General features: G+C 74.3%; 46 protein-coding genes and 1 pseudogene (1 of these 47 cut by a window edge). 26 read left to right on the plus strand and 21 right to left on the minus strand.

Features of this window, described 5'->3' with window-relative positions; all coding sequences use genetic code 11:
* From rpsB to T328_RS26540, 5 genes are all read left to right on the plus strand, one after another.
* Positions 1 to 142: the end of a 30S ribosomal protein S2 gene (gene rpsB, locus T328_RS26520; protein WP_496498691.1), read on the plus strand. 902 nt of this gene lie to the left of the window's left edge; the window shows 142 of its 1,044 coding nt (coding positions 903-1,044); its start codon lies off the left edge, out of view; it ends in the stop codon at positions 140 to 142.
* A gap of 46 nt (positions 143 to 188) precedes the next feature.
* Positions 189 to 1,022: a translation elongation factor Ts gene (tsf, locus tag T328_RS26525; protein ID WP_496498692.1), complete on the plus strand. Its 834-nt coding sequence runs from the start codon at positions 189 to 191 to the stop codon at positions 1,020 to 1,022.
* A 134-nt stretch (positions 1,023 to 1,156) separates the two neighbouring features.
* On the plus strand, positions 1,157 to 1,948 hold the full coding sequence (gene pyrH, locus T328_RS26530) for a UMP kinase (RefSeq protein WP_496498693.1): 792 nt from the start codon (positions 1,157 to 1,159) through the stop codon (positions 1,946 to 1,948).
* A gap of 98 nt (positions 1,949 to 2,046) precedes the next feature.
* Positions 2,047 to 2,604, plus strand: a complete 558-nt coding sequence (frr, locus tag T328_RS26535; RefSeq protein WP_496498694.1) for a ribosome recycling factor — start codon at positions 2,047 to 2,049, stop codon at positions 2,602 to 2,604.
* A gap of 71 nt (positions 2,605 to 2,675) precedes the next feature.
* Positions 2,676 to 3,608 (plus strand): phosphatidate cytidylyltransferase, encoded by a 933-nt coding sequence (locus T328_RS26540; RefSeq protein WP_496498695.1) that lies wholly within the window; start codon positions 2,676 to 2,678, stop codon positions 3,606 to 3,608.
* A gap of 130 nt (positions 3,609 to 3,738) precedes the next feature.
* Here the strand turns inward: T328_RS26540 and T328_RS26545 are convergent, their stop codons facing one another.
* The 4 genes from T328_RS26545 to T328_RS26560 form a co-directional block, all read right to left on the minus strand.
* Positions 3,739 to 5,958 (minus strand): autotransporter, encoded by a 2,220-nt coding sequence (locus T328_RS26545; protein ID WP_496498696.1) that lies wholly within the window; start codon positions 5,956 to 5,958, stop codon positions 3,739 to 3,741.
* Between the two features lie 51 nt (positions 5,959 to 6,009).
* Positions 6,010 to 7,722, minus strand: coding sequence for a sigma-70 family RNA polymerase sigma factor (locus T328_RS26550; protein ID WP_496498697.1), 1,713 nt, complete (start codon positions 7,720 to 7,722; stop codon positions 6,010 to 6,012).
* 49 nt (positions 7,723 to 7,771) lie between these two features.
* The gene (locus T328_RS26555; RefSeq protein ID WP_496498698.1) at positions 7,772 to 9,043 is read right to left on the minus strand and encodes an alginate lyase family protein; all 1,272 of its coding nucleotides are present in this window, start codon (positions 9,041 to 9,043) and stop codon (positions 7,772 to 7,774) included.
* Between the two features lie 234 nt (positions 9,044 to 9,277).
* Positions 9,278 to 10,057: a LysE family translocator gene (locus tag T328_RS26560; RefSeq protein WP_496498699.1), complete on the minus strand. Its 780-nt coding sequence runs from the start codon at positions 10,055 to 10,057 to the stop codon at positions 9,278 to 9,280.
* A 29-nt stretch (positions 10,058 to 10,086) separates the two neighbouring features.
* On the opposite strand from T328_RS26560, the gene rlmN reads away from it, so the two are divergent.
* The 4 genes from rlmN to T328_RS26580 all read left to right on the plus strand — a co-directional run bounded on the left by rlmN (position 10,087) and on the right by T328_RS26580 (position 15,196).
* Positions 10,087 to 11,205 carry a dual-specificity RNA methyltransferase RlmN gene (gene rlmN / locus T328_RS26565; RefSeq protein ID WP_496498700.1) on the plus strand — a complete coding sequence of 373 codons (1,119 nt, stop codon included), beginning with the start codon at positions 10,087 to 10,089 and terminating at the stop codon, positions 11,203 to 11,205.
* Between the two features lie 162 nt (positions 11,206 to 11,367).
* Complete coding sequence (locus T328_RS26570; RefSeq protein ID WP_496498701.1) at positions 11,368 to 12,426, plus strand: thiamine ABC transporter substrate-binding protein; 1,059 nt, start codon at positions 11,368 to 11,370, stop codon at positions 12,424 to 12,426.
* A 137-nt stretch (positions 12,427 to 12,563) separates the two neighbouring features.
* Positions 12,564 to 14,168, plus strand: a complete 1,605-nt coding sequence (locus T328_RS26575; RefSeq protein WP_496498766.1) for an ABC transporter permease — start codon at positions 12,564 to 12,566, stop codon at positions 14,166 to 14,168.
* Positions 14,168 to 15,196 (plus strand): ABC transporter ATP-binding protein, encoded by a 1,029-nt coding sequence (locus T328_RS26580; RefSeq protein WP_496498702.1) that lies wholly within the window; start codon positions 14,168 to 14,170, stop codon positions 15,194 to 15,196. Before T328_RS26575 ends, T328_RS26580 begins: the two co-directional genes overlap by 1 nt.
* A 96-nt stretch (positions 15,197 to 15,292) precedes the next feature.
* Here T328_RS26580 and T328_RS26585 read toward each other — a convergent pair whose 3' ends face one another.
* The 5 genes from T328_RS26585 to T328_RS26605 form a co-directional block, all read right to left on the minus strand.
* Entirely contained in the window at positions 15,293 to 16,396 is a 1,104-nt protein-coding gene (locus T328_RS26585; protein ID WP_496498703.1) for an LOG family protein, read from the minus strand.
* A 9-nt stretch (positions 16,397 to 16,405) separates the two neighbouring features.
* Positions 16,406 to 17,614, minus strand: a complete 1,209-nt coding sequence (locus T328_RS26590) for a serine hydrolase domain-containing protein (protein WP_496498704.1) — start codon at positions 17,612 to 17,614, stop codon at positions 16,406 to 16,408.
* A gap of 503 nt (positions 17,615 to 18,117) precedes the next feature.
* Positions 18,118 to 19,344 (minus strand): hypothetical protein, encoded by a 1,227-nt coding sequence (locus T328_RS26595; protein ID WP_496498705.1) that lies wholly within the window; start codon positions 19,342 to 19,344, stop codon positions 18,118 to 18,120.
* Complete coding sequence (locus T328_RS26600; protein WP_496498706.1) at positions 19,326 to 20,171, minus strand: ABC transporter ATP-binding protein; 846 nt, start codon at positions 20,169 to 20,171, stop codon at positions 19,326 to 19,328. Before T328_RS26600 ends, T328_RS26595 begins: the two co-directional genes overlap by 19 nt.
* A 75-nt stretch (positions 20,172 to 20,246) precedes the next feature.
* Positions 20,247 to 20,483 (minus strand): GntR family transcriptional regulator, encoded by a 237-nt coding sequence (locus T328_RS26605; RefSeq protein ID WP_496498707.1) that lies wholly within the window; start codon positions 20,481 to 20,483, stop codon positions 20,247 to 20,249.
* 256 nt (positions 20,484 to 20,739) lie between these two features.
* Here T328_RS26605 and T328_RS26610 point away from each other — a divergent pair, with 256 nt between their 5' ends.
* Together T328_RS26610 and T328_RS26615 are read left to right on the plus strand one after the other, a co-directional pair.
* Positions 20,740 to 20,895: a hypothetical protein gene (locus tag T328_RS26610; protein ID WP_496498708.1), complete on the plus strand. Its 156-nt coding sequence runs from the start codon at positions 20,740 to 20,742 to the stop codon at positions 20,893 to 20,895.
* Between the two features lie 117 nt (positions 20,896 to 21,012).
* Entirely contained in the window at positions 21,013 to 22,443 is a 1,431-nt protein-coding gene (locus T328_RS26615; protein ID WP_496498709.1) for a gamma-aminobutyraldehyde dehydrogenase, read from the plus strand.
* Positions 22,444 to 22,489: 46 nt separating this feature from the next.
* Here the strand turns inward: T328_RS26615 and T328_RS26620 are convergent, their stop codons facing one another.
* The gene (locus tag T328_RS26620) at positions 22,490 to 26,296 is read right to left on the minus strand and encodes an AfsR/SARP family transcriptional regulator (RefSeq protein WP_496498710.1); all 3,807 of its coding nucleotides are present in this window, start codon (positions 26,294 to 26,296) and stop codon (positions 22,490 to 22,492) included.
* A gap of 119 nt (positions 26,297 to 26,415) precedes the next feature.
* Here T328_RS26620 and T328_RS26625 point away from each other — a divergent pair, with 119 nt between their 5' ends.
* The 3 genes from T328_RS26625 (at position 26,416) to T328_RS26635 (ending at position 29,198) form a co-directional block, all read left to right on the plus strand.
* Positions 26,416 to 27,015: an NAD(P)H-dependent oxidoreductase gene (locus T328_RS26625; RefSeq protein WP_496498711.1), complete on the plus strand. Its 600-nt coding sequence runs from the start codon at positions 26,416 to 26,418 to the stop codon at positions 27,013 to 27,015.
* A gap of 57 nt (positions 27,016 to 27,072) precedes the next feature.
* Positions 27,073 to 28,719 carry an MFS transporter gene (locus T328_RS26630; protein ID WP_496498712.1) on the plus strand — a complete coding sequence of 549 codons (1,647 nt, stop codon included), beginning with the start codon at positions 27,073 to 27,075 and terminating at the stop codon, positions 28,717 to 28,719.
* Between the two features lie 125 nt (positions 28,720 to 28,844).
* Positions 28,845 to 29,198 (plus strand): hypothetical protein, encoded by a 354-nt coding sequence (locus T328_RS26635; protein ID WP_496498713.1) that lies wholly within the window; start codon positions 28,845 to 28,847, stop codon positions 29,196 to 29,198.
* A gap of 71 nt (positions 29,199 to 29,269) precedes the next feature.
* Here T328_RS26635 and T328_RS26640 read toward each other — a convergent pair whose 3' ends face one another.
* Positions 29,270 to 29,980: a glycerophosphodiester phosphodiesterase gene (locus T328_RS26640; RefSeq protein WP_496498714.1), complete on the minus strand. Its 711-nt coding sequence runs from the start codon at positions 29,978 to 29,980 to the stop codon at positions 29,270 to 29,272.
* On the minus strand, positions 29,977 to 31,050 hold the full coding sequence (locus T328_RS26645; RefSeq protein WP_496498715.1) for an adenosine deaminase: 1,074 nt from the start codon (positions 31,048 to 31,050) through the stop codon (positions 29,977 to 29,979). The genes T328_RS26640 and T328_RS26645 overlap by 4 nt, the downstream gene beginning before the upstream one ends.
* A gap of 121 nt (positions 31,051 to 31,171) precedes the next feature.
* Between T328_RS26645 and T328_RS26650 the strand changes: the two genes are divergently transcribed.
* Both T328_RS26650 and T328_RS26655 read left to right on the plus strand, forming a co-directional pair.
* Complete coding sequence (locus tag T328_RS26650) at positions 31,172 to 31,585, plus strand: DUF4190 domain-containing protein (RefSeq protein WP_496498716.1); 414 nt, start codon at positions 31,172 to 31,174, stop codon at positions 31,583 to 31,585.
* A 41-nt stretch (positions 31,586 to 31,626) separates the two neighbouring features.
* On the plus strand, positions 31,627 to 32,667 hold the full coding sequence (locus T328_RS26655; RefSeq protein WP_496498717.1) for a DUF308 domain-containing protein: 1,041 nt from the start codon (positions 31,627 to 31,629) through the stop codon (positions 32,665 to 32,667).
* A 61-nt stretch (positions 32,668 to 32,728) separates the two neighbouring features.
* Here the strand turns inward: T328_RS26655 and T328_RS26660 are convergent, their stop codons facing one another.
* From T328_RS26660 to sigJ, 3 genes are all read right to left on the minus strand, one after another.
* Positions 32,729 to 33,475, minus strand: coding sequence for a phosphatase PAP2 family protein (locus tag T328_RS26660; protein ID WP_496498718.1), 747 nt, complete (start codon positions 33,473 to 33,475; stop codon positions 32,729 to 32,731).
* A gap of 134 nt (positions 33,476 to 33,609) precedes the next feature.
* Positions 33,610 to 34,968 (minus strand): 4-aminobutyrate--2-oxoglutarate transaminase, encoded by a 1,359-nt coding sequence (gene gabT, locus T328_RS26665; RefSeq protein ID WP_496498719.1) that lies wholly within the window; start codon positions 34,966 to 34,968, stop codon positions 33,610 to 33,612.
* A gap of 209 nt (positions 34,969 to 35,177) precedes the next feature.
* The gene (gene sigJ / locus T328_RS26670; protein ID WP_496498720.1) at positions 35,178 to 36,080 is read right to left on the minus strand and encodes an RNA polymerase sigma factor SigJ; all 903 of its coding nucleotides are present in this window, start codon (positions 36,078 to 36,080) and stop codon (positions 35,178 to 35,180) included.
* Positions 36,081 to 36,207: 127 nt separating this feature from the next.
* Here sigJ and T328_RS26675 point away from each other — a divergent pair.
* Both T328_RS26675 and T328_RS26680 read left to right on the plus strand, forming a co-directional pair.
* Positions 36,208 to 36,423, plus strand: a pseudogene (locus T328_RS26675) (ATP-binding protein); the annotation flags it as partial.
* 286 nt (positions 36,424 to 36,709) lie between these two features.
* Positions 36,710 to 38,749 carry a PucR family transcriptional regulator gene (locus tag T328_RS26680; protein ID WP_496498721.1) on the plus strand — a complete coding sequence of 680 codons (2,040 nt, stop codon included), beginning with the start codon at positions 36,710 to 36,712 and terminating at the stop codon, positions 38,747 to 38,749.
* Positions 38,750 to 38,806: 57 nt separating this feature from the next.
* On the opposite strand, the gene T328_RS26685 is transcribed toward T328_RS26680, so the two are convergent.
* Complete coding sequence (locus T328_RS26685; protein ID WP_496498722.1) at positions 38,807 to 40,030, minus strand: RNA-guided endonuclease InsQ/TnpB family protein; 1,224 nt, start codon at positions 40,028 to 40,030, stop codon at positions 38,807 to 38,809.
* Positions 40,031 to 40,358: 328 nt separating this feature from the next.
* Positions 40,359 to 41,807 carry an aldehyde dehydrogenase family protein gene (locus tag T328_RS26690; RefSeq protein ID WP_496498723.1) on the minus strand — a complete coding sequence of 483 codons (1,449 nt, stop codon included), beginning with the start codon at positions 41,805 to 41,807 and terminating at the stop codon, positions 40,359 to 40,361.
* A 415-nt stretch (positions 41,808 to 42,222) separates the two neighbouring features.
* Here T328_RS26690 and T328_RS26695 point away from each other — a divergent pair, with 415 nt between their 5' ends.
* The 8 genes from T328_RS26695 (at position 42,223) to T328_RS26730 (ending at position 52,820) form a co-directional block, all read left to right on the plus strand.
* Complete coding sequence (locus T328_RS26695) at positions 42,223 to 44,199, plus strand: acyl-CoA dehydrogenase family protein (RefSeq protein ID WP_496498724.1); 1,977 nt, start codon at positions 42,223 to 42,225, stop codon at positions 44,197 to 44,199.
* A 167-nt stretch (positions 44,200 to 44,366) separates the two neighbouring features.
* Entirely contained in the window at positions 44,367 to 45,344 is a 978-nt protein-coding gene (locus T328_RS26700) for a sulfite exporter TauE/SafE family protein (RefSeq protein WP_496498725.1), read from the plus strand.
* 17 nt (positions 45,345 to 45,361) lie between these two features.
* Positions 45,362 to 46,648 carry a 1-deoxy-D-xylulose-5-phosphate reductoisomerase gene (dxr, locus tag T328_RS26705; protein ID WP_496498726.1) on the plus strand — a complete coding sequence of 429 codons (1,287 nt, stop codon included), beginning with the start codon at positions 45,362 to 45,364 and terminating at the stop codon, positions 46,646 to 46,648.
* 40 nt (positions 46,649 to 46,688) lie between these two features.
* Entirely contained in the window at positions 46,689 to 48,005 is a 1,317-nt protein-coding gene (locus T328_RS26710; RefSeq protein WP_496498727.1) for a M50 family metallopeptidase, read from the plus strand.
* Between the two features lie 243 nt (positions 48,006 to 48,248).
* Positions 48,249 to 49,403: a flavodoxin-dependent (E)-4-hydroxy-3-methylbut-2-enyl-diphosphate synthase gene (gene ispG, locus T328_RS26715; RefSeq protein WP_496498728.1), complete on the plus strand. Its 1,155-nt coding sequence runs from the start codon at positions 48,249 to 48,251 to the stop codon at positions 49,401 to 49,403.
* A 62-nt stretch (positions 49,404 to 49,465) separates the two neighbouring features.
* Positions 49,466 to 50,311, plus strand: coding sequence for a GNAT family N-acetyltransferase (locus T328_RS26720; RefSeq protein ID WP_496498729.1), 846 nt, complete (start codon positions 49,466 to 49,468; stop codon positions 50,309 to 50,311).
* 134 nt (positions 50,312 to 50,445) lie between these two features.
* Positions 50,446 to 50,979, plus strand: a complete 534-nt coding sequence (locus tag T328_RS26725; protein WP_496498730.1) for a GNAT family N-acetyltransferase — start codon at positions 50,446 to 50,448, stop codon at positions 50,977 to 50,979.
* Between the two features lie 113 nt (positions 50,980 to 51,092).
* Complete coding sequence (locus T328_RS26730) at positions 51,093 to 52,820, plus strand: proline--tRNA ligase (RefSeq protein ID WP_496498731.1); 1,728 nt, start codon at positions 51,093 to 51,095, stop codon at positions 52,818 to 52,820.
* A gap of 53 nt (positions 52,821 to 52,873) precedes the next feature.
* Here the strand turns inward: T328_RS26730 and T328_RS26735 are convergent, their stop codons facing one another.
* The 4 genes from T328_RS26735 to T328_RS26750 form a co-directional block, all read right to left on the minus strand.
* Complete coding sequence (locus tag T328_RS26735) at positions 52,874 to 54,808, minus strand: penicillin-binding transpeptidase domain-containing protein (RefSeq protein WP_496498732.1); 1,935 nt, start codon at positions 54,806 to 54,808, stop codon at positions 52,874 to 52,876.
* A gap of 328 nt (positions 54,809 to 55,136) precedes the next feature.
* The gene (locus T328_RS26740; protein WP_496498733.1) at positions 55,137 to 56,066 is read right to left on the minus strand and encodes an aminoglycoside phosphotransferase family protein; all 930 of its coding nucleotides are present in this window, start codon (positions 56,064 to 56,066) and stop codon (positions 55,137 to 55,139) included.
* A gap of 43 nt (positions 56,067 to 56,109) precedes the next feature.
* Complete coding sequence (locus T328_RS26745) at positions 56,110 to 56,589, minus strand: ferritin-like domain-containing protein (protein ID WP_496498734.1); 480 nt, start codon at positions 56,587 to 56,589, stop codon at positions 56,110 to 56,112.
* A gap of 434 nt (positions 56,590 to 57,023) precedes the next feature.
* Positions 57,024 to 57,578 carry a hypothetical protein gene (locus T328_RS26750; protein WP_496498735.1) on the minus strand — a complete coding sequence of 185 codons (555 nt, stop codon included), beginning with the start codon at positions 57,576 to 57,578 and terminating at the stop codon, positions 57,024 to 57,026.
* Positions 57,579 to 57,671: the final 93 nt, after the last annotated feature.

The raw sequence follows: 57,671 nt of genomic DNA on the forward strand, positions 1-57,671 counted from the left end.
GCAGGCCGACGAGGCCGCCGCCCCGGCCGCCGAGGCGACCCCGGAGGCCGCAGAGGTCGTAGAGGCCGCCGAAGCCACCGAGGCCACCGAGCCGGCCGCCGCCGAAGGCGCGCAGCCGTCCGGCGACGCTCCGCAGTCCTGATCCGCCCGAACCCAGTCCCCCGTCGAGAAGAGAAAACCACCGAATCATGGCGAACTTCACCGCCGCCGACGTCAAGAAGCTCCGGGAGCTCACCGGCGCCGGCATGATGGACTGCAAGAAGGCGCTGGAAGAGGCCGAGGGCGACGTCGACAAGGCCGTGGAGCTGCTCCGCGTCAAGGGCCAGAAGGGCGTTGCCAAGCGCGAGAGCCGCTCCGCCGAGAACGGCGCCGTCGTCTCCCTGATCGCCGACGACAACTCCTCCGGCGTCCTGCTGGAGCTGAAGTGCGAGACCGACTTCGTCGCCAAGGGCGACAAGTTCCTCGCCGTCGCCAACGCGCTCGCGGAACACGTCGCGGCCACCAAGCCCGCCGACCTGGAGGCGCTGCTCGCCTCCGAGATCGACGGCAGGACCGTCCAGACGTACGTGGACGAGGCCAACGCCTCCCTCGGCGAGAAGATCGTCCTCGACCGCTTCGCGCGCTTCGAGGGCGCCTACGTCGGCACGTACATGCACCGCACCATGCCGGACCTGCCGCCGCAGGTCGGTGTGCTCGTCGAGCTGGACAAGGCCGACCCGCAGACGGCCAAGGAGGCGGCGCAGCACATCGCCGCCTTCGCGCCGCGCTGGCTGTCCCGCGACGACGTCCCGGCCGACACGGTGGAGAGCGAGCGCCGCGTCGCCGAGGCCACCTCACGCGAGGAGGGCAAGCCGGAAGCCGCCCTGCCGAAGATCGTCGAGGGCCGCGTGAACGGCTTCTTCAAGGAGAACGTGCTGCTGGACCAGCCGTTCGCCAAGGACAACAAGAAGTCGGTGCAGAAGGTGCTCGGTGAGGCGGGCGTGCAGGTGACCCGCTTCGCGCGCATCCGCGTCGGCGCCTGAGCGGGTTGAGTTGTAGCGGGCCGGTGCGGGGGACCGCCGCCGGGCCGCGGAAGTGACGAGGAGGCCATGGCCGGGAACGGGTGGATGAGAACCCCACGGCGATGGCCTCCTTCGCATGCGCACGAGGAGACATCATGAACGAGGACGCCGACGCGGACCACGGCCACCACGAGAAGGCGGACCACGGCCACCACACGAAGAAGGACAGCGCACGCTTCCTGCTGAAGCTGTCCGGCGAGGCGTTCTCCGGCGGCGGTGATCTCGGCGTCGACCCGGACGTCGTGCACGCGATCGCCCGCGAGGTCGCCGCCGTCGTACGCGACGGATACGAGATCGCGGTGGTGATCGGCGGCGGCAACTTCTTCCGCGGCGCCGAACTGCAGCAGCGCGGCATGGACCGGGCCCGCTCCGACTACATGGGCATGCTCGGCACGGTGATGAACTGCCTCGCCCTGCAGGACTTCCTGGAGAAGGAAGGCATCGACTCCCGCGTGCAGACCGCGATCACCATGGGCCAGGTCGCCGAGCCGTACATTCCGCTGCGCGCCATCCGGCACATGCAGAAGGGCCGCGTCGTCATCTTCGGCGCCGGCATGGGCATGCCCTACTTCTCGACGGACACCACGGCCGCGCAGCGCGCCCTGGAGATCCACGCCGAGGCCCTGCTCATGGGCAAGAACGGCGTCGACGGGGTCTACGACGCCGACCCCAAGAAGAATCCGGACGCGGTGAAGTTCGACGCCCTCGAATACGGCGAGGTCATCACCCGCGACCTCAAGGTCGCCGACGCCACGGCCGTCACCCTGTGCCGCGACAACGAGCTGCCGATCCTCGTCTTCGAGCTGCTGAAGGAGGGCAACATCGCCCGGGCGGTGCGGGGTGAGAAGATCGGTACGCTCGTGAGCGCGCACGGCAGCCGGGTCTGAGGGATGGACAACGGCCTGCCGGTCGGACACCGTGCAGGCATGGTACGGGCGGCGGGGCGCAACCCCCGTCCGCTCACAGAAGAGACCAGGAGCCAGTGGTGATCGAAGAGACCCTCCTCGAAGCCGAGGAGAAGATGGAGAAGGCCGTCGTGGTCGCCAAGGACGACTTCGCCGCGATCCGCACCGGGCGGGCCCATCCGGCGATGTTCAACAAGATCACGGCGGATTACTACGGGGCGCAGACCCCCATCAACCAGCTGGCGTCGTTCTCGGTGCCGGAGCCGCGGATGGCGGTGGTGACACCGTTCGACAAGAGCGCCCTGCGCAACATCGAGCAGGCGATCCGCGACTCCGACCTCGGCGTCAACCCCTCCAACGACGGCAACATCATCCGGGTGGTCTTCCCGCAGCTCACCGAGGAGCGCCGCAAGGAGTTCATCAAGGTCGCCAAGGCCAAGGGCGAGGACGCGCGGATCGCCATCCGCTCCGTGCGCCGCAAGGCGAAGGAGACCATCGACAAGGCCATCAAGGACGGCGAGGTCGGCGAGGACGAGGGCCGCCGCGGCGAGAAGGAGCTCGACGACACCACCCACAAGTACGTGGCTCAGGTCGACGAGCTGCTCAAGCACAAGGAAGCAGAGCTGCTCGAGGTCTGATGAACGACTCCTCCAGGGGGGCCCCGGCGGGTCCCGTGTACGGCGGGGGTGAAAGGGCGCAGACTCCGCGCATGCCCACCGTGCCCGGCGACGACGCCCCTGCCGACGACCCCTCCCCAGGTCCCTCAGGGGAGCCGCACGTCCCGGACGGCGCCTCTTCCGCGCCGCCGCCCGCCCCCCGACGGCGCCGCGGCGGCCGGGACCTCGGTGCCGCCATAGGCGTCGGGCTCGGTCTCGGCGCGGTCGTGCTGGCCACGCTGTTCGTCGTGAAAGTGCTGTTCGTCGGAGTCATCGCCGCCGCCGTCGCGGTCGGGCTGTGGGAGCTGACGTCGCGGCTGGCGGAGTGCCGCGGGATCCGTACGCCGCTGGTGCCGCTGGTGCTCGGCGGCGTGGCCACGGTCGTCGCCGGGTACGCGCGCGGCGCCGACGGCGCCGGGGCGGCGCTGGCGCTCACCGCGCTGGCCGTCCCCGTCTGGCGGCTGAAGGGCCCCGCGGAGGACTACCTCCGCGACATCACCGCCGGCGTCTTCGCCGCGTTCTACGTGCCCTTCCTCGCCACCTTCGTCGCGCTGATGCTCGCCGCGGACGACGACGGCCCGCAGCGGGTGCTGACGTTCCTCATCCTCACGGTGATCAGCGACACCGGCGCGTACGCCGTCGGCTACAAGTTCGGCCGCCACAAGCTCGCCCCGCGCATCAGCCCCGGCAAGACCCGCGAGGGCCTGGCCGGCGCGCTGGCCTTCGCGATGGCGGCGGGCGCGCTGTGCATGGAGTTCCTCGTCGACGACGGCCGCTGGTGGCAGGGCCTCCTGCTCGGCGCCGCGGCAGCCGCCAGCGCCACCCTCGGCGACCTGGCCGAGTCGATGATCAAACGAGACCTCGGCATCAAGGACATGGGCACGCTGCTCCCCGGCCACGGCGGCATCATGGACCGGCTCGACTCGCTGCTGCCGACGGCGCCCGTGGTGTGGCTGCTGATGGTGATCTTCGTGGGCGCTGGCTGACCACCGTCGGCTCCCGGAGTGTCGGCGAGGGGCGAGCTGGTAAGTGTGCTGGTTCCGCCATATGACGTGGCGGCGGCTTGGTGGGCCGGCGTGGCCGGCGCCGTCGAGCGTGATCTCCGGGGCAGAGTCGTCAGTGGACGCGGTGCCTGCCGCGGCGCGGGCTGCGGAAGAGCCGCAGGGCGAACGCCGCGGCGGCCAGGGTCGCGGCGGCGAGGGCGACGGTGCGCCAGGGCGAGAGGAAGCCGCCGGACGAGTCGGCGGTCGTGCTCGACGGTGCCGCCGCCGGCCGATCACCGGTGGCAGCGTCCGTCTCCGGGGGGTCCGTGCGGACCAGCGCGACGTCGTTGCCGTCGCCGCCCCGGTAGGTGAGGGCGTATGCGTCGCCGGCCACCTTCACCTTTACGCCCTCCCTGCGACCGGCGAAGATGCCGGAGACCTTGTCGGAGCCGGAGTTGGAGATCAGCACCGTCTCTCTGCCTCCCGCGGGCGGCTTTGCCTTCGGGTCGATCTTCAGCTCTCCGGCGAGCGTCACCATGCCGGTGACGTGCAGCGGCTTGCCGTCGGCCCGGGTGGTGAGGTGTGCGTCCCGGGTCTGGGAGTAGTCGCCCTTGACGGTGATCGCCCCGGTCATGCTCCCGGTGGCCCGCAGGGTCCCGCCCTGGAAGGTGCCGGACAGGCCGCTGCCCGTGGTGCGGGGGCGGGTGTCGGAGACGGTCAGCGTCGCGTCGTCTCCGTAGCGGACCGTGGCGCCTTTCACCAGGCTGACGTTCCGCAGCGTCTGGTCACCGGTCCCGGTCAGGTCCAGCTCGGTGCCCTCCTCGGTGAGCGACACCGCGCGGCTCGACTTCAGGCTGCCCCCGATGAGGGCGAGGGTGCCCCGGGTGACCTTCGTCGGGCCCGTGTAGGACAGTGCCCCGGTCAGGCGCGTGGTGGCCGCGCCGGCCTGGGTGAGGGAGCCGCTGCCGCTGATCTTCGACAGTGAGACCGGTGCGTCGGTGTTCTGCACCGTCAGCGAGCCGTCGTTGACGACCTGGTACAGCCCGGCGTCGGTCAGCAGGCTGCCGTCCCCGCCGGGCTGCCCGCTGCCGAGCCGGAGCGTGGCGCCCTTCTCGATGGTCGTGGAGCCGTCGTAGTACTGGTCGGCGGCGAAGGTGACATCGTTGCCGTCGACGCCCTTGACGACGATGTCGCCCTGGCCCGGGGCGGACAGCGTGTCGTGGAACACGCCGCCGCCGATCGGTGCGCCCAGCGTCACCGGACCGTCGTAGGCGAAGGTGAGCGTGGAACGGGACCTGGCCGCCAGCAGGTTGATGTAGACGGTCTCGGCGGTGCCGGGCATGAAGATCTCGTGGGTGGTGCCGTCGCCCCACTGGACGTTCGCGCCTTTGATGTTGGTGCCGCGTTTGTTGACGTTCTTCGCCAGCGGGCGCCAGTTGATTCCCGGGTCGCTGAGCGTGGGGTCGGTGTCGCCGCCCTGGTCGGTGTGGCTGTACTGGCCGGTCAGTACCACCTTGCTGCCCGGCCGGGACTGGACGTTGATGTCGCTGCCGTACTCGCGCTGGTAGAAGTTCTGCCGCAGCGTGACCGTCTGGCCCAGTGGGGTGTCGACGGTCCAGGTGCCCTGGTTGAGGACGGCGCGGGCGTTCGGCAGCGACGCCGGGAACTCCGGCGCCCCGGCGTCCATCTGCGTGCCGTTGTCGATCACACCGGAGAACGGATGGGTCCCGGCCAGCTGGAGCTTCCCCCACAGGAAGCGGGGCTGGGTGACAAGGCCGGAGCCGCTGAGGGTGCCGACGTTGAAGGTGCGCACCAGCGACAGCCGCAGGGTGCCGTCGACGCGGATGTTGTTCCGGTTGAGCGCGAAGCCGGGGGTGTCGTACGGGAAGCTGCCGATCAGCCCGCTGCCGCCGCCGTTCCCGTACTGGAGTGTGGCGCCCCGGTCGACGATGACGGCGGGCGGGTCGGGGTTGCTGACCGTTACATACGGGTGGTTGCCGCCCCGGACCTGCACGGACTGCCGCTGCCGCGCCTCCGGCAGGGTGAAGTCGCTGTCCCTGGTGAGGATCAGGGTGCCGGTGCCGCTGATCCGCAGCGTGCCCTCGCCCCTGATGACGCCCTCGTAGGTGGTGGTCCCGGCCGGGACGTTCACCACGGCGTCGCCGGTCAGCGTGACGTCGCGGCCCGCCAGGACCTCGGCGGTGATGTCACCGCTGCCGCCCGCAGCGTGCGCGCTGTGCCACGGCAGCGCCGGCGAGACCAGCACCCCCAGGACGGCGAGCAGCGCCGCCGCCCGGCCGCGGAGCGCGTGCCCCCGTCCCGTCGGGTCCTTCACCGGTGTCGCGGGTGCCACAGCCGTGCTCCTCTTCATCGTTGTCGCCTGCCCTGCCGTCCCGATGTCCCGCTACGCGACGCGGGAGTGCCGCGGGACGGCGGCCGGGTCGGCGGGGCGGGCGCGGGTGAGGTACTGCGGCACAGGGGTGCGGTTGTCGCCGGTGTCGCGGACGAGGCCGTAGCGGACGATGCCCGTCGCCGGGTCCGGCGCGGTGCGGAGGTCGCGCACGATGGAGTCGCGGTCCGTCGGCTGGACGAAGACGTTGTAGTCCTCGCCGTTCTCGTTCTGGTGGAAGGTGACCTCGCCGTCGAGCCAGAAGAACTCGTTCTGCCACATCTGCTGTGTGCCCTCGGGCAGCGCCGTGCTGCCGATCTCGGGTGACTCCATCCAGGTCTCGCCGGCTCCGCCCGGCACGGCGTCGTCCATGCGCCGGCCGCCGCCTGAGGCCACGTGGAAGAGCCTGCCCTCCAGGCCGATCCAGGTGGGCATGGTCAGGTGGCCGCCGGGTTCGGCGGTCACGATCTGCCAGCGGACCAGAAGATAGCCCGTGCCGCGCAGGGTCGCGCTCTCCCCGCGGTGGGTGAGGGTGAAGTCAGGTGCGACGGTGCTGGTCACCTCCCGTTCCGGCCGACGGGGCAGCGGGCCGGGCGGCTGGTCGGGATCGGGTGCGGCGTCGACGGCGTCGACCACGCTGCCGTAGCGGGCGGCGGGAGTGGCCGTCGGGGTCGTGGTGCTCGGCCGGGCGGACGGCGAGGCGGACGGGGGCGCGCTCGTCGGCGGCGGGATGGCCGGCCGGGACGTAGGCGAGGCCGGGGCCGAGGGGGCGGTGGCCCGGGGCGGGGGGTCCGCGGGCCGCTCGTAGACGTACAGTGCCGTGCCGCCCGCGGCGAGCGTCACCCCGGCCGTGACCGCCGCCGCGGGCTTGCCGAGTGCCGCGAGCGCCTTGGCCGACCAGCCGACACCCGCCGCGGCGGCCGTGGTCTTGCCGCCCAGCGCCAGGGATATCGCGAACCCCGCCGGGAGCGGCACCAGGGCCAGGCCCACCAGCAGCCGCTCCGCCGGCACGATCTCCGCGCGCGGTGCGGCGCACCGGGCACAGCCGCGGATGTGCCGGGCCAGCCGCTTGCGCCAGACGGAGCCGGGCCGTCCGTCCCAGCGATCGAGCAGGGCACGCAGGCCGTCGCAGTCGGCGCGGTGCGGATCGTTCGCCTCGGCCAGCACGCGGACGATGCCGCGCACCGTCTCCAGCCGCTCCTTCATCCGCTGCACGCGCACGCCGGCGTGCGCCCGGCTGACGCCGAGCGCCGAGGCGAGGTCGCGTCGGCTCAGCTCGCCGGCCACCTCCAGCCACCACAGGGAGAGCAGCTGCCGGTCGTCCTCATCCAGCCAGCGGGCCGCCTCGGCGACCTCGCGCCGCTGGCCCTCCAACTGCAGCTGCAGCACGGTGGCCTCGGCGAAGTCGACGGCCTCGGCCGGGAGGGCAGCCGTCGCGCGGGCCGCGCCGGCCTGCCGCTCCCGGCGTCGTGCCCGGTCGCGTATCTGCCGCATCGCGATCGCGACCAGCCAGGAGCGGAAGCTGTCCGGGTCGCGCAGCGCGGGGAGCTGGTCGACGGCGCGGAGCATCGTCTCCTGGACGACGTCGTCGACGTCGGCATGGCCGCCCAGCGCCCGTCCGACGATGTTGTAGACCAGCGGCAGCCAGCCGGCCACCAGCCGTTCCATCGCCTCTCGGTCCCCGGCCTGCGCGGCCGTGATGACCGCGCGCCACTCACGGGCCTCCACCGTCACTCCTCGCGTTACCGGACCCGCCGCAGCCGCGGCGGGGCTGGTGTCATCCGCCCGTCAGGCGGTCGACGTACGCGAGCGTGCCATGGCCCAGCTCGTCGAAGCCGCCGCTGTTGCCGCCGTAGTCGCCGCCGCCGCCCTCCGGGGAGTTGGCGTGGACCGTCTCCAGCATGTTCGGGCAGTCCTGCTCCAGCCGGCCCCAGTAGTGATGGAAGACCCGCTCCCAGACCGGGCGGGCTTGGCCGCGGCCACCGGAGCCGGGGACGGTCTGGTTCACGTTGTCGCAGTTGTTGTAGGTGGTGTACGGGACGTCGTCATGGCCGAGGTTGTAGCGGGCCACGTACTCGCACGCCTTGCGGAACCTGAAGTCGTCCGCAGCGTAGAGGTCGACGCCCTGACTGTAGGCCATCTCGCATAGGGTGCCCATCAGACCGATGCCCATGATGCTGTGCCCCTGGTCGCGCCCGGTCTCCTGCCACTGGGCGAGGGCGTGGCCGTCGACGGAGTCGTAGACGAAGGGGATCGCGTTCGCGAGCGCGCCGTTGCCCGCGCCGTTGTGGAAGTAGTCCACCGCCTCGTCGAACTGGGCCTGGTCGTCGCGCAGTATCCCGATCGCCATGATCGAGGCCATGTTGCACAGGTCCCAGTTGGCCCAGTAATGGGAGTCGCAGGTGCCGTTGTGCCGGACCAGGAAGTCGGAGTTCAGCGGGTAGAAGACGTTCTGCATCAGGTCCTGGAACCGGACCAGGTCGAAGCCCTCGTAGTCGCGGATGATCTCGCCGACGTTGGCGAACTGGTACCCGTAGATGCCCGAGGCGAGGCGCGAGTCGGAGGGAGTGGCGTCGATGGACGTCATCGTCTCCGACCACGCGTTGCAGATGTCCCGCGCGGTGTCGCCGTGGGCGGTGTCTCCGGTGATCTTCCAGCGCAGCGCGTTCTGGTACGCGGCGTGGATGTCGTTGTAGAGGATCGGGTAGTTCTCCGGCCCTACGCCACCGGAGCCGCGGATGATCATCTCCTGCGGGTTGGGCACCCAGCCCGCCGCGGAGTGCGTGTTGGCGGTGAGCCGGTTCCAGCCCGACAGCCACGGCTCGTCGCCCGCGGCCACCCGCTCCGCCATCCGGTCAAACGCCTCCTGGGCGTGCAGCGCGCCCGGGTGGGTGAAGGCGAGCGGCTTGGCCCCGGCCTCGGTCGCGGCGCCGGCGGAGCCGCCGCTCAAGGCGGCGGCTCCGCCGCCCACGGCCCCGGCCGCGGCAACCCCTCCGGCGATCTGCAGGACGCTGCGGCGGCTTATGCGGTGTGCGTTGCGGTGACCCATGTACGGCTCCTGTGCGTGGGGGAGGGGGGAGCGCGCCCAGCGGCGCACCCGTTACTGGTGACGCAGGGAGCAAGCCCGCGATAACACTTTTCCGCGCTCCTGCCGGTCCACGGACGGAGCCGTCCCCCGACGACGACCGGTTACGCCCCGCCGCCTGAACCCCGGCGTGCCGGTCAGTTTCGGCGACCCGGCGGTCTTCGAAACCCCCGGACCGTGACTGTCCTGTCAGCCCTGTCAGCGTTCGGCCGCCAGCCGGACACCCAGACCGATGAACACGGTCCCGGTCGCGGCGTCGATCCGGCGCCGCGCTGCCTGCCGTTCGCGCAGCCGGTCACCGATCCGTCCGGCCAGGACGCCGACCGTCCCGTCGGCGAGGAACTCCAAGACGATCAGGACGCCGCCGAGGACGACGAACTGCATCCAGACCGGGCCCGCCGCCGGGTCGATGAACTGGGGCAGGAAGGCGACCATGAACGTGAACGTCTGCGGGTTGGCGGCCGAGGACACCACGCCGTTGAGGAAGGCGCGCCGTCCCGGCATTCCACCGGCGGGCGTATCGTCGGCCTGTCCGTTCTTGCGTTGGCGGATCATCTGGACGCCGAGATAGATCAGGTAGGCGGCCCCGGCGAACCGTAGCACCGTGAACACGATCGGGAACGTCGTCAGCAGGACGGCGAGACCGGCGGCAGCCGCGACGATGTACAGCGCATCCCCCGTGATCACACCCAGGGTGGCCAGCAGTCCGGCGCGGGCCCCGCCTCGCATGCCGCATCCGAGCACGAACAGCATGTCCGGCCCCGGCGTGACCAGGGCGACGATGGTGGTCACCGTGAACACGGCGAGCAGGTCGGGATCAACAGGCACTCGATGACCCTCTCGCCTGACACCTCGGCTGGACAACCGAATAAGCGCGACTCTGAAAGCTGTGCCTGACGCAGGCATGACATAGCGCGCGCGGCGACGATCAGCAACGACGGCGGACGACCGTGATGCGAGCCTGCGGGTGCAGGTCACGGGGATCCGTCTGCGACACTGGTACGGCTATGCCCAAGCCAGGAGAGCTCACCTTCGCCGTCCCCCGTGGTGCCGAGAAGCCGCCGCGGCACCTCGCCGACCTCACCCCCGCCGAGCGCCGCGAGGCCGTAGCGGAGCTGGGCGAGAAGCCGTTCCGGGCCGCGCAGCTGTCGCGGCACTACTTCGCGCGCTACGCCACCGACCCGGCCGGCTGGACCGACGTGCCGGCCGGGTCCCGCGCCAAGCTCGCCGAGGGCCTGCTGCCCGAGCTGATGACCGTCGTACGGCACCTGAGCTGCGACGGCGACACCACCCGCAAGACCCTCTGGCGGCTCTTCGACGGCACGCTCGTCGAGTCGGTGCTCATGCGCTACCCCGACCGCGTCACCATGTGCATCTCCTCCCAGGCCGGCTGCGGCATGAACTGCCCCTTCTGCGCCACCGGCCAGGCCGGGCTCACCCGCAACCTGTCCACCGCCGAGATCGTCCACCAGATCGTCGACGGCATGCGCGCGCTGCGCGACGGCGAGGTCCCCGGCGGGCCGGCGCGGCTGTCCAACATCGTCTTCATGGGCATGGGCGAGCCGCTGGCGAACTACAACCGCGTCCTGGCCGCCGTACGCCGCCTCACCGACCCCGAGCCCGACGGCCTCGGCCTCTCCCAGCGCGGCATCACCGTCTCCACCGTCGGCCTCGTCCCCGCCATGCACCGTTTCGCCGACGAGGGCCTGAAGTGCCGCCTCGCCGTCTCCCTGCACGCGCCCGACGACGAGCTGCGCGACACCCTCGTGCCCGTCAACACCCGCTGGCAGGTCCGCGAGGTCCTCGACGCCGCATGGGAGTACGCCGCCCGCTCCGGCCGCCGCGTCTCCATCGAGTACGCGCTGATCAGGGACATCAACGACCAGGCCTGGCGCGCCGACCTCCTCGGCCGCCTCCTCAAGGGCCGCCGCGCACACGTCAACCTCATCCCCCTCAACCCCACTCCCGGTTCCAAGTGGACCGCCTCCCGGCCCGAGGACGAGCGGGCGTTCGTCGCCGCGCTGGAGTCCCACGGCGTGCCCGTGACCGTGCGGGACACCCGCGGCCAGGAGATCGAGGGCGCCTGCGGGCAGCTCGCGGCATCCGCGGCCGAGACCCCCGCCTGATACCGTTCAGGTGTACACACCGACAGGGGAGCGCTCGCAGCGCTGAGAGTGCGGCACCGTCCAGGCCGCAGACCCTCGAACCTCGCCCAGGTCATTCTGGGTAGGAAGTTCGGTCGACACTCCGCTGCTGCCCGGGCTGCCCGCCGCCACGAAAGCAGCCCGATGAAGCGCATCGTCACCACCGCCCTGGCCGCGTCCCTCGCCCTCGGCCTGGCCGCCTGCGGCTCGGACTCCGGCGACGGATCCGGGTCCGGGTCGGACGACAAGAGCGTCACCCTCGTCACCCACGACTCCTTCGCCGCCTCCGACGACGTGCTGAAGGCGTTCGAGAGGCAGTCCGGGTACAAGGTCGACGTCCTCAGGGGCAAGGACGCCGGCTCCGCCGTCAACCAGGCCGTCCTGTCCAAGGACAACCCCCAGGGCGACGTCTTCTTCGGCATCGACAACACCCTGCTCTCCCGCGGCCTCGACAACGGGATCTTCACCCCGTACGAGGCGAAGGGCCTCGACCGCATCCCGAAGGAACTGCAGCTCGACGCCGGCGAGCACCGCGTCACCCCCGTCGACTACGGCGACGTGTGCGTCAACTACGACCGCGCGTACTTCGAGGAGAAGAACCTCGACCCGCCCGAGACCCTCGACGACCTCACCGACCCCCGCTACGAGGACCTCCTCGTCACCGAGAACGCCGCCACCTCCTCCCCGGGCCTGGCCTTCCTCCTCGCCACCGCCGACGAGTACGGCGACGAGGGATGGGAGGACTACTGGAGCGAGCTGCGCGACAACGGCGTCGAGGTCGTCGACGGCTGGGAGCAGGCCTACTACGAGCGCTTCTCCGGCGCCGGCAAGGGCGACAAGCCGCTCGTCGTCTCGTACGCCTCCAGCCCGCCCGTCCTCGACATGGAGTCCAAGCCGAAGGAAGCCACCACCGGCGTGGCCACCGGCACCTGCTTCCGCCAGATCGAGTTCGCCGGGCTGCTGACCAACGCCGGCAACACCGAAGGCGGCAAGGCCCTCATCGACTTCCTCATCGGCGAGCGGTTCCAGAAGGACATGCCGCTGCAGATGTTCGTCCACCCCGCGCGCGAGAACACCGAGCTGCCCGAGGTGTTCACCCGCTACGGCGAGGAGATCGACGACCCGCACACCCTCGACCCGGCGGACATCGACGACAACCGGGAGCAGTGGATCAAGACGTGGACCTCGCTGGTCGTGAAGTAACCCGCGCCGCGGGCCGCGGCCCCGAAGCCGGCCCCGATGGCGGCTCGAAAGACGGCCGCGAAGACGGCCGCGGACCCGGAGCCGGGGGCGGCTCGCGCCGCCGCCGGCTCCGCGGGGCCGCCGGGCGGCTCGCGCTCATGGCCGTCCCCGCCGCCTTCTTCGCGGTGTTCTTCGCCTACCCCGTCGGCGCCATCGTCGCCCGCGGCCTGCGCGAGAACGGCGGCTGGCAGCTCGGCCGCATCTCCGACGTCCTCGGCGACCCCGACATCCTCGGCGTCCTGTGGTTCACGCTCTGGCAGGCCGCCGCCTCCACCGGCCTCACCCTCGTCCTCGCACTGCCCGCCGCGTACGTCTTCGCCCGCTTCGACTTCCCCGGCAAACACCTCCTGCGCGCCCTGGTCACCGTGCCGTTCGTGATGCCCACCGTCGTCGTCGGCTCCGCGTTCCTCGCCCTCCTCGGCCGCGGCGGCGTCCTCGACGGCTGGTGGGGCGTACGCCTCGACACCACCGTCTGGGCCATCCTCCTCGCCCACGTCTTCTTCAACTTCGCCGTCGTCGTACGGACCGTGGGCGGCCTGTGGTCCCAGCTCGACCCCCGCCAGGAGGAAGCCGCCCGCGTCCTCGGCGCCGGCCGCCTCGCCGCCTGGCGGCACGTCACCCTGCCCGCGCTCGGCCCCGCCGTCGCCGCCGCGGCCCTCATGGTCTTCCTCTTCACCTTCACCTCCTTCGGGATCATCCAGATCCTCGGCGGCCCCTACTACGCCACCCTCGAAGTGGAGATCTACCGCCAGACCGCGGACTTCCTCGACCTGCCCACCGCCGCCGTCCTCACCCTCCTGCAACTCGCCGCCGTCGCCGCCGTCCTCGCCCTGCACGCGTGGACCGTACGCCGCCAGGAGACCGCGCTGCGCCTCGTCGCCCCCGAGACCACCGCCCGCCGCCCCCGCGGCGCCGGCGAACGCGCCCTCCTCGGCGGCGTCCTCGCCGTCGTCGCCGTGCTGCTCCTCGCCCCCCTCGCCGTCCTCGTCGACCGTTCCTTCGCCACCCCCGGCGGCCACGGCCTCGGCTTCTACCGCGCACTGCAGGAAAGCGACGGCACCTTCGCCGTCCCGCCGCTCGAAGCCGTCGGCAACTCCCTCGCCTACGCCGCCGTCGCCACCGTCATCGCCGTCGTCGTCGGCGGCCTCGCCGCCGCCGCCGTCACCCGCCGCGCCGGGCCCTTCGTCCGCGGCTTCGACGCGCTGCTGATGCTGCCGCTCGGCACCTCCGCCGTCACCGTCGGCTTCGGCTTCCTCATCGCCCTCGACACCCCGCCGCTCGACCTCAGATCCTCCTGGATCCTCGTGCCGCTCGCGCAGGCGCTGGTCGGCGTGCCGTTCGTCGTACGGACCATGCTGCCCGTGCTCCGCGCCGTCGACGACCGGCTGCGGGAGGCCGCCGCCGTCCTCGGCGCCTCCCCGCTGCGGGCCTGGCGGGAGGTCGACCTGCCGCTGGTGTGGCGGGCCGTGCTCGTCGCCGCCGGCTTCGCCTTCGCCGTCTCCCTCGGCGAGTTCGGCGCGACCGTCTTCATCGCCGGGCCCGACCGGCCCACGCTGCCCGTCGCCGTGGCGCGGCTGCTGGGGCGCGCCGGCGAGACCAACTACGGGCAGGCGATGGCGCTGAGCACCATCCTCATGGCCGTGTGCGCGGCGGCGCTGCTGCTGCTGGAGCGCGTCCGCAAGAACCAGGCGGGAGAGTTCTGATGCTCGTCATCGACGACGTGACCGTACGCTACGGCGACCGCACGGCGGTCGACGGGATCGACCTCGACGTCGCCGAACACGAGATCGTCAGCGTGCTCGGGCCCAGCGGCAGCGGCAAGTCCACGCTGCTGCGGGCCGTGGCCGGACTGCCCCCCGCCGACGTCCTGGCCGCCGGGCGGGTGCTGCTCGGCGGGCGGGACCTCGCGGGGGTGCCCGCGCACCGGCGGGGGGTGGGGCTGATGTTCCAGGACCAGCAGCTGTTCCCGCACCGGGACGTGGGCGGGAACGTGGCCTTCGGGCTGCGCATGCACGGGGCCTCGCGGGCGGCGGCCCGGGAACGGGTCGCCGAACTGCTGGCGCTCGTCGGGCTGCCCGGAGCGGAGCGGCGGGCGGTGGGCGCGCTGTCCGGCGGGGAGCAGCAGCGGGTGGCGCTGGCGCGGGCGCTGGCGCCGTCGCCGCAGCTGCTGATGCTGGACGAGCCGCTGGGGCAGCTGGACCGCTCGCTGCGGGAGCGGCTGGTGGTGGAGCTGCGGCAGCTGTTCGGGCGGCTGGGCACGACGGTGCTGGCGGTCACGCACGACCAGGGGGAGGCGTTCGCGCTGGCGGACCGGGTGGTGGTGATGCGCGAGGGGCGCGTTGCGCAGACCGGTACGCCGGTGGAGGTGTGGGAGCGGCCGGCGGACGAGTTCGTGGCGCGGTTTCTGGGGTTTGCGAACGTGGTACGGGGCACGGTGCGCGGGTCGGTGGCGGACACGCCGTGGGGAAAGGTGGGGGTCGCTGCCGCTTCGGCGCCGGGGGAGCGGTCGCTGCTGGTGCGGCCCGCGGGGGTGCGGGTGGGGGCGGCGGGGTCGGGGCTGGGCTGCGAGGTGGTGGGGCGGACGTTCCGGGGGGAGCACGTGGTGCTGGTGCTGCGGCCGGAGCGGGGGCCGGAGCTGGAGGCGCCGGTGGCGTTGCGGGGTGCGCCGGAGGTGGGGGAGCGGGTGGGGGTGGGGTTCGAGCCGTCGGAGGTGGTGGTCCTGGAGGGGTGAGAGGGTGCGGTGGCCGGCGCCGGGTGCGGGCTGTTCCCCGACCCCACCCCGCCCTTCCCGAAACCCAGAGGGCCACGCCCCCGTGGCGGAGCCGGGCTAGCCCGCCGCACCGAGCCGCAGCAGCGCCTCCGGTGCCTCGGCCACCGAGTCGACCAGCGCGATCCGCGGCGCCATCGACCGCCCCGCCGCCAGCGCCGACAGCAGCGGCCACGCCGGCAGCCGCGCCGACCAGTGGTCGCGGCCCACCAGCACCATCGGCCGCGGCTCGCCGCGCGACTCGTAGTAGTTGGGCGTCGCCGCGTCGAAGACCTCCTGCACCGTGCCCGCCGCGCCCGGCAGGAACACCACGCCCGCGGTGCTGCGGGCCAGCAGCCCGTCCTCGCGCAGCGCGTTCGCGAAGTACTTCGCGATGTGCCCCGCGAAGGCGTTCGGCGGCTCGTGCCCGTAGAACCAGGTGGGGATGCCGATCGAGTCGCCGCCGCCCGGCCACCGCTCCCGTACCGCGAACGCCGCCTGGGCCCACTCCGCGACCGACGGAGTGAACGACGGCGCCTTGCCCAGCATCCGCACCGCCTCCTCCAGCGTCGCGTCGTCGAACTCCGCCCCGTACGCGCCCAGGTTGGCCGCCTCCATCGCGCCCGGCCCGCCGCCGGTGGCCACGTCGAACCCGGCGCGCACCAGCGCCCGGCCCAGCCGGGCCGCGCCCGCATAGCCGTCGCCGCCGCGCTCCAGGGCGTGCCCGCCCATGACGCCGACGACCGGGCGGCCGGCGCGCAGCCGCTCGTCCAGCGCGTTGGACATCGACTCGTCGTGCATGCCCCGTATCACGGCGGCGAAGATGTCGTGCTCGGCGCGGGTGCGCTGGAACCAGGCGTACGAGCGGGCGTCCGGCGTCTGCTCGTACCCCCGCGCCAGGCCCGCGAACAGCTCGTCCGGGGTGTACAGCGCGCCCCGGTACGGGTCGAACGGCAGATCCGGCACGACGGGGAAGACCAGCGCGCCGTCGCGCTGCACGCGCCGCGCCGCCTCCTCGGCCATCGGGCAGCCGAGGAACACCGCGCCGTGCACGTCGGCGGTGAGCAGCAGGCGCGTACGGTCCGTCAGATCGACGGACTGCACGCGGAACCCGCTGATGGAGCCGGAGGCGACGGCGGCGTCGAACTCGGCGAGGGACTCGATCTCGAACGGCGAGTGCGGCATGCGCCCACCCTACGGGCGGGCGCGCACCCGTTCGGCGATTCCGGTGACCAGCTCCCGGTCCTCGGCGGCGACGTCCCACCGCCCGGCGCGCGCCACGTGGTTGCTGATCCAGAAGACCAGCACGCCGTCGTCCAGGTAGCGGGCGACCCGGCCGCCGGACCAGTCGTTGCCGCCGTCGTGGGTGGCGAGGCGCCCACCGTCGAGGTCGAGGATGCTCCAGCCGTAGCCGTAGAACGACTCGATGCCCCCCTCCTCGCCCTCGGAGACGTACCGCTTGAAGAGCAGGGACCTGGCGTGGTCGCCGAGGACGCGGTCGCCGAGCAGGGCGCTGTGCCAGCGGAGCATGTCGCGGGCGGTGGAGAGCATGCCGCCGTTGCCGCGGAGGTTCCAGTACGGCCCGTCGGCGGCCCAGGGGTGGTCCAGCGGGGTGCCCTGCGGGCGGCCCCTGTCGTCGTACTCGGTGGCGATGCGGCCGGTGTCCCAGTCGGGCAGGACGTAGCCGGTGTCGGTCATGCCGGCGGGGCGGAAGAGGCGGTCGGCGAGGTACGCCTCGTAGTCGGTGCCGGACGCCTTCTCCACGACGGCGGCGAGGAGGCTGTAGCCGGTGTTGGAGTAGGCGTAGGTGTCGCCGGGCGGGGAGTCGAGGGGGGCGGCGAGGGCGGCGGCGACCAACTCGTCGCGGGAGAGGGGGTCGTAGTCGTCGCCGACGGCCTCGGGGAGGCCGGCGGTGTGGGTGAGGAGGTGGTGCAGGGTGATGCCGCGCTTGTCGGCGGGGACGTGGTCGAAGTACCGGCCGATGGGGTCGGTGGTGCGCAGCCGGCCCTCGGTCTGGAGCTTGACGATCGCCGCGGCGGTGAACTGCTTGGTCATCGACGCGATGTCGTAGACGGTGCCGCAGCGGGCGCGGCGGCCGTCCGCCATGTCGGCGAGGCCCCGGCCGGAGCAGGTGACGAGGTCGCCGCCGCGGGCGGCGACGACGGTGCCGGGGGCGCCTTCGGGCCAGACCTCGTCGAGGTAGTTCTCCACGGCGCGGGCCGCGGGGTCGTCCTCCGCCGGGCCGGCGGCACGGCCCAGCGTGCGCGCCCCGGCGGGGTTGCCGCCGTCCCGGTCCCGGTCCCGGTCGCGGTCTGTCCCGCACGCGGCCAGCGTCGCGAGCACCAGCAGCCCGAGAAGGGCGGCCAGGGTGCGCCGGGCGGGGATGTCTCCGTACGTCGTCATGCGGGGAGGCTAGGCAGCGGCCGGCCCGCGGGTCGTCACGCGGCCGGGCGAACCGCACGCGCTCGGGCGGGGGACGGGGGCGTCCCTCGCGCGGGGGAGGGGGGTGCCCGCGCCGCATGCGCGGTCTGGTCGGCGGGGCGCCGGTCTCCGGCGGAAGCGGGCCGGGGAACGGAAGGCGTGCGCCCGCGGTCGCCGGGCCCGGCGACTTCGCGGAGGGCCGGCGGCGCGGGACCGGGGGCCCGCCCGCGGCGGGGGCGGGCGAGAGGGCGGGAGGCGCGCGGCGCGCTCGCCGGCCCGGGCGGGCCCGGCCGCATGCGCGGCGGGCGGTACGCGGCCACGGTCGCATCGCACCGGGCCCGCGTCCGTTCCGGGCGCAGCGGGCGGCGGGCGGGGTCCCGGGCGCCTCGTGACCGGCCGATCGCCGGCCGTGCCGGTGCGATCCCGGCGCCTCGCGCAGCCGCAAGGCGCGCAGACGCCGTCGTACGGCCCGCGCGTCCGCGCGCCTAGCGCAGCGGCAGGGACGCCAGCTCGCCCAGTGCCACCGCCAGCGGGGCGAAGACCGCCAGCAGCACCGTCGTACGCACCAGGGCCGCGCGGCGTAGCAGGCGGGGGGAGGCGCCCAGGCGCAGCAGGGCCGTCGTCGTCTGGGCCCGGGCCCGCCGGGACTCCAGCGCCGCCATCCACACCGTCGCCACCGCGCAGCCCACCACCAGCGCCGCACCCAGCACCGTCAACGGGCCCAGCGACCGGGCATCGTCGCCGTCCGGCCACACCAGCGTGCACAGCACCCCGCCCGTCGCCACCGCGCACAGCGCGCCCAGCGGGCGGCCCACGCGCCGTGCCTCCTGCTGCAGCACCCGCCCGGCGAGCAGCCGCAGCGCACCCGGGCGCAGCGCGCAGAGCAGCCGGCCGCACAGGTGCAAGACGCCCGGGCCGGCGAGGATCAGCCCGGCCGCGATCAGCGCCCAGCTCGCCACGACCGCGGGGGCCGCGTCGCCGGAGCCGCCGGGCAGCGGCAGCTTCAGCGCGGCGCCGTCGCCGGCGCCGGCGAAGCTGCCCGCGTACGCGCCGAGGGCCAGGCCCGTCGTCGCCAGCGCGGTGCCCCACGGCAGGTCGGCGGGGATCGACGGGTCGTCCCCGGCGGCGCCGGCCGGGGGCGGTGCGTCCGGGGCCGTGCCGGCCGCGTCCGCCGCCTCGCGCCGGGCCCGCAGCCGTGCCGCCGCCGCGGCGGAGCCCTGCGCCGCCGTACGCCGCGGGCGCAGGCTCGCCGCGCTCGCCGCCGCGGCCAGCGCCGGCACGCAGGCGAGCAGCGTGAGCGCGCCGACGACGGGGAAGGGGCCGCCGGCACCGAGCAGCGCGGCGGCGGCGCCGTCGAACGGCAGCCCCGACAGCTCGCCGCGCAGGTGCAGGAAGAACAGCAGCGCCACGGCGCTGCCCAGTAGGCACGACACGGCGGTGGTCGCCGCCGCGACCACCGGCGCCGCGGCCGGCCCGAAGCCGGCTGAGGACAGCCCCGGCGACGGCTTGGCGTGCGGGTCGGCACGGGCCACGGCGACCGCGAAGTGGACGGTGGCCGCCAGCGGCACGGCGCACCAGGCGAGCTGCTCCGGCGAGGCGTGGCCCAGGGCGGCGAGGAGCAGGAAGCCGACGCCGGCCGAGGCGCAGGCGACGAGCAGCCGGCGCAGCAGGACCAGGGGGTGGGAGCCGCGGGCTAGGCGGAGACTGAGCACGAATCCTCCGAGTTCTCCGCCGCCCCCTCCGGTCCCCCGGCCCCGGCGCCCCCCGCGGCCCCGGTCGCCTCCGCCGGACCCGCCGGCCCCGCGGCGCCCGGCCCGCCGGCCCCGTCCCGGTACCCCGGCACCTCCGCCGCACCCGACCGCACCTCGTTCACCCGGCGCCCGTCGAGCAGCGTGAACGTACGGTCCGCGGACCCCGTGACGCCGGCGTCGCCCTCCGGCCCGGTGAGCACGACGCTCATCCCGTGCGAGCGGGCCGCCGCCACCAGCGTTCGCAGCACCTGCACGCCCTCCGCGCGCCGCAGCGGCGCCGTCGGCTCGTCGGCGAAGACCACGTCGGGGCCGGCCACCAGCGCCCGGGCGATGGCGACGCGCTGGCGCTGCTCCTGCGGCAGGGCCGCCGGCCGGCACCGCGCGACGTCCCCGGCGTCGAGGCGCTCCAGCCACTCCACCGCCGTGCGCCGCGCCGCGCGGTGCGTCTCGCCGGCCAGCAGCAGCGGCAGCGCGGCGTTCTCCCAGGCGGTCAGCTCGGGGACCAGCTCGGGGCGGGTGCCGATCCAGCCGAAGCGGTCCCGGCGCAGCCGCTCGCGGGCGCGGGCGGACAGGGTGTGCACGGGACCGCCGTTGAACCACACCTCGCCCTGGTGCGGCAGCAGCTGCCCGGACAGGCACTTCAGCAGCGTCGTCTTGCCGCTGCCGCGCGGGCCGGTGACGGCGAGGATCTCGCCCGGGGCGACGTCGAGGGAGACGCCGGCGAGCGCCGGGGTGCCTCCGTGCGCGTAGTGCAGGGAACGCGCGACAAGAACCAGCACATCGCTCACGACCGCTCCTCACAGATGTGATCAGTCCGCTACTGACCGTACCTGTGGGGCCCGCGCTCGGCGGGGGAGGCGCGCTCAGCGGGGAGGGTCGTCCACCACGAACGTTCCCATGCCGACCTCGCCGCGCGTGTACCCGGCTTCGCGGACGGCGCGCATCGCCTTCGCCGCCGTGGCGTTGACCACCCCGAACTCTTGGGCCAGCTCCAGTGCCGAAGGCACGCGGGACCCCGGCACGTACTCGCCGTCTTCGATGCGCCGGATGATCTCGGCGGCGATCTGCTTCCAGACGGGGCGCGTCCTGTCGAGGTCCATGCGCACAGCGTGGGTGACCACGGATCACCGTGCATCCGTAGATAACCGTGGATAGCTGCGGCTACTCTGGACGGCGAAGGGCTCCGGCGTCGCTGTCGCGACCCGGGGCTGTGGCCGGACACGAACGGAGCGTGACCGAAATGGACCAGCCTGTCGACACCCCCGCCGCCTGCCGTGGCTGGAGGACGGCGGGAAACCCGCGTACGTCATCGGTGGCGCGGCTCTGAACCGGGCGGCGGACGACGCCGAATCCCGCATGCTCGACAACGCGCGCTCGCTGCTGAGCATCACCAGGGACATGGTCGGCGAACTGCGCACCCCCGACGAGGCCGAGTTCGTCGTGGTGAGGTTGCGCGAGGCTCTCGGCGACGTGATCAACGTGGCGCACGCGCGCGGGGAGAGGATGGCGTGAGTAGAACGAGGGTGCGGACGCGGCGGCGGAAGTCTTCCTGTCCAGGTGCTCCGTGACGGGCAAATCTCCCGCCGTTAAGGTGGGCCACATCAGCGGACCGACAACTGGAGGGTCGCAGTGACCAGCGAACCGCGCCGTCTGCGCAACTACATCAACGGGGAGTTCCGGGACGCCGCCGATGGCCGGACCATGGACGTGATCGACCCGGCCACCGAGGAGGTCTACGCGACCGCGCCCCTGTCCGGCGCCGCCGACGTCGACGCCGCCATGCAGGCCGCGGCGACCGCGTTCCCCGGCTGGCGGGACGCCACCCCCGGGGCCCGGCAGCTGGCGCTGCTGAAGATCGCCGACGCCCTGGAGGCCCGGGCGGACGAGCTGCTGGAGACCGAGTGCAAGGACACCGGCAAGCCGCTGCAGCTCACCCGCGAGGAAGAGCTGCCGATGATGCTGGACCAGATCCGGTTCTTCGCCGGCGCGGCCCGCATGCTGGAGGGCAAGTCCGCCGGCGAGTACATGGACGGCCTCACCTCGTACGTACGACGCGAGCCGATCGGCGTCTGCGCCCAGGTCACGCCCTGGAACTACCCGGTGATGATGGCGATCTGGAAGTTCGCCCCCGCGCTGGCCGCCGGCAACACGGTGGTGCTCAAGCCCTCCGACACGACCCCCGCCGCCACCGTGCTGCTCGCCGAGATCATGGGCGGCATCCTGCCCAAGGGCGTCTTCAACGTCGTCTGCGGCGACCGCGACACCGGCCGGCTGATGGTCGAGCACCCGACCCCCGCCATGGCCTCCATCACCGGCTCGGTCCGGGCCGGCACCGAGGTCGCCGGCAGCGCGGCCAAGGACCTCAAGCGGGTGCACCTGGAGCTGGGCGGCAAGGCGCCGGTCATCGTCTTCGACGACGCCGACATCCCCAAGGCCGTCGAGGAGATCGCCGTCGCGGGCTACTTCAACGCCGGCCAGGACTGCACCGCCGCCACCCGCGTCCTCGTCCACGAGTCCGTCCACGACGAGTTCGTCTCCGCCCTCGCCAAGGCCGCCGCCGACACCAAGACCGGGCCGGGCGAGGCGGACGCGCTCTACGGCCCGCTGAACAACTCCGCACAGCTGGACCGGGTCGCCGGCTTCGTCGACCGGCTCCCGGCGCACGCGCGCGTCGAGGCCGGCGGCCGGCGGGTCGGCGACAAGGGCTACTACTACGCCGCGACCGTCGTCTCCGGGCTGCAGCAGGACGACGAGATCATCCAGAACGAGGTCTTCGGCCCGGTCATCACCGTGCAGTCCTTCACCGACGAGGACCAGGCCCTCGCGTTCGCCAACGGCGTACGGTACGCGCTGGCCTCCTCGGTGTGGACCAAGGACCACGGCCGCGCGATGCGGCTGTCGAAGTCGCTGGACTTCGGCTGCGTGTGGATCAACACCCACATCCCGCTGGTCGCCGAGATGCCGCACGGCGGCTTCAAGAAGTCCGGCTACGGCAAGGACCTCTCGGCGTACGGCTTCGACGACTACACCCGCATCAAGCACGTGATGACCGCGCTCTGACCGCGGCTCCCGCCGGCCGGCCCCGCCGGTTCCCGTGGGGCGGCACTCACGCCACCCCGCTCAACAGGTCCGCCACGTCCGCCTGCTCGCCCCGTGCCAGCTCCGCCGCCAGTTCCGCCGGGTCCGACGCGGCGCGCAGCCGGGCCATGACGCGGTCGGTGTCGGTGCGTTCGGCCGGGGGGAGCGGGGCGCCGGCGGCGGTGCGGAGGGCGGTGGCCTTGCCGAGGAGGCGGGCGGCGAGGGCGGCGTTGCCCGCGAGGGACTCCGCACCGGCGAGGCCCTCCAGGGCGAGGGCGAGGGCGCGGGGGTCGCCGGTGGGGCGGGCGAAGGCCAGGCCCTCGCGGTGGTGGGCGCGGGCCGCCTCCGGGTCGCCGGCCAGCTCCGCGACGAAGCCCAGCTCGGCGAGGATCAGGGCGGTGCCGACGTCCGACTCGATCTTGCGGTCCCAGTCGAGCCAGCGGCGCAGGTGCGCCTCCGCCTCCGCGAGCCGGCCCTGCCGCCGGGCGCCCATCGCCAGTCCGATGCCCGCGAACTCCTCGCCCACCACGTACCCCTGCTCGGCGGCCAGCCGGGCGGCGCGGCCGTGCAGGGCGTCGGCCTGCCCGGTGTCACCGGTGAGCAGGGCGATGCGGCCCAGCATCGACAGCTTGTCCGACACCTCCGACCACAGCCCCAGGTCCTCGGCCATCCGCAGGCCTTCGCGGTGCAGCCGGGCGGCCTGCGCGTAGTCGCCGGTGATCTCCGCGTACGTGCCGAGGGCGTACGTCGCGTGCAGCTGGCCCCAGCGGTCGCCGAGCGCGGCGAAGAGCGCCATGCTGCGCTCCCCGTACCCCGCGAGCGCCGGCAGGTCGCCGCGGAGCACCGCGTGCCGGGCGATGGTGCTGGACACCGCGGCGGTGCCCCACTGGTCGCCGAGGGCGCGGAAGACCTCCTCGGCGCGGGTCAGGGGGTCGTCGCCGCCGGGCAGCGGGCCGAGGCCGAGCCGGGCGAGACCGAGGAAGGCGTCCGCGCGGGCGCCCGCGGCCAGCGCGGGGAGGGTGGTGGGCGGCGCCGGGCGGGGGGTGGGCAGGGCGTCGGGGGCGAGGGGCTCGCCGAGGCGGAGGGTCATGGCGGCGCGCCAGGTGAGGGCGGCGGTGCGGGCCGCGGTCAGGTCGGGGGCGGGAGTCGCCGCGGCGGGTTCCGGCTCCGGGCCGGTGGCTGGGGTTTCCGCCGGCGGCCGGCGGGGGGTTTCCGCCGGCGGCGCCGTCAGCGCCGTGGTCAGGAAGCGGCGGCCCTCGCCGAGGCGCCCGCGCAGCACCCAGTACCACGCGAGGTCGCCGGCGAGGCCCAGCGCCGTGGCCGCGGCGCCGGTGCGTACCGCGTCCTCCAGCGCCGCGCGCATGTTGGCCGACTCGGCGTCGAGGCGCAGCAGCCACTGGCGCTGGGCGGGGCCGCGCAGCTGGGGCTCCGCCTCGGCGGCGAGGGCGGCGTAGTGCGCGGTGTGGCGGCGGCGTACGGAGGTGAACTCGCCGGCCTCGCAGAGCCGTTCGTGGCCGTAGGCGGCGACGGACTCCAGCAGGTGGTAGCGGGCGGGGGTGACGCCGTCGCCGGGCGTGGCCATGACCAGGGAGCGGTCGACGAGGCGGGCGAGGAGGCCGAGCACGTCGTCCTCGGCGATGCCGTCGCCCGCGCAGACCGCCTCGGCGGCACGCAGCGTGCAGCCGTCCGCGTGGAGGGACAGACGGCGGAGCGCGGCCTGTTCGGGGGCGGTCAGCAGCTCCCAGCTCCAGTCGAGCATCGCGCGCAGGGTGCGCTGCCGGTCGGGCGCGTCGCGCGGGCCCGTGGAGAGCAGCCGGAACCGGTCGTCGAGGCGGGCGGCCAGCTCGTGGACGCCGAGGGCCCGTACGCGGGTGGCGGCCAGCTCCAGGGCGAGGGGGATGCCGTCGAGGCGGCGGCAGACGGTCGCCACGGCGGCGGCGTTGGCCGCGTCCACGGTGAAGCCGGGGGCGGCGGCCGCGGCCCGTTCGGCGAAGAGGCGGACGGCGCCGGAGGCGCGGAGGGCGGCGAGGCCGGGGGCGGGTGAGAGGGCGGTCGCGCCGGTCGGGTGGGTGCCGGTGGCGGGGTCGGTGGTACGGGCCGGGTCGGTGGCGGGCGTGGGGGCGGGCGCGCCGGTTAGGTGGGTGCCGGTGCCGGTGCCGGTGGCGGTGGTACGGGCCGGGGCGGTGGCGCGGGCGGGGCCGGTGGCGGTGGTCGAGCCCGGTGCGGGGCCGGGGCCGGTGGGCGGGCGCTGGGCGCCGGCGGCGGCGGTCGCCGCGTCCACGCCGCCGGCGGCGTGCCCGTCCGCGGCGGGGGAGCCCGGCCGCTCCGTGCCGAGGGCTCCGGGCCGGTCCGCCGCGGTGCCACACGGCAGGTCCGTACCGGCGCCGCTGGGCCCGGCCGCCGCCGGCACCGCCGGGTCCGGCACCGGCGGGTTCGGCACCGGCGGGTTCGGCACCGCCGGGTCCGGCACCGGCGGGCTCGGCACCGCCGGGTCCGGCACCGGCGGCGGGACGTCCAGCGGGGCCACCGGCCACAGGCGTTCGCCGCCGACGCCCAGCGGCTCCTGCCCGGTCGCCAGGACGTGCACGCCGGGCGCCGCGGCGAGGAGCCGGGCGCAGAGCGCGGCGACGGCGTCCACGACGTGCTCGCAGTTGTCGAGGACCAGCAGCGCCCGCTTCGTACGCAGCGCCTCGGCCAGCCGCGCCGCCGGGGCCGCGCCGCCGGCGCCGGTCAGCAGCCCGCCGCCGGCCGTCTCATCCCGTACGCCCAGCGCCGCGGCCACGACCTCCGCCGCCGTGTCCGCGTCGGGCGTGCCGGCGCCGTCCTCGGCCTGCGCACCGGGCCGCGGCGGCGCGAGCGTCGCCAGCTCCACCAGCCACACCCCGTCCGGGAACGCCCCGGGCAGCCCCCTTGCCGTCTCCAGCGCCAGCCGGGTCTTGCCCACCCCGCCGGGGCCGGTCAGCGTCACCAGCCGGCCCGCCGACAGCAGCTCCCGCACCGCCGCCACCGCCTCGGCGCGGCCGATCAGCTCCCCGTGCGGCGCCGGCAGGTTGCCCCGTACCGCCGCCGCCTCCCGCTCCGGCGGGCCGAGGGCCGGGTCCTGCTCCAGGATCGACTGGTGCAGCGCGACCAGCTGCGGGCCCGGGTCCAGGCCCAGGTCCTCCGCGAGCTGCGTGCGCAGCCGCCCGTAGCTCGCCAGCGCCTCGCTCTGCCGCCCCGCGCGGTACAGCGCGCGCAGCTGGGCGGCGCGCAGCCGCTCGCGCAGCGGGTGGCGGGCGACGAGGTCGCCCAGCTCGTCGGCGAGGAGCGCGTGCTCGCCGAGTTCGAGCCGGGCCTCCGCCTGTTCTTCCAGCGCCGTCAGCCGCAGCTCGTCGAGGCGTGCGATCTCCGCCCGCGCGAACTCCTCGTCGGCGAAGTCCGCCAGCGCCTCGCCCCGCCACAGCGCGAGCGCGTCCGAGAACAGCGCCGCGCGCTCCCGGGGGCCGTCGGCGCGGCGGGCGGCGGCGGTCAGGGCCGCGAAGCGGCCGGTGTCGGTGGCCTCGGGGTCGACGTCCAGCAGGTAGCCGGGCGGGCGGGAGACGACGAGCGCGCGGGCGCCGGGCTCGGCGTCCGCGAGCGCGCGGCGCAGCTGGGAGACGCGGGTCTGCAGGGCGCCGGCCGGGTTCGCCGGCGGGGCGTCGCCCCACAGGTCGTCCACGAGCCGGTCGGCGGGCACGGCGCGGCCGGCGTGGATGAGCAGGTCGGCGAGGAGGCTGCGGACCTTCACCTCCGGTACGCGGACCGCCTGGCCGCCGGCCGTCCACACCGCCAGCGGACCGAGCACCCCGAAGCGCATTCGTTCACCGTAACCCAGCCCACCGACGGGCCCCGCGCCGTGCTTCGGGCGCGCTTCGGGCCGTACCCGCAGCGGACCTGAAGCGGATCCGAAGGAGACCTGGAGCGCTCTGCCGGAGCGTGGTCCCCGTCGTCGAGAACGAGCCGGAGAGCGAGCGGGAGGGAGCCCGGATGGCGCCGGACATCACGGATGATGCGAACGTCGCGGACGTCACGCTGCGGCTGACCGTTCTCGGCGGCCTCGTGCCCGGCCGGGTGGCCGGCGCCGAGGCCCGGCGGCTCGCCGGGCTCGCCGGGCGGCGGGCCTGCCTGGAGGTGGACCTGATCGACCTCGCGGCGGCCTGCCTGCCGGAGCCGTGCCCCGGGGTGCTGCCCGGCGCCGCGCCGGAGCCGCCCGCCGTACGGGAGCTGCGGCCGTGGCTGGACGCCGCCGACGGGTTCGTCGTCGTCGCCCCGGCCGCCGTTCCGGCGCACTCCGCCGGGCCGCTGCGGCGGGCGCTGGTGTGGTGCGCGGAGGCGTTCAAGGCCCGGCCGGTGGCGCTGCACGTACGGGCCGGGGAGGGCGCCCCGCGCGCCCTTCGGGCCCTGCGCGCCGACCTCGCCGAGGCGCACGCGCTGACCGTCCACGAGACCGACTGCCCCGACGGCGCGCTCGACGAACTCATCTGGTGGGCCCGCGCCCTGCGCACCGCCCGCGCCCACGCCCCGTACCCCTTCTGAACCCAGCCATCCCCGACCCGTCCACGACCCGTCCCCGACTCCCGAAACGGAAGAATCATGTCCGCAATCGCCCCGGAGGCCCCCGCGCTGCGCGCCGGGCCCAGGCAGTGGCTCGGCCTCGCGGTGCTGCTCGCGCCGACGATCCTGCTGTTCGTCACGATGACCGTGCTGTTCCTCGCCACCCCCGACATCGCCGCCGACCTCGAACCCAGCAGCGGCCAGCTGCTGTGGATCAACGACATCTACGGCTTCATGATGGCCGGCCTGCTCGTCGCGATGGGCACCCTCGGCGACCGCATCGGCCGCCGCCGCATCCTGCTGTTCGGCGCCGCGGCGTTCGGCGCCGCCTCGGCCGCGGCGGCCTTCGCGCCCGGCGCGGAGGCGCTGATCGCGGCGCGCGCCGTGATGGGCGTGGGCGCCGCGGCGGTGATGCCGTCGACGCTCTCGCTGATCAGCAACATGTTCCAGGATGCCAAGCAGCGCGCCACCGCCATCGGCCTGTGGGCGGCGTCCGTGTCCGTCGGCGTGGCCGTCGGCCCGCTGGTCGGCGGGCTGCTGCTGGAGAACTTCTGGTGGGGCGCGGCCCTGCTGGCGGGGGCGCCGGTAATGGCGCTGGTGCTGCTCGCGGCGCCGTTCCTGGTGCCCGAGTACCGGGCGCCGCAGCCGGGGCGGCTCGATCTGCCGAGCGTGGCGCTGTCGATGGTCACGGTGCTGCCCGTCGTGTACGGGGTGAAGGAGATGGCCGCGCACGGCGTGAACGCCACCGCGATCGTCGCCCTCGCGCTCGGCGTCGTGCTCTCGACCGTCTTCGTACGGCGGCAGCTGCGGCTGAGCAACCCCCTGCTCGACATGCGGCTGTTCCGCGACCGCACCTTCAGCGGCGCCCTCGCCGTGTTCCTCCTCAGCGCCGTCGCGCTCGGCGGTGTGTACCTGCTCTTCACGCAGTACCTGCAGCTCGTCGAGGAGCTGACGCCGCTGGAGGCGGGGCTGTGGATCCTGCCGGCGGCGGTGCTGCTGGTGATCGTCTCGATGCTGTCGCCGGTGATCGCCCGCAGGGTGCGCCCGGGGTACGTCGTGGCGGCGGGGAGCCTGCTGTCGGTGTCGGGGTACGTGGTCCTCACCCAGGTCGACAGCGTGGGCGGGCTGCCGATGCTGATCACCGGCTTCTACCTGCTCTACCCGGGCATCGCGCCGGTGATGGCCCTGGCCACCAACCTCGTCATCGGCTCCGCCCCGCCGGAGAAGGCGGGCGCGGCGTCGGCGGTCAACAGCACCGCGAGCGACCTCGGCGTGGCCCTCGGCATCGCCCTGCTCGGCAGCGTCGGCACCGCCGTCTACCGCGGCGACATGGACACCGCCACGTCGAGCCTCCCCGCCGGCGTACCCGAGGGCGCGGACGCCGCCGCCCGCGACACCCTGCCGGGCGCGCTGAGCGCGGCGGAGGACCTGCCGGCGGCGCTGGGCGAGGCGGTGCTGGCGCCGGCGAAGGCGGCGTTCGCGAGCGGGCTCAACGTGGCGGCGGCGATCGCGGCGGGGCTGGCGGTGGCGGCGGCGGTGCTGTCGGTGACGCTGCTGCGCCGCGTCCCCGCCGCGGGCACCGCGGAGCCGGCGCCCACGGACCCGCCGTCCGACCCGCCGTCCGACCCGCCGTCCGATCCGCCCGCGGCGGACGAGACCCCGGTGCCGGCGGAAGCCGGTCGCTGAGGCCCGTACGCCGTCCAGGACAGCCGGCGTACGGAGCGGAAGAGAGCCGCGCGGCAGGGGAGTCGAGCCCCCGCCGCGCGGCACCGGCCGTTGCGCCCCGGGCACCGGCCTGCGAGGGTTCCCCCATGGGCAGACGCCGGCCGCGGCCCGGGCTGTCGGGCATCTTCGCCGCCGGCCCGCAGGTGCTCCGCTTCTACCCTGACGGCCTCGTCCTCGACGTGCTCGTACGCCCGGCGCCCGGCCCCGCGGCCGGCGGGCTGATCGAGAGCTGGCTCCGCCGCGAGAACCCGCCGCCCGGCGTCCACGAGGCCCGCTTCGAACTCCGCTCCGGCCGGGTCGCCTTCACCACCCCGAGCCACTTCCGCGCCGACGGCACCCGCACGTTCCGCGGCACCTGGCGCGGGGGCAGGCTGACCCTGGACACCGCCGGCGACGGCCGACGGGAGAGCGCCGTCGTCTTCACCCGCCTGTGGCCCTGACGCCGGGTCTCTGGCGCCGGGTCTCTGACGTCGGGGCCCTGACGTGGCGGCCCCGATGTCGCGGAATCTCCTCAGGAACCCAGGTGGCGGCGCAGGCCCCGGATGCGGTTGCTGGTGATCGCGTCGACGCCCATCGCCGTCAGACGGCGCCAGTTGCGGGGCCAGTCCACGGTCCAGCAGGACACCCGGTAGCCCGCCTCGTGGTCCTCGCGGACCGTGGCCTCGTCGAGGAGGCCGAAGCGGTAGTTGAGCCACTCCGGGCGCAGCCGCCGGAGCAGGCCCGCGCGGTACGGGACGGGGGAGGAGCAGGTGAGGGCTATCTCGGCATCGGGGTGCGCGGCGCGGATGGTGAGCAGGGCGGCGGTGCCGCCGCAGTAGTACGTGCGGTCCGCCGCGTCGCTGTCCAGCACCTCCGCGATGGTGGGCTCGGCCGCGGCCGGGTCGGGGAGGTCGATGAAGGACCGTACGCCCGGGCTCTCCGCCATGACCTTCAGCGCCTCGCGCAGCGTCGGGATGCCGCCGGCGGTGCGCTCCTGGACCTCCGCGTACGACAGGGACGCCAGCGTCACCTCCTGGTCCCACAGCCGCTGCAGCGTGCGGTCGTGCAGCAGCACCGGCATGCCGTCCCTCGTGAGCCGGACGTCGAACTCGACCGCGTCCGCGCCCGCCGCCACCGCCGAGCGCAGCGAGCCGAGGGTGTTCTCGCGGACGACGTACGGATCGCCACGGTGGGCGACGGCCAGCACCCCGGGGGCGGGGGCGGCGGGGGCGGAATCCGTCACGAGGCGGCCGGGGTCGCGGGTACGCGGCCGGCGCCGCCGGCGGGGGTGGCCGACGGGCCGGCGGCGAGATACGCGTCGATCTCCGCCGTCAGCGCCGACTTCGCGGCCGGCTCCATGAACGACGCCGCGACGGAGTTCTTCGCCAGCGCCGCGACCCCGGCCTCGTCGAGGTCGAGGAGGCGGGCGGCCACCGCGTACTCCGTGTTGAGGTCCGTGCCGAACATCGGCGGGTCGTCGCTGCCCAGCGCGACCAGCACGCCCGCGTCGGCGATCTGCCGCAGCGGGTGCTCGTCGAGCGAGCGGACCGCCTTCGTGGCGACGTTGGAGGTCGGGCAGACCTCCAGCGGGATCCCCGCCTCGGAGAGGTGCGCCAGCAGCTTGGGGTCCTGCGCGGCGCTCGTACCGTGCCCGATGCGCTCGGCGCGCAGCTCGGTGACGGCGTCCCAGACCGTCTGCGGCCCGGTGGTCTCGCCGGCGTGCGGGACGCTGTGCAGCCCGGCCGCGATGGCCCGGTCGAAGTACGGCTTGAACTGCCCGCGCGGCACACCTATCTCGGGGCCGCCGAGGCCGAAGGCCACGAGGCCGTCGCAGCCGACGTCGACGGCTATCCGCGTGGTCTCCTCCGCCGCGGCCAGCCCCGCCTCGCCGGGGATGTCGAAGCACCAGCGCAGCACGACGCCCAGCTCGGACTCGGCGCTCGTGCGGGCGTCCTCCAGGGCGTCGAGGAAGGGGAGGTCGGGGATGCCGCGGCTGGTGGAGCTGTACGGCGTGACGGTCAGCTCCGCGTAGCGGATGTTCTGCCGGGCCATGTCGCGGGCGATCTCGTACGTCAGCAGGCGCACGTCTTCGGGGTCGCGGACGAGGTCGACGACGGAGAGGTAGATCTCGATGAAGTGGGCGAAGTCGCGGAAGCTGAAGAAGTCGGCGAGCGCGCCGGCGTCCGCGGGCACCGTGGAGTCCGGGTGCCGCGCGGCGAGTTCGGCGACGATGCGGGGCGACGCGGAGCCGACGTGGTGGACGTGGAGCTCGGCCTTCGGCAGACCGGCGATGAAGGAGTCGAGATCGACCATCGCATCATCGTAGGCCAACGGACTGACGGCGCCGCCGCGGCTCCGTAGCATGTGCGAACGCGCGTGCGCGCGGCGCGGTAGGGCCGCGACAGCGCGCGGTGGGCAGCGGAGGGGAGCGGATATGGCGGCGAGCAGTCCGTCGGCGCCGGCCGCCGCCGGGGAGCGGCGGGGACCGGCCGGCCTGGGGACGAAGGCGATGGTGTGCGGCATCGTCGGCGTCACGCTCCTGCCCACGGTCTACGGCATGGCGCTCTCGGTGCTGCTGGGCCCGGCGGCGCTGGTGCTGGGGCTGCTCGCGCGCGGCCGGGCGCGGCGCGCCGGGGTGGCCGCGGGGCGGAACGCGGTGATCGGCATCACGACGGGCGCGGTGGCGTTCGCGGTCGCGGCGGTGGTCATCGTGCTGACGCTGGCGGGCGTGATCTTCGCCGGGGACGACGAGGAGGAGAAGCCCGCGGACCGGCGTGAGGGGCCGAGCGTGCAGGTCATGGAGGACCGGTCGGGAACGCTGCCGTGGGCGGGCGGCGGAGCGGGGTGAGCAGGTCCGGCGGGGTGCGGGCGGCTCGTACAGTTGAGCCCATGGACACGGACCGGCGGGACGACGCGGCGGGGCGAGGCGCGCTCCGCGTGGAGGCGGCCCGGGAGCCGGCCGGCCCCGGCCCGGGGGCGGCGCCGGCGGAGGGCCGCGAGGCGGCCGGTACGGCCGGGGCGGCCGGGGCGCCTGGCGCGGTGCGGGCCCCCGCGGACGTGGCGGCGGGCGCTGAGACCGGTGACGCTACGGGCCCGGGGACGCCGGCCCCGGGGACGCCGGCCCCGGACGACGCCCTCCTGCCCGCGCCCGACGGCGGCCCGCCCGTCCCCGTCGCACCCGGCTGGATGCGCCCGCAGCCGGCGACCGGATCGAGTGCGTACGGCCCGAAGCCGTACCTCCCCGGCCCCTACGTCTGGGTGCCGCCCGCCGGGCCGCGCAACGGCGCCGGGATCGCGGCGCTCATTCTCGGGATCATCGGCGCCACGCTCGCGTTCACGCTCCTCCTCAGCCCCCTCGCCGTCATCCTCGGCGGCCTCGCCATCGGCTTCGGCGTCACCGCCGTCCGCCGCGTCCGGCGCGGCGAGGCCCGCAACAGAGCGTCCGGGCTGTGGGGGATCTGGCTGGGCGGCGTCGCGGCCGTGGCGGGCGTGGGCATGAGCATCCTGCTCGTCGTCCTCGCGATCGACCGCTTCGCCCCCGTCTCGCCCGAGACCGACAGCGCGGTCGAGGCCGGCGAGACCATCACGTACGACGACGGGCTGGAGGTGACCCTCGACGCGGAGCCGGCCCCGGGCGACGTCGTGGAGGTACGGGTCCGGGTCGTCAACGGCACCGGCGGGGTGGCGACCCTGGCGAACAGCGAGGTCAGCGCCTACCCCATCGGCTCCGACGCCGCGTACCTGGAGCAGGAGAGCGGCGACGGGCTGCCGCTGACCCTCGCCGAGGACCACGTCGCGGTCGGCACGTACCGCTTCGCCACGGACGGGGGGCTGTCGGAGGTCGAGTTCGAGGTCTCGCCGGGCGGTCAGTACGAGTACGCGTACTGGTGGAAGGACCTCGACGGCCGCACCGAAGAGCGGCCCGCCTGACGGGAACGGCGGCTGACGGATCCGGTGGTGCTGGAGCCGGCGACGCACGCGGCGGCGGCGCTCATCGCGGGCGAGACGGGCGCGGCGGACGGGGCGGGTGGTCCGGAGTGAGCCGGGCCGCGGCGTACGCCGTGAGCCGGGCGGCCCCGTACCAGCCGCCGGCCAGCAGCACACCGGCCACGCACCACCCCGCCAGCACGTCCAGCGGCCAGTGGTACTCCCGCCACACCAGCCCCGCCCCCACTCCGAGCACCACCAGCCCCGCCGCGGCGACCAGCAGCAGTCGCGCGGCGCGGGAGCGGAGCAGCGGCAGCAGGAGCAGCACGGCGGCGCCGTAGGCGACGGCAGCGGTCGCGGAGTGGCCGGAGGGGAAGAAGCCGGCGTAGTCGTCGGCGAGGGGGCCCTTGGGACCCGGCCGGGCCTGGGCGGACTTCAGCGGCATGACGACGGCGGGCAGCACGGCGAACGCCGCGACGGCGGCGAGCAGCGGGACCCGGACGGCGGCGGGGAGGCGGTGCAAGACATGGTGCAGGAGGTGGTGCACGAGGCCGCGGAGGGAGCGGCGTACGCGGTCGGCCGCCGGCCCGGTCCGTACCGGCGTACGCCACAGCGCGTACAGCACCGCCGCCGCCAGTACCGGCAGCGCCACCCACACCCCGCCCAGGTCCGCCAGCAGCTCCGCCCCCGCGGGGGCGTGCCGCGCCAGCGCGGGGCCGGCGCGCTCGTCCAGTTCGCGCACCGGCCCGTCCACCGCGACCTGCCACGCGAGCAGCCCGTACAGCACGCCGCAGCCACACGCAGCCCACACAGCCCACCCAGCCCACGCAGCCCACGCCGCGCCGGGCCGCCGCGCCGGCGCGCGCGCTGGCTCCTGCGCCCGCGCCGGCTCCGGTACCCGCGACGGCGGCCGGCGCGGGTACCGCCGTGCTCGTACCGCCTGCCTCACGCGGTCCGCGAGAGCGCCCCTTCCAGAATGTCCAGCCCCTCGGCCAGCAGATCCTCGCCGATCACCAGCGGCGGCAGGAAGCGCATTACGTTCCCGTACGTCCCGGTGGTCAGCACCAGCAGTCCTTCCGTGTGGCACGCCTTGGCCAGCGCCGCCGTGAGCTGCGGGTCCGGGTCCTTCGTCCCCGGCTTGACCAGCTCGATGGCCAGCATCGCACCGCGCCCGCGGACGTCGCCGATGGCGTCGTGCTTCTCCTTGAGCGCCGTCAGCCTGCTCTTCACGATCTCCTCGATGCGCCGGGCCTTCGCGTTCAGATCCTGCTCGCGCATCGTCTCGATGGCGCCGAGCGCGGCGGCGCACGCCACCGGGTTGCCGCCGTACGTGCCGCCGAGGCCGCCGACGTGCGGGGCGTCCATGATCTCCGCCCGGCCGGTGACCGCCGCCAGCGGCAGGCCGCCGGCGATGCCCTTGGCGGTGGTGATGAGGTCGGGGACGACGCCCTCCTCCTCGCAGGCGAACCAGCGGCCCGTACGGCAGAAGCCGGACTGGATCTCGTCCGCGACGAAGACGATGCCGTTGTCCTTCGCGAACTGCGCGATCCGCGGCAGGAAGCCGGCGGCCGGCACGATGAAGCCGCCCTCGCCGAGGATGGGCTCGATGACGATCGCCGCCACGTTCTCCGCCCCCACCTGCTTGCTGATCACGTCGACGGCCTGCGCCGCGGCCTCCTCGGCGCAGTTCTCGGGGCCGGTCAGCCAGCGGTAGGGATACGCGACCGGGACGCGATAGATCTCCGGGGCGAAGGGGCCGAAGCCGTGCTTGTACGGCATGTCCTTGGCGGTCAGCGCCATGGTGAGGTTCGTACGGCCGTGGTAGCCGTGGTCGAAGACGACGATGGCCTGGCGGCCGGTGTACGAACGGGCGATCTTGACGGCGTTCTCGACGGCCTCGGCGCCGGAGTTGAAGAGCGCGGACTTCTTGGCGTGGTCGCCGGGGGTCAGCTCGGCGAGCTGCTCGCAGACCTCCACGTAGCCCTCGTACGGCGTGACCATCATGCAGGTGTGCGTGAAATCGGCCAGCTGCGCGGACGCGCGTCGGACGACGGCCTCGGCGCTGTTGCCGACCGACGTGACGGCGATGCCGGCGCCGAAGTCGATGAGGCGGTTGCCGTCGACGTCCTCGACGACGCCGCCGGCGGCGCGGGCGGCGAACACGGGCATCACGGTGCCCACGCCCTGGGCCACGGCGCCGTTCTTGCGCGCCATCAGCTCCTGGGACTTCGGCCCCGGGATCGGGGTGACAAGCCGCCGCTCCTGGGGGAGCGCGGCGCCTGCGGTGGCGGAAGCGCTGGTCATGGGGGATCTCCTCCGGGTCCGGACGACGATGGTCTCCCTCGCAGGCTAGGGCCGGGCGCCGGGTGGGGGCATGCTCCGCGGGGGAGCGGTGTGCCGTGTCGCTTTGTCCATGGTGGACAGGGGGCGGGTGAGCCGGGGACGCGCGGCGTACGGCGGCGGGGGCGCGGGCGTGGGGCAGAGGGGCGCGGGTGGGGGCGGTGGGGACCGGTTCACGCCTCCGGGAAGCGGACCGACGTCAGCTTCTCCGGGTTGCGCTGCACGTCGATCGCCGTGATCCGGCCGCTGTCGACCGTGAACGCCGCCACCGACACCTCCCCCTCCGGCCCGTACAACAGCAGCCCCGCCGCCCCGTTGACGGTGACCACGCGCATGGCCCCCGGCGGCAGCGGCCCGCCGCCGAACGAGATCAGCCCCCGCGCCACCCGCCCGGCCCCCCGCACCACCCCGGGGAGCGACGACACCAGACCGCCGCCGTCGCCGCGCCACGCCACGTCCGGGTCGAGCAGCCGCACCAGCCCCTCCAGGTCGCCCCCCTGGCAGGCGGCGGCGAACGCGTGCACCAGCCGCCGCTGCTCCGCGCGCGGGGCGGGCGCGTGCGGCCGGTTCCGCTCGACGTGCCGACGGGCGCGGGAGGCGAGTTGGCGCACGGCGGCCGGGGTGCGGCCGACGACCTCGGCGACCTGGTCGAAGGGCAGCCCGAAGACGTCGTGGAGGAGGAAGGCGGTGCGCTGCGCGGGGGACAGCTCGTCCAGCAGCACGAGCAAGGCCATGCTCACCGACTCGTCGAGCGTCACCTGCTCGGCCGGGTCGGGCGCGACCGGCCCCGGCACGGTCGGCTCCACCAGCGGCTCGGGGAGCCAGGTGCCCACGTACCGCTCGCGGCGGGAGCGGGCGCTGCCGAGCGCGTCGAGCGCGATCCGGCCGACGACGGTGGTGAGCCAGGCGCGCAGGTCCGGTATCGCGCCGGGATCGGGCACGCGGCGCAGCCGCAGCCAGGACTCCTGCACGCAGTCCTCGGCCTCGGCGAGGGAGCCGGTGGTGGTGTACGCGACGCGGAGCAGCCGGGGGCGCTCCTTCTCGAAGGCCCGGGCGAGGCTTTCGTCGTGCGGCACCGTCACCGCCTCCCTTGCCCGAAGACGGCGTCGGCGGTCGCTGTGCGGGGTCCCCCGGAGGTGGTGTTTCTCATGTCTTCAGGACGACGCGGGGGACGGATGTGTGACTCCAGGGGGTGCGGGAGGTAGCGGCCGGCTGATCCGGCGGCTGCCGCGGTGGATACGGCAGGTCTTCACGGGTACGAAAGCCATGAGCCGCTCGGTGACGGTGCGCACCGTGGAGCGGGAGCGCTGGTCGGCCTCGGAGCTGGTGAACACGCTGCCGCCCGGGCACGCGGTGCTGTCCGTGACGACGGTGGGCGGCGAGCGGACGCCTCCGGCGCTCGTCGACTTGCACCACTGAGGCACAATAAGCAGAGCCTTTCATACGGAGCGTCGTAAGGAATCGCGCGAAAGCACGGTCTGAAAGCGGTCGGAGACCTCCGCGACGGTCGGAGGGCGGTGTGGATCGCCGGACTTCGGACGGACGACAGTCGACGGTCGAGCCGGTCGGGGTCGGGCGGGGGACGGTCAGGGTCGGTCGCGTACGATCCGGCCCGGCCGAGGCGGTCGCGCAGACAGTCATGCCCAGTCATGAACCGCACAGCGGCCCCGCGGGCCGCTGCACCAGCCAGAAGCCAGAAGGTGCCATGCCCACGCTCGCCTCGCTCGTCCGCCACCCCACCCTCAAGCTCTCCGTCCGCACCGGCGCCGACGAGCTGGGCGCGGACGTGCGCTGGGCGCACACCAGCGAGTTGGTCGACCCCGCGCCGTACCTCGAAGGCGGCGAGCTGATCCTGACGACCGCGCTGAAGCTCGACGTCGACGACGCCGACGCGATGCACCGTTACGTGCGGCGGCTGGCGGACGCCGGCGTGGTCGGGCTGGGCTTCGGAGCCGGCGTGAACTTCGACACGGTGCCCCAGGCGCTGCTCGCGGCGGCCCGGGAGGCGCGGATGCCGTTGCTGGAGGTGCCCCGGGCGACGCCGTTCATCGCCATCTCCAAGGTGGTCTCGGCGGCCATCGCCGCCGACCAGTACCGGGCGCTGACCCGCGGCTTCGAGGCCCAGCGGGACCTGACGCGGGCGGCGCTCGGCGCGGACGGCCCGGCGACCGTCGTCAGCCGGCTCGCCGCGCACGTGCGCGGGTGGGCGGCGCTGTACGACCCGGCGGGGGAGGTGCTCGCCGTGGCGCCGGGGCGGGCGGCGGCGCGGGCGGAGGCGCTGAAGGGCGACGTGGCGCGGCTGCGGCGGCGGCCGGTGCCGGCGAGCGCGGTGGTGGCGGGGGTGCCGGTCGAGGGCGCGGAGGGAGAGGGGGCGGCGGGAGACGGGGCGGCGGGGGGCGCCGAGGAGACGCCGGAGGGGCGGAGGGCCGGGCCGGGCGACGCGGCCGGCGGTGCCGCGCCGGGGGGTGGCGCGCCGGGCGGCGCTTCGGCGGCGGTGGGCGCGTCCGACCGGGCGGCGGACAGTGCTTCGGCGGATGGGGCTTCAGCGGACGGGGTTTCGACGGACAGGGCCGCGCAGGGTGGTGCCGCGTCGGGCCGGGGTGCCGCCGGTGCGGCCGGTGCCGCCGGTGGCGCCGCGGCCGGCGGGGGTACGTCCGGCGCCGCCGCCCCGGGCCGGGGCGGCCCGCGCGCCGCCGCCGCGCCCGTGGCCGGCCCGGCTCCGCGCGCCGCCACGGCCCGCCCCGCCGACGGCCGGGACCGCACCGAGGACCGCACCGAGGACCGCGTCGAGCTGCAGTCCCTCGGTTCCGGGCGGCGTCGCGGCGGCGTCCTCGCCGTCGGCACCGGCGGCAAGCTCGCCCCCGCCGAGCGCTACGCCGTGCACGCCGCCGTCTCCCTCCTCACCCTCGTCACCGAGCGCTCCAGCGCCTTCTCCGCCGCCGAGCAGCGCCTCGGCACGGCGGTGCTGCGGCTGCTGCTCGCCGGCCAGCCCGACCACGCGCGGTCCGTCGCCGGGCCGCTCTACGGAGGGCTGCTGGACGCGCCCGTACGGCTCCTGGTCGCCGAGGCCGCCACGCCGGTGGCGCCGGCGGGCGACGGGGACCCGGAGCCGCTGCCGGAGGCGCTGGGGGAACTGGCCGACGCGCTCGACGCCGCGGCGGCGGGGTCCGGCGAGTCGTTCCTCGCGGTGCCCGACGCCGGGCGGCTCGTCGTCCTGGCGACGGACGGCGGCGCGGTCGCGGAGGCGGCGGCGCAGCACGCCGCGCGCGTCGAGGCCGCGCACCCGGGCGCGGTGGGGCAGGCACGCGGGTCGGGCACGGGGCAGGGGGCGCTGCCGCTGGTCGCCGGGGTGTCGGCGCCGGCGGGGCCCGCGGTGGTGACGGTGGCGTACAAGCAGGCCGAACAGGCGCTGTCGGTGGCGCGCCGGCGCGGGCGGGTGCTGGTGGAGCACGAGGACGTCACGGCGGGGTCGGTGGTGGACCTGCTGGCGGACGACGCGGTGCAGGCGTTCGCGGACGGCACGCTGCGGGCGCTGCGGGAGCACGACGAGCGGGGCCGGGGCGACCTCGTCGCCTCGCTGCGGGCGTGGCTGTCCCGGCACGGGCAGTGGGACGCGGCGGCGGCCGACCTCGGCGTGCACCGGCACACGCTGCGGTACCGGATGCGGCGGGTCGAGGAGATCCTCGGGCGCTCGCTGGACGACCCGGACACGCGGATGGAGCTGTGGCTGGCCCTCAAGGCTTGACTCGCAACCCTGCCCGGGGGGGCGGGGATTCTGGCCTTCCGTTCCGTTGCTGTGCCGCTATGCGGCACGGTTTTCGGTGGAGAATCCGTGGCTTCCTGGTTCTTCACGTGGTGCCGGAACGGGTCCGGTCTTACCTACGCTCCGCAGGCTGTCACCGCCAAGTCCGGCGGCCTTCTTCACATTGATCGCTGCGTTGATGTCCCGGTCGTGGACGGTGTTGCAGACCGGGCAGGTCCATTCCCGGATGTGGAGGGGTTTGGGTCCGTCTCGGTGTCCGCAGGCCGAGCAGGTCTGGGAGGTCGGTTCGAACCGGCCGATCTTGATCAGGGCACGACCGTACCGGGTTGCCTTGTAATCGAGCATGGCGACGAACTTCGACCAGCCAGCGTCATGGACGGACTTGGCCATGGTGGTGCGCGCCAGAGCCTTGACCGCCAGGTCCTCCACGCCGATCGCTTGGTTCTCGCGGATCAGGCGGGTGGAGAGCTGGTGGAGGAACTCGTGGCGGGCGTCTGTCACCTTCGCGTGGGCGCGGGCGACCTTCAGGCGGGCCTTCTCGCGGTTCTTGCTTCCCTTCTTCTTGCGGGACATGTTGTTCTGGGCCTTCTTGAGTTTCTTCTCCGCCCGGCGCAGGAACCTGGGGGAGTCGATCTTCTCACCGGTGGACAGGACCGCGAAGTGCGTGGGGCCCAGGTCGATGCCGATGGTCTGGTCGGTGGCCGACATGCGAGCGGCGTCGGCGGCCGGATCGGTGTCGATGACGAACGACGCGAAGAACCTGCCCGCGCTGTCCTTGATCACGGTGACCGAGGTGGGGGTGGTGGGCAGGGTGCGCGACCACTTGACTTTAACCGCACCGATCTTGGGCAGGTTCAGCCGGCCGTTGTCGGTGATGGACCAGCGGGCGTTGGCCGTGAAGCGGATCGACTGTCGGGCATCCCTGCGGGATTTGAAGCGGGGAGGGCCGAGTTTCGGGCCCTTGCGGGTGCCTTTGAGGGAGGCGAAGAAGTTGCGGTAAGCCGTCTCGATGTCCCGCAGGGACTGCCGGAGGACGACGGAGGACACCTCGCCCAGCCAGGAGCGCTCCACCGTCTGCTTGGCCTGGGTGATCAGCTTCTTCGACAACTCGGCGGCCTTCGGGTAGGGCAGGCCGGCGGTCCGGGCGTCCTCACGGGCGCGCACCGCGTCGTTGAAGACGACGCGGGCGCACCCGAACGCTCTCCCCAGCGCCATGCGCTGACCGGTGTCCGGGTACAGGCGGAAGCTGTACCGAAGCTGCATGAGGACACCGTAGATACTTGGTTATGGGAGAGATGCAGAAGATCAGAACTGGTCGGCACTGGTGTTCGTGATGCATGTTCATCTGGTTTTCGTGACGAAGTTCCGGCACAGAGTGTTCGCCGATATTCATCTGAGGCGGATGAAGGAGATCAGGCGGTCGACCTGCGTGGATCCGGACGGCCCGCCATGCGAAGTGCGAGGCTAGAGAGCCGTCCCCGTCGTTGTCAGGGGACGGCCATCATTTGATTCATAGTTATTCTCGGGTTGGCCGAAACGCGAGGACCCCCGGGGATCCGTCCCAGGGGTCCTCGCGCGTCTCAGCGCTTCGTCAGAGCGCGTCGAGGCCCGTGAAGACCATGACCTTCTCGTACGTGTAGTCCTCCATCGCGTACCGCACGCCCTCGCGCCCCACGCCGGAGCGCTTCACGCCGCCGTACGGCATCTGGTCCGCGCGGTACGACGGGACGTCCCCGACGATCACGCCGCCGACCTCCAGCTCCCGCTGCGCCCGGAAGGCGCTCTGTACGTCGTGCGTGAACACGCCCGCCTGCAGGCCGTACTTCGAGTCGTTGACCGCCGCGAACGCGGCCTGCTCGCTGTCCGCCCGCTGCACCGTCACCACCGGGCCGAACGCCTCCTCGCCGGAGATCCTCACGCCGCCCGGCACGTCCGTCAGCACCGTCGGCGCGTACGACGCACCGTCCCGCTTGCCGCCGGTCAGCAGCCGGGCGCCCGCGCCCACGGCCTCGTCGACCCACGACTCCAGCCGCCTGGCCGCGTCCTCGCTGACCATCGGGCCGACGTCGGTGGCGTCGTCCGACGGGTCGCCGGTCACCTGCGCCTCGACGGCCGCGACGACCTTGGGCACCAGGCGCTCGTACACCGAGGCGTCGGCGATCACGCGCTGGACGGAGATGCAGGACTGACCCGCCTGGTAGTTCGCGAACGTGCCGATCCGCTGCGCGGCGTGGTCGAGGTCGGCCTCGGAGGCGTAGTCGGCGAGGACGACGGCGGCGCCGTTGCCGCCCAGTTCCAGCGTGACGCGCTTGCCGGGGACGGACTTGAGGATGTCGTAGCCGACCTTGTCCGAGCCGGTGAAGGAGATGATCGGCAGCCGCTCGTCCTGGGTGAGGGAGGGCATGCGGTCGTTCGGCACCGGGAGCACGCTCCAGCTGCCGGCCGGCAGGTCGGTCTCCGCCAGCAGCTCGCCCAGCAGCAGCGCCGAGAGCGGCGTGGCGGGGGCGGGCTTGAGGATGATCGGCGCGCCCACCGCGAGCGCCGGGGCGACCTTGTGGGCGCAGAGGTTCAGCGGGAAGTTGAACGGCGCGATGCCGAGGACCGGGCCGTACGGGAAGCGGCGGGTGAAGGCCAGCCTGCCCCCGCCGCCCGGGTCGGTGTCGAGCCGCTGGCCCTCGCCGCTGCCCCACCTGCGGGCCTCCTCGGTGGCGAAGCGGAACGTGGACACGGCGCGGCCGACCTCGCCGCGGGCCCACTTCAGCGGCTTGCCGTTCTCGGCGGAGATTAGCCGGGCGATCTCCTCGGCGCGCCCGGCGATCTGCTTGGTCACGTGGTCGAGCGCCGCGGCGCGCACGTGCGCGGGGGTGGCGGCCAGCTCGTCCTTCACCGCGTGCGCGGCGGCGACGGCCTCCTCGGTCTGGGCGTCGGTGGGGATGCTCACCGTGCCGACCTTGCGGCCGTCCCAGGGCGAGGTGACGTCTAGGGTGTCCTGGCCGGCCGCCTGCCGGCCGGCGAGCCAGAACGCTTGTGTGGAAGTCACGGCGGATTCCCTCCGGAGAGTCGCGTACCTCTGCTGCCTACGGTAGGCGGTCCGCGGGGCTGGGTGTGTTGTCCGGCGCGTAGCACTCGGCGGGTGCGCCGCTACGCGGCGGCAGGGTGGGCGGCAGGGTGGGCGGCGGAGTGGACGGCGGGGCGGCGGCGCCGGGTGATCTTGTCGTAGGGGCGGCCTACCCTGGGTGGGAGTGCGGGAAGACTTGCGAGTAAGCGCGAGTAAGCGCGAGTAAGCGCGAGAAGGTGCGGGAAGTGCGGGAGATCGTGGGGCGCGCGGGGCGCCCGCAGGGCGTGTTGCACCCGAATGGCGCGCGCGGGGTGGTGTCTTCCGGCCGTATCGGGTACATACGCACAAGTAGCACCGGCTGGTAACACCCCGACTCAGCGGCGAGGTGAGTTCCCTCATGACCGCACCATCCACACGGCCGTCCGTCTCCGAGAAGGAAGCCAGGGAGGTCGCCGAGGCCGCACGCGAGCAGGACTGGCGCAAGCCCAGCTTCGCCAAGGAGCTGTTCCTCGGCCGTTTCCGGCTCGACCTCATCCACCCGCACCCCGAGCCCGCGCCCGCGGACGTGGAGCGCGGCGAGGCGTTCCTCGCCAAGCTGCGCGACTTCTGCGAGACGCAGATCGACGGGGCCGTCATCGAGCGCGACGCGCAGATCCCGGACGAGACCGTGCGCGGGCTGAAGGAGATCGGCGCCTTCGGTATGAAGATCGACCGCAAGTACGGCGGTCTCGGCCTCACGCAGGTCTACTACAACAAGTCCCTCGCCCTCGTCGGCACCGCGAGCCCCGCCGTCGGCGCGCTCCTCTCGGCGCACCAGTCGATCGGCGTGCCGCAGCCGCTGAAGCTCTTCGGCACCGAGGAGCAGAAGGAGGAGTTCCTGCCCCGGTGCGCCCGTACCGACATCTCCGCCTTCCTGCTCACCGAGCCCGACGTCGGCTCCGACCCGGCCCGGCTGGCCACCACCGCCGTCCCCGACGGCGACGGCCCCGACGCCGACTACCTGCTCGACGGCGTCAAGCTCTGGACCACCAACGGCGTCGTCGCCGACCTGCTCGTGGTCATGGCCCGGGTGCCGCCGCGCCCGTCGGACGGAGGGGCCGAGGGGCACAAGGGCGGCATCACGGCCTTCGTCGTCGAGGCCGGTGCCGAGGGCGTCACCGTGGAGAACCGCAACCGGTTCATGGGACTGCGCGGCATCGAGAACGGCGTCACCCGCTTCCACCGGGTGCGCGTCCCCGCCGCCAACCGCATCGGCCCCGAGGGCGCGGGCCTGAAGATCGCGCTGACCACGCTCAACACCGGCCGTCTTTCGCTGCCCGCGCTCTGCGTGGGCGCGGGCAAGTGGTGCCTGAAGATCGCCCGCGGCTGGGGCGGCGCCCGTGAGCAGTGGGGCAGGCCGGTCGCCGAGCACGAGGCCGTCGGCTCGAAGATCTCGTTCATCGCGGGCACGACCTTCGCCCTGGAGGCCGTCCTCGACCTGTCGTCGCAGATGGCCGACGAGGACCGCAACGACATCCGCATCGAGGCCGCGCTCGCCAAGCTCTACGGCTCGGAGATGGCCAGCCTCATCGCCGACGAGCTGATCCAGATCCGCGGCGGCCGTGGCTACGAGACCGCCGATTCGCTCGCCGCCCGCGGCGAGAGGGCGATCCCGGCCGAGCAGATGGTGCGGGACCTGAGGATCAACCGGATCTTCGAGGGCTCGACCGAGATCATGCACCTGCTCATCGCCCGGGAGGCGGTGGACGCCCACCTCAAGGTCGCCGGCGACCTCATCGACCCGCGGAAGAACCTCTCCGAGAAGGCGCGCGCCGGCGCGCGGGCCGGCGGCTTCTACGCCCGCTGGCTGCCGAAGCTGGTCGCGGGCAAGGGGCAGGTGCCGCGGACGTACGGCGAGTTCCACCCGTCCGGGCACCGCGACCTCTCCACCCACCTGCGCTTCGTCGAGCGCAGCGCCCGCCGGCTGGCGCGCTCCACGTTCTACGGCATGTCCCGCTGGCAGGGCCGGATGGAGACCAAACAGGGCTTCCTCGGCCGGGTCGTGGACATCGGCGCGGAGCTGTTCGCGATGAGCGCCGCGTGCGTACGGGCCGAGATGCTGCGCACCGCCGCCGGGCAGGCCGGGCACGGCAAGGAGGCGTACGAACTGGCCGACGTCTTCTGCCGGCAGGCCCGCATCCGGGTCGACGAGCTGTTCGGCCGGCTGTGGACGAACACCGACGACCTGGACGGCCGGGTGGTGCGGCGGGTGCTGGACGACGCGTACACCTGGCTGGAGGAGGGCATCGTGGACCCGTCGGGCGACGGCCCGTGGATCGCGGAGGCCGAGCCGGGGCCGGCGAAGAAGCCGAACGTGCACCGGCCGATCCGGTAGCGGGACGGCAGTCAGGTCGGCTGCCGTGCCACGAACACGGCTTGTTGAAGGGATCTCCTCACCACGCTTGGGTGGCCGTGCCCGGGTGGCGCACCTCACGTCCCCGGGCGAAAATGATCGAAGGCTATCCCTAGCATCCCGATAGGAAATCCCTAGTATCGATGCCTATGGACTTCTCGTGGTCGATGGTCGCGGCCGGAGCCCTCGTCGGCTGCATGGTGGGTCTGACGGGGATGGGCGGCGGTGCCCTCATGACTCCCATCATGGTGACGGTCTTCGGCGTCAACCCCACCCAGGCCATCGGCAGCGACCTCGCGACGTCGGTGTTCATGAAGCCCTTCGGTGCCGCCGTGCACCAGAAGGCCGGCACCGTCCGCTGGGACGTCGTGCGGTGGCTGCTGCCCACCGGGGTACCGGCCGCGTTCTGCGGCGCCTTTCTGCTGCAGTTCCTCGGCGAGGGTGAGGACCTGCAGAGCCGGGTGAAGATCGTCATCGGCGCGGCCCTGCTGCTCGCCGTCACCGGCATGGTGGCCCGGATGTGGCTGGACCGGCGGCGCGCCGCGCGGGACGGTGAGGCGGCCGAGGACGCGCACGTGCCGGTACGACCCGGGGCCACGCTGCTCATCGGGCTCATCGGCGGCCTCGTCGTCGGCATGACGTCGGTCGGCTCGGGTTCGCTGATCATCGTGATGCTGATGCTCGTGCACCCCCGGCTGAAGGCCAACCACCTCGTCGGCACCGACCTCGTCCAGGCCATCCCGATCGTCGCCGCCGCGGCGGCCGGCCACTTCCTCGTCGGCGACGCCAGCCTCGGCCTCGCCTCCGTCCTGCTCGTCGGCGCCATCCCCGGCGTGCTCCTCGGCGCCGTGCTCTCCACCCGCGCCCCCGGCGGCGTGCTGCGCTGGGTGCTGGCGATCATCCTGCTGGCCACCGGGCTGTCGCTGGTACACGTGCCGGAGACCGTCATCGTCCCCGCCGCCGCCCTGCTCGCCGCGTACGCCGTGATCAGCAGCCGCCCGCGCCGCCCGCGGCCCGGGACGGACCCGGCGAAAGCCGCCGGAGCGACCCCGGAGGCCGTCGGTGAACCGGCGGGAGAGCCCCCGGCCGACGGCGTCGGGAGGGCATCTGCTCCGCGCCAAGTCTGAGCGGACACAATGGGGCGATGACCGAGACCTCAGCTGCTCCGCTCGCCGATCCGCACCTGCGCTCCGCGACCGCTGCGACCCCCGCGACCCCCGCGACCGCCGAGGACGGCCCTCGCGAGATCGTCATCCTCGGCTCGACCGGCTCCATCGGCACCCAGGCCATCGACATCGTGCTGCGCAACCCGGACCGGTTCCGCGTCACCGCCCTGTCCGCGGCGGGCGGCCGGGTGGAGCTGCTGGCCGAGCAGGCGCACCGGCTGGGGGTACGCCGCGTCGCCGTCGCCCGCGCCGACAAGGCCGGCGAGCTGCGCGAGGCGCTGGCCGCCCGGTACGGGGCCGGCGAGCCGGCGCCCGAGGTGCTGGCCGGCCCGGACGCCGCCACCGAGGTCGCCGCCGACGAGTGCCACACCGTGCTCAACGGCATCACCGGCTCCATCGGTCTCGCGCCCACCCTCGCCGCCCTCAAGGCCGGGCGCATGCTGGCGCTGGCCAACAAGGAGTCGCTCATCGTCGGCGGCCCGCTGGTCAAGGACGTGGCCCGGCACGGTCAGATCGTCCCCGTGGACTCCGAGCACTCCGCCCTCTACCAGGCCCTGCTCGGCGGCTCCCGCGGCGAGGTGCGCAAGCTGCTCGTCACCGCCTCCGGCGGCCCGTTCCGCGGCCGGACGCGCGACGAGCTGAAGGACGTCACCCCGGAGCAGGCGCTCGCCCACCCGACGTGGGACATGGGCCCGGTCGTCACCATCAACTCCTCCACCCTGGTCAACAAGGGCCTGGAGGTCATCGAGGCACACCTGCTCTACGACGTGCCCTTCGACCGCATCGAGGTCGTCGTCCACCCGCAGTCCTACGTGCACTCCATGGTCGAGTTCACCGACGGCTCCGCCCTCGCCCAGGCCAGCCCGCCCGACATGCGGATGCCGATCGCGCTGGCGCTCGGCTGGCCGGACCGGGTGCCGGACGCCGCGCCCGCCTTCGACTGGTCGACCGCCTCCACCTGGGAGTTCTTCCCGCTCGACGAGAAGGCGTTCCCGTCCGTGCCGCTCGCCTGCCATGTCGGCGCCCTCGGCGGCACCGCCCCGGCGGTCTTCAACGCCGCGAACGAGGAGTGTGTCGACGGCTTCCTCACCGGCAAGTTGCCGTTCCTTGGCATCATGGACACCGTCAGCCAGGTCGTCGCGGAACACGGCACGGACGATCCGGGAACCCGGCTGACGGTCGCGGACGTCCTCGAAGCCGAGACCTGGGCGCGCGCCCGGGCCAGGGAGCTGGCCGGGCTGCCGGCCGACAGCACGACCAACTGACCATGCCCCAGAACGACACAGTGACGGCGAAGGTGCGTACATGACGGCATTCATGACGGTTCTCGGCATTGTCGTCTTCGCCTTCGGACTGCTCATCTCCATCGCCTGGCACGAGCTCGGCCACATGACCACGGCCAAGATGTTCGGCGTCCGGGTCCCGCAGTTCATGGTGGGCTTCGGCCCGACCATCTGGTCGCGGACGAAGGGCGAAACGGAGTACGGCATCAAGGCCATCCCGCTCGGCGGCTACATCCGCATGATCGGGATGTTCCCGCCCGGCGACGACGGTAAGGTCCAGAAGCGCTCGACCTCGCCCTTCCGCGGCATGATCGAGGACGCCCGGGCGGCAGCGTACGAGGAGCTGCAGCCCGGCGACGAGAAGCGGCTGCTGTACACGCGCGCCCCGTGGAAGCGGGTCATCGTGATGTTCGCCGGGCCGTTCATGAACCTGGTGCTGGCCGTCGTGGTGTTCGTCGGCGTCATGATGACGTTCGGCATCGCCACCCAGACCACCACCGTGGGCTCGGTGTCCGACTGCGTGATCAAGGCCGAGGCGGTCGCCCAGAACCCCGACCGCAAGTGCCGGGAGGGCGACCCCGCCGCGCCGGCCAAGGCGGCGGGGCTGCAGCGCGGCGACGAGATCGTGGCGTTCAACGGCCGCCCGATCGACGACTGGGAGACCCTGCAGACCAGCATCCGCGACACCATCGGCCCGGCCACCGTCACCGTCGAGCGCGACGGCAGGCGCGTCGACCTGCACCCCACGCTCACCGAGAACACGGTGAGCAAGAGCGACGGCGACGGCGGCTACGTCGACGGCGAGTACGTGAAGGCCGGCTTCCTCGGCTTCACCCCCGCCAGCGGCGTCGTCAGGCAGGACTTCGGCCAGTCCGTGGACCGCATGGGCGACATGGTCATCAACGGCGTCGACGCGCTCATCGCGCTGCCGTCGAAGGTCCCCGACCTGTGGAACGCGGCGTTCCAGGGCGAGGAGCGCAAGGAGGACTCGCCGGTCGGCGTCGTCGGCGCGGCTCGGGTGGGCGGCGAGGTGCTGAACCTCGACATCCCGCCGGAGCAGCGGGTGGCGTCGATGCTGCTGCTGGTGGCGGGCTTCAACCTGTCGCTGTTCCTGTTCAACATGCTGCCGCTGCTGCCGCTGGACGGCGGGCACATCGCCGGGGCGCTGTGGGAGTCGGTGCGGCGCACGTTCGCGCGGGTCTTCCGACGACCCGACCCCGGGCCGTTCGACGTGGCGAAGCTGATGCCGGTGGCGTACGTCGTCGCCGGGGTGTTCATCTGCTTCACGCTGCTGGTGCTCGTGGCGGACGTGGTGAACCCGGTGAAGCTCACGGGCTGACGCCGGCGGCGGCGCGGGGCGCGGACCACGGCGTACGCCCCCGCCCCGCCGCCTGCCCGCCCCATCGCGGTCTCCCGCGGCGATCCCGGTGTACGGCGCGGTAAACGTACGGTGCCGTTTTGTCGACGAAACCGGTGACCACCCCACCCGCCGGCCGGGGAGCCGCGGACGGGTGCCGTAATCTCGGGTGCGGGGCCCTCGTCCGGCGGGGGCCATGATCCGTACCACAGGGGTTGCCGCCAGATGACTGCCGTTTCGCTGGGAATGCCGTCCGTTCCGCTGAAGATGGCCGAGCGCAGGGCGAGTCGCATGCTGCAGGTCGGCTCCGTCGCCGTCGGCGGAGACGCACCGGTCTCCGTCCAGTCGATGACCACCACCCGTACCTCCGACATCGGCGCCACCCTCCAGCAGATCGCCGAGCTGACCGCGTCCGGCTGCCAGATCGTCCGGGTGGCCTGTCCCACGCAGGACGACGCCGACGCGCTGCCCGTGATCGCCCGGAAGTCGCAGATCCCCGTGATCGCGGACATCCACTTCCAGCCGAAGTACGTGTACGCCGCGATCGACGCCGGCTGCGCCGCGGTCCGCGTGAACCCCGGCAACATCAAGAAGTTCGACGACCAGGTCAAGCAGATCGCCAAGGCCGCGTCCGCCGCCGGCACCCCCATCCGGATCGGGGTCAACGCCGGCTCGCTCGACCGGCGGCTGCTCGCGAAGTACGGCAAGGCCACCCCGGAGGCGCTGGTCGAGTCCGCGCTCTGGGAGTGCTCGCTGTTCGAGGAGCACGGCTTCTCGGACATCAAGATCTCGGTGAAGCACAACGACCCCGTCGTCATGGTCAACGCCTACCGGCAGCTCGCCGCCCGGTGCGACTACCCGCTGCACCTCGGCGTCACCGAGGCCGGCCCCGCCTTCCAGGGCACCGTCAAGTCCGCCGTCGCCTTCGGCGCGCTGCTCGGTGAGGGCATCGGCGACACCATCCGCGTCTCCCTCTCCGCTCCGCCGGTGGAGGAGGTCAAGGTCGGCATCCAGATCCTGGAGTCCCTCGGCCTGCGCGAGCGGCGGCTGGAGATCGTCTCCTGCCCGTCCTGCGGCCGCGCCCAGGTCGACGTCTACAAACTCGCCGACGAGGTCACCGCCGGCCTGGACGGCATGGAGGTGCCGCTGCGCGTGGCCGTCATGGGCTGCGTCGTCAACGGCCCGGGCGAGGCCCGCGAGGCCGACCTCGGTGTCGCCTCCGGCAACGGCAAGGGCCAGATCTTCGTCAAGGGCGAGGTCATCAAGACCGTGCCCGAGTCGAAGATCGTCGAGACGCTGATCGAGGAGGCGATGAAGATCGCCGAGCGGCTGGAGGCGGACGGCGCCGCCTCAGGGGAGCCCGAGGTCACGGTCGGCTGACCCCCGGGCACGGGGCGTACCCACAGGAAGCGGGCGGACGCACCCACAGGTACAGTGCCGCTGTGTTGACGACCACCACCACACGGCTGCTCGAGCCCGCTGAGCTCGACGCCGCTCGCGCCGTGCTCGACCGCGAACCGGTCGCCAACGCGTTCGTCGCCTCCCGCGTCGCCGTCGCCGGACTCGACCCCTGGCGCCTCGGCGGCGAGCTGTGGGGCTGGTACGCGGGCGGGCGGCTGACGTCCCTGTGCTACGCGGGCGCCAACCTCGTGCCGGTCTGCGCCACCCCCGAGGCCGTACGCGGCTTCGCCGAGCGCGCCCGGCGCGCGGGGCGGCGCTGCTCCTCGATCGTCGGCCCGGCCGAGTCCACCGCCGGGCTGTGGTCCCTGCTGGAGCCCGCCTGGGGCCCCGCGCGCGAGGTGCGCGCCCGGCAGCCGCTCATGGTCACCACCTCGATACCCGCGACTGTCGAGCCCGACCCGCTGGTCCGCCGCATCCGCAAGGACGAGATGGACCTGATCATGCCGGCGTGCGTGGCGATGTTCACCGAGGAGGTCGGCGTCTCGCCACTCGCCGGCGACGGCGGGCTGCTGTACCAGGCGCGGGTCGCGGAGCTGGTCGGCGGCGGCCGGTCCTTCGCGCGGGTGGAGAACGGCGAGGTCGTGTTCAAGGCGGAGATCGGCGCGGCGACGCCGCAGGCGTGCCAGATCCAGGGCGTGTGGGTGGCGCCGGAGCACCGCGGGCGCGGGCTGTCGGAGACGGGCCTTGCGGCGGTCCTGCAGTACGCGCTGCGCGAGGTCGCTCCGGTGGTCAGCCTGTACGTGAACGACTTCAACACGGTGGCCCGCGCGGCGTACCGCAAAGTGGGCTTCCGCGAGGTCGGGGCCTTCATGAGCGTGCTGTTCTGAGGGCCCTGCCCGCGGGGCGCACGGGCTGTGCGGGGCTCGCACGGCGTCGTGCCCGCGGCGTTCCGGCACCGTGCCGGGGGCGTGGCCGCGGGGGTGGAACGGCGGCCCGCGAGCGCACGGTAAGGTGCCCAGCCATGGATGACGTCGTCGTCGGCCCCCTCGACCTCGCCGCCCGAGTGGACGACGCGCTCGCCGTGCAGGCCGTCGCCTTCGGGCTCACCGACGACGAGATCGGCGTCCGCCGGCACGTCGTGCTGCGGCACCTGACCAACTCCGGCGCCTGCGCGCTCGGCGCCACCACTGCCACCGGCCGGCTCGTCGGGTTCGTCTACGGCATGCCGAACAACCGCGTCTACTGGTGGTCCACGGTCGTCCAGCCGTACCTGCGCGCCGTCGGCGAGGACCGCTGGCTCGACGACGCCTTCGTCATCACCGAGCTGCACGTGCACCCGGCCTTCCAGCAGCGTGGCATCGGCCGGGAGCTGATCACCCGGATCACCGACACCGTCGCCGAGCCCAGGAGCCTGCTCTCCGCGATCGACGTGGAGAGCCCCGCGCGCCACCTGTACCGGCAGCTCGGGTACCGCGACCTCGCCCGCCGCGTGGTCTTCCCCGGCGCGCCCAGCCCGTACGTGGTGATGGGCGCGGAGCTGCCGCTGCTGCGCTGAGTTGTCCACAAGCTGAGTTGTCCACAAGCTGAGTCGTCCACAACCTGTGGTCCGTCCACAGCTTCGGCGAATGGATTACCGGCGGGCCCGCGTCCGGCGCTAGAGTCCGGGGCATGAGCCAGCACAGCCACGTTCAGCGCATGTCCCGGATGATGCTCAAGACGCTGCGCGACGATCCCGCCGACGCCGAGACCGCGAGCCACAAGCTGCTCGTCCGCGCGGGCTACGTCCGCCGCTCTTCCGCCGGGGTGTGGACGTGGCTGCCGCTCGGCAAGCGCGTCCTGGAGAACGTGGCACGGGTGGTCCGCGAGGAGATGGACGCCATCGGCGGCCAGGAGGTGCTGCTGCCCGCGCTGCTGCCCCGCGAGCTGTACGAGGCGACGGGCCGCGCCGAGGAGTACGGCGACCTGCTCTTCGCGCTCAAGGACCGCAAGGGCGTGGACTACGTGCTCGGTCCCACCCACGAGGAGCTCTTCGCCCAGGTGGTCAAGGACCAGTGCTCGTCCTACAAGGACATGCCCGTGATCCTCTACCAGATCCAGATCAAGTACCGGGACGAGGCGCGGCCCCGCTCCGGCGTGCTGCGCGGACGCGAGTTCCACATGAAGGACTCGTACTCCTTCGACACCTCCGACGACGGCCTCGTCGCCTCCTACGGGCTGCACCGCGAGGCGTACCGGCGGATCTTCGACCGGCTCGGCTTCGACTACCGCATCGTCTCCGCCGTGTCCGGCGCCATGGGCGGCTCGGCCAGCGAGGAGTTCCTCGCCCCCGCCGCCGCGGGCGAGGACACGTACGTGCAGTGCCCCTCCTGCGGGTTCGCCGCGAACACCGAGGCGCTGACGACGACGGTCGCGCCCGCCCCGGTCGACGGGCACCCGCCGGTCGAGGAGCTGGACACCCCGAACACCCCGACGATCGAGACCCTCGCCGCGCACCTGGGCGTCCCCGCCTCCGCGACGCTGAAGAACCTGCTGGTGAAGATCGACGGCGAGATCACCGCGGTCGGCGTCCCCGGCGACCGCGAGGTCGACCTCGGCAAGCTCGCCGAGCAGCTGGCCCCGGCCGAGGTCGAGGTCGTCACCGCCGAGGACTTCGCCGACCGCCCCGACCTCGTGCGGGGGTACGTCGGCCCGCAGGGCATGACGGGGCCACCTGAGAAGAGGGCCTTCCGCTACCTGGCGGACCCCCGCGTCGCCCCCGGCACGTCGTGGGTGACCGGCTCCAACAAGCCCGACTCGCACGCGCGCAACGTGGTGTGCGGCCGTGACTTCGAGGTCGACCAGTACCTCGACGTGGTCGTCGTGGAGCCCGGCGACCCCTGCCCGCGCTGCGGCACCGGCATCGAGCTGGACCGCGCCATCGAGATCGGCCACATCTTCCAGCTCGGCCGCAAGTACGCCGACGCCTTCGAGCTGGACGTCCTCGGCCAGGACGGCAAGCCGGTGCGGGTGACCATGGGTTCGTACGGGATCGGGGTCTCCCGGGCCGTCGCCGCGCTCGCCGAGCAGACCCACGACGAGCTGGGACTGTGCTGGCCGCGGGAGGTGGCCCCGGCGGACGTGCACATCGTCGCGGCGGGCAAGGCCAAGCAGACGGAGCTGGCGCTGGAGCTGGCGGAGAAGCTGGGCGCGGCGGGGGTGCGGGTGCTGGTGGACGACCGCGCGTCGGTGTCGCCGGGCGTGCGGTTCACCGACGCCGAGCTGATCGGGGTGCCGCAGATCCTGGTCGCGGGGCGGCGCGCGGGCGACGGCGTGGTGGAGCTGAAGGACCGCCGCACCGGGGAGCGCGAGGAGCTGCCCGTGGCCGAGGCGCTGGCGCGGCTGACGGCGGCGGGCTGACCCGGGGGCGGGCTGACGGGCGCGGGTTGACGGGCGCGGGCTGACCGGGGCCGCTAGCTCCCGGCGGGTACGGCGCGGAGGAAGTCGGCGGCGACCGGGCCCGCGTCCTTGCCGCCGGACCCGCCGTCCTCGACGAGCACGCTGAAGGCGAGGTCGGCGCCCTCCAGATAGCCGATCATCCAGGCGTGGGTGCGCGGGGGACTCTCCGTGCCGAACTCGGCGGTCCCGGTCTTCGCGTGCGGCAGCCCCGGGATCCCCTGGAGCGCCGCGCCCGAGCCGTCGGTGACGACGCCGCGCATCAGCGACCGCAGCTGTTCGTAGGTCCGCCCGTCGAGCGTCTCCGGCGCCTCGTACGGCTTGTCCACCGCGGCCGGCACCAGCACCGGCTGCCGGAACCGGCCGTCCTTGACCGTCGCGGCCACCGACGCCATCACCAGCGGGCTGGCCTCCACCCGGCCCTGCCCGATCATCGCCGCCGCCTTGTCGTTGTCGCCGTCGGCCGCCGGCACGCTGCCGTCGAAGGTGGCCGCGCCGACCTGCCAGGTGTCGCCGATGCCGAAGGCGCGGGCCGTGCGGGTCAGGGTCTGCTCGTCGAACTCGTCGCGCAGGCCGACGAAGGCGGTGTTGCAGGACTGCGCGAACGCCTCGGCGAAGGTGGTGCCGGGCGGGAGGTCGAACTCGTCCTGGTTCTCGAAACGCTGCCCGGCCACGTTCGCCGCCGCGGGGCAGGCAACGCGGTCCCCGGCGGCGAGGCCGCCGTCGAGGAGCGCGGCGGCGGTGACCGTCTTGAACGTGGAGCCGGGCGGGAAGCGGCCGGTCAGCGCGCGGCTCTCGCCGGAGTCGGGACTGTCGGCGACGGCCAGCACCCGGCCGGTGCCGGGGTCGACCGCGACGATCGAGGCGTTCTTGCCGAGCCCGTCGACGGCCTCCTCGGCGGCGCGCTGCACGCCGGGGTCGATCGTCGTGCGTACCGGCTTGCCCGCGCCGGGCTTCTTGCGGGCCAGGGTGCGCACCGGCGCGCCGGTGGCGCGATCGGCGATCACGACCTCGCCGCCGGGCGCGGCGTACAGCCGCTCGTCGTAGCGCGCCTGCAGCGCGGAGGCGCCACGGTCGGTGTCCGGGGAGACGGCGCCGACGAGGGAGCGGGCGAGGTGGGCGACGGGCTGCACGGAGTCCACGAACTGCAGCCCGGCGACGTCCAGCAGCCGGTCGCGGTGCTGCCGGTAGACCTCGTCCCGCAGCATCACGACCGGCACGGACTCGTCGGGTTCGGCGTCGGCCACGCGCTTCTTCAGCCGCGGCACGTCGAGGTCCGCGCCGAGCGCGGGGTCGGCGAGGACGTCGTACGCGCGGTCGGGGTCGGAGAGCTTCGCGGGCCAGATGGAGACGGCCCAGACCTTGGCGTCGCCGGCCAGTTCGGAGCCGTCGGCGGCGAGTATGGGGGCGCGTTCGGCGCGCTGTGTGGTCTGGACGAGGGTCTGGTGGCGGCGCAGCGCGGGATGGACGAGCCGCGGCTCCCAGCGCACCCGCCAGCCGTCCGTCGCACCGGAGCCGCCGTCCGTGCCGCCGTCCCCGCCCTCGGCCCCGTCGTCCGCCGGGGGCAGGGCCACCGCGCGGGTCTCGTACTCCCAGGTGCCGAAGCCGGACAGGCGCAGGCGTACGGAGAACGGCACGGTGTAGGTGCCGTCCCCGGCCTTCTCCGGGTCGTCCAGGGACACGCGCACGTCCCGCGGGTCCAGCCCCCGGCGTACGGAGTCCAGCAGGTCGGCGGCGGCCCCGGGCCGGTCGGTATGGCGCGCGGCCTCCTCGTCGTCGCCCCGCGCCCACGCGGCCGCGTACGCCCGTACCTCCGCTTGCGCGTCGTCGGCGGCGTCGTCTCCGCCCGTCAGGTACGCGATGCCGCCGGCGAGCACCGCGGCGGCGACCAGCACGGCCCCGGCGACCAGGGCCCACCGCGACCGTCTGCGGGAAGGCCGTCCCAGATCCATGCGGGCATCTTAGGGCCCGTCGTTTGGATCTTCGCCGGGCTCGCGACGCCTAGCACTGCTCCCCCACTGCGCGCAGAGCGCGCGTGGGCGGTACCCCCAGCGGCGTTGTCGTCGGTCGCCGACGCTCCGCGTCGACTCCCTCCTCCGCCTTGCGATGCACAGCACCATCCTCCCCCACAGCGCGCTGCGCGCGCGTGGGCGGTACCCCCACTCCCTGATCCGACAAGATCCAAACGACGGGCCCTGGGCCGTCGTCCCCGCCGGACCGCGGACGCCAACAGGCCGTCCGCGGACGGCGGTCGGCACCCGCCCGGGGCGTGCGCGGCGGTCAGAGCCAGCCCGCGTACTCCAGGTGGAGTTCGCCGCCGTTGCGGTCGCCGCGCGCCAGGCCCGTCACGCCCGCCGCGACGCAGCGGAACAGCGTCCAGCCGCGCAGCCGGTCGCGGTCGACGTCGAGGGAGTCCGCCAGCTTCGTCAGCCGCCGCCGCGTCGCCGCCGCCGCGCCCGGTGCGGCGACGAGGGTGTCGACGCGGTCCCGGGCCGGCCAGGCCAGGTCGTACGCCCGCTCGCCCACCAGCGGGCGCGGCCCCACCGCGAGCCACGGCATCCGCTCGGCGGCCAGCACGTGCCCCTGGTGGTAGTCGCCGTGCAGCAGCACGTCGGGCCCCGCCGCCGCCCGGTCGCCGAGCAGCGCCGCGCGGCGCTCCAGCGCGGCGTCGACCAGCTCCGCGTACGGCTCGGCGCGCAGCTCGCGCAGCCGCTCCGCGAGCCGCGCGGTGTGCTCCGGCACCGTGGGCAGAGTGGGCAGCGCGTGGTCGCCGGGCGGTGCGGTCCACAGCCGCTGCAGCGTCGCCGCCGCCTCCAGTTGCGCCTTGGCCTCCGGCAGGGAGCGCAGGCTGACGTCCGCCTGCAGCCGTTCGAGCAGCAGCGCCCCCGCGGCGGCGTCGGCGCGCAGCAGCCGCGCCGAGCCGACGCCGTTCCAGTGCTCCAGCGCGCGCTGCTCGGCCGCGATGCGCTCGGGCTCGTAGGCGACCTTGAGGGCGGCCGGAGTGCCGTCCTCCTGGCGTACGAGGACGAGGACGCTGGTCCGGCCGCCCGGCGCGTGCACCCGCTCCGGCGTCAGCGCCCAGCGCCGCACCAGGCCGTCGACCAGCCCCGACAGCCCCGCGAGCCAGGCGCGGCCCGGGTCGCCGTGGGCGGAGACGTGGCGCACCAGGCGCTCCGGCGGGTCAGGCCGGTACTGCGGTGCAGTTGCCATACGGGCGGAGTCCTCTTGCTGGGCCGGGCCGGGGCGGGCGGGGTCAGTCCGTGCGGCCGTCGTCCCCCTCACGTCCCGCGGGTGCGGTGTCGGCCGTGCGTTCGGCCAGACCAGGGAAGGCTACGCTCCCCCCGCGCCAGCGCGCCGCCCGGACCGCCGCCTCGCGCAGCGCGGCCGCCGCGTCGCGGCGCAGGTCGCCCTCCGCGGCCTGGACGAGGTCGGCGTAGCTGCCAGCGATCCGGTCCTCCAGCTCGGTCGCGAGCCGTACGGCGGCCTCCTCGTCCGGCACCGCGAACGGCAGCGCGTACCCGGCCGCGGCGGGCTGCGGCCGGTCGCCGAGGTCGCGTACGACCCGGCTGAGGGCGTCGCGGCGGGCGCGGTGGGCGTCGTAGCCGGCGCGCGCCTCGTCGGCCCGGCCGCCGCCGGCGCGGGCGCCGACGACGCCGTAGCCGTAGACGGCGGCGTGCTCGGCGGCCAGCGCGCGCTGCGCCGCGGCGAGGGCCTCGTCGGACGGTGCGCTCACGGTGCCTCCTGGGGTACGGGACGGGGGTAGGCCGCCGGGCGTCCGGCGGCGCCGTGGCCGCCGCCCGGCGCGGTCGCCGGGCGGACCGCGGCGGACCGGGGCGTGGCGAGCCGGACCGGGGCAGGCCGGGGCGGGGCGAGCCAGGCAGGGGTCGGACGGGGCGGGCCAGACGTGGGCCGTCGCGTCGTCGGCCGCGGCCCTGGCCCGTGTCCCGCCCGTCGCGCCCCCGGCCCGTGCCGCCGGCCGGGGCGTACGTCCAGCGCGCGCAGCGCATGCCGGGCCGTCGGCCGGCCCCCGGGACCGCGCCGGTTCCCGCCGGTCCCGAGGGCCGTGCCCCGCACTGTTCACGTCCGCGCCCCGGACCGGCCGCCGCGCCACCGGCCCGCCACCCGGCCCGTTCCCGCCGCGGCGGCGGGGGCCGTGCCCCGTACCGCTCACGCCGTCTCCCCGAGCAGGTAGACGTGGGCCGCACCCGCCGCGGCCACCGAGGCCAGCAGCCGGGCGACGTCGCCCGGGGCCGTGGCCAGGGCGGCGGTGTGGGCGTCGGCGGTGCGCTTCTCCGCGGCGGCCAGCGCGGCGACCGCCTTCGCCGGGTCCGCGGGGACCGCCTCGTCGGCGCGCCGCTGCGCCGGCGGCGGGGGAGCGGCGTCGGCGCGGTCGCCGGGGCTCTCCCTGCCGCCGGCCGGGGACGCGGCGCGGGTGTCCGCGGGCAGTCCGCGGGCCAGGGCCGCGACGTGCCGGGCCACGTCGGCGCGCAGCGGGTCGAGCGCCCCGGCCAGCGCGGGGTGCGCCGAGGCCGTCGCGTCGTAGCGGCGCAGCAGGCCGCGCGACGCCTCCGCGGCCCGGCGCCGGAGCCGTTCGGTACGCGCGGCGTCGGCACCCCCGTCGTCGCCGTCGTCCCCGGAACAGCCCGCGGTGGTGCCTGCCGCGGCCAGCACGGCGGCACCGGCCAGCACGGTCCTTCTCGCCGGGAGTCCCTTGATCCGCACGAGCCGAGCGTACCGGTGGGCAACGCCGAGGTCGTGAAGCGGATACGCTTTGACCGGACACGTGACGTCACACAACAGCACACGCGGCCGAGG

This window comes from Streptomyces sp. CNX435, from assembly GCF_059570575.1.

Bases quoted from the DNA above. Each gene is read 5' to 3' on its own strand.
- T328_RS26630 (WP_496498712.1), top strand. From the start codon at position 27,073: ATGTCCGCAATCGCCCCGGAGGCCCCCGCGCTGCGCGCCGGGCCCAGG.
- T328_RS26695 (WP_496498724.1), top strand. From the start codon at position 42,223: ATGACCGCACCATCCACACGGCCGTCCGTCTCCGAGAAGGAAGCCAGG.
- T328_RS26585 (WP_496498703.1), bottom strand. From the start codon at position 16,396: ATGCCGCACTCGCCGTTCGAGATCGAGTCCCTCGCCGAGTTCGACGCC.
- ispG (WP_496498728.1), top strand. From the start codon at position 48,249: ATGACTGCCGTTTCGCTGGGAATGCCGTCCGTTCCGCTGAAGATGGCC.
- T328_RS26610 (WP_496498708.1), top strand. From the start codon at position 20,740: ATGCTCGACAACGCGCGCTCGCTGCTGAGCATCACCAGGGACATGGTC.
- T328_RS26685 (WP_496498722.1), bottom strand. From the start codon at position 40,030: ATGCAGCTTCGGTACAGCTTCCGCCTGTACCCGGACACCGGTCAGCGC.
- T328_RS26575 (WP_496498766.1), top strand. From the start codon at position 12,564: ATGGCCGTCCCCGCCGCCTTCTTCGCGGTGTTCTTCGCCTACCCCGTC.
- T328_RS26540 (WP_496498695.1), top strand. From the start codon at position 2,676: ATGCCCACCGTGCCCGGCGACGACGCCCCTGCCGACGACCCCTCCCCA.
- T328_RS26650 (WP_496498716.1), top strand. From the start codon at position 31,172: ATGGCGGCGAGCAGTCCGTCGGCGCCGGCCGCCGCCGGGGAGCGGCGG.
- T328_RS26620 (WP_496498710.1), bottom strand. From the start codon at position 26,296: ATGCGCTTCGGGGTGCTCGGTCCGCTGGCGGTGTGGACGGCCGGCGGC.
- T328_RS26555 (WP_496498698.1), bottom strand. From the start codon at position 9,043: ATGGGTCACCGCAACGCACACCGCATAAGCCGCCGCAGCGTCCTGCAG.
- T328_RS26730 (WP_496498731.1), top strand. From the start codon at position 51,093: ATGAGCCAGCACAGCCACGTTCAGCGCATGTCCCGGATGATGCTCAAG.
- T328_RS26590 (WP_496498704.1), bottom strand. From the start codon at position 17,614: ATGACGACGTACGGAGACATCCCCGCCCGGCGCACCCTGGCCGCCCTT.
- T328_RS26580 (WP_496498702.1), top strand. From the start codon at position 14,168: ATGCTCGTCATCGACGACGTGACCGTACGCTACGGCGACCGCACGGCG.
- T328_RS26710 (WP_496498727.1), top strand. From the start codon at position 46,689: ATGACGGCATTCATGACGGTTCTCGGCATTGTCGTCTTCGCCTTCGGA.
- T328_RS26700 (WP_496498725.1), top strand. From the start codon at position 44,367: ATGGACTTCTCGTGGTCGATGGTCGCGGCCGGAGCCCTCGTCGGCTGC.
- tsf (WP_496498692.1), top strand. From the start codon at position 189: ATGGCGAACTTCACCGCCGCCGACGTCAAGAAGCTCCGGGAGCTCACC.
- T328_RS26655 (WP_496498717.1), top strand. From the start codon at position 31,627: ATGGACACGGACCGGCGGGACGACGCGGCGGGGCGAGGCGCGCTCCGC.
- T328_RS26635 (WP_496498713.1), top strand. From the start codon at position 28,845: ATGGGCAGACGCCGGCCGCGGCCCGGGCTGTCGGGCATCTTCGCCGCC.
- T328_RS26680 (WP_496498721.1), top strand. From the start codon at position 36,710: ATGCCCACGCTCGCCTCGCTCGTCCGCCACCCCACCCTCAAGCTCTCC.
- rlmN (WP_496498700.1), top strand. From the start codon at position 10,087: ATGCCCAAGCCAGGAGAGCTCACCTTCGCCGTCCCCCGTGGTGCCGAG.
- T328_RS26740 (WP_496498733.1), bottom strand. From the start codon at position 56,066: ATGGCAACTGCACCGCAGTACCGGCCTGACCCGCCGGAGCGCCTGGTG.
- gabT (WP_496498719.1), bottom strand. From the start codon at position 34,968: ATGACCAGCGCTTCCGCCACCGCAGGCGCCGCGCTCCCCCAGGAGCGG.
- T328_RS26570 (WP_496498701.1), top strand. From the start codon at position 11,368: ATGAAGCGCATCGTCACCACCGCCCTGGCCGCGTCCCTCGCCCTCGGC.
- pyrH (WP_496498693.1), top strand. From the start codon at position 1,157: ATGAACGAGGACGCCGACGCGGACCACGGCCACCACGAGAAGGCGGAC.
- T328_RS26735 (WP_496498732.1), bottom strand. From the start codon at position 54,808: ATGGATCTGGGACGGCCTTCCCGCAGACGGTCGCGGTGGGCCCTGGTC.
- dxr (WP_496498726.1), top strand. From the start codon at position 45,362: ATGACCGAGACCTCAGCTGCTCCGCTCGCCGATCCGCACCTGCGCTCC.
- T328_RS26645 (WP_496498715.1), bottom strand. From the start codon at position 31,050: ATGGTCGATCTCGACTCCTTCATCGCCGGTCTGCCGAAGGCCGAGCTC.
- T328_RS26725 (WP_496498730.1), top strand. From the start codon at position 50,446: ATGGATGACGTCGTCGTCGGCCCCCTCGACCTCGCCGCCCGAGTGGAC.
- T328_RS26605 (WP_496498707.1), bottom strand. From the start codon at position 20,483: ATGGACCTCGACAGGACGCGCCCCGTCTGGAAGCAGATCGCCGCCGAG.